Genomic DNA, 47,795 nt, shown 5'->3' with positions numbered 1-47,795 from the left:
GGGGTGGGACGGCGGGCGGACCCGGACTGAGACGATCAGCCCGCCCGCCTGCCGTACCCGCCCGGCGAGGGCTTCGACAGCCTCGCCCCGGTCGGCCGGCTGCGGGCAGGAGACCGCCAGCAGTGCCAGCCGTACCGGATCGAGGTGGCCGTCCCAGGGCCAGGGGTAGGGAGTGGTCATGACTTGGGCAGGGTGCCGACCACGCCGGCCACGAAGTAGTCGATCTTCTCGATGGTGGTGTAGTCGGGCACGGTGCCGGCCGGGATGCGGACCTTGCCCTCCTGGTCGGTGACCGGGCCGGCGAACGGGGAGCTGGTCTTCAGCAGGTCGCGGGCCTTTTCTATGGCGGCCTTGGTCTCCGCGTCGACGAGCGGGCCATACGGGGACTGGACGAACGGGTTCTCGCCGGTGCGGTAGCCGACCCGGAAGTTGTCGTTGTACTTGGAGCCGGTGAAGCCGCCGCCAAGCGCCGTCTTCACGATGTCGGTGTAGAGCGGGCCCCAGTTCCACTGCGAGCCGGTCAGCCAGCCCTTGGGCGCGATCGCGGAGGCGTCGGCGTGGTAGCCGACCGTGAACGCGCCCGCCGCCTCGGTGGCCTTGATCACGGTGGCGGTGCAGTCCTGGTGCTGGGTGATGACGTCGACGCCCTGCTTGAGCAGGTTCGCGGCGGCCTCGGCCTGCTTCGCCGGGTCGCACCAGGACGAGGTGCTGACCGCGAACGTCTGGGCCGCCGGGTTGACCGACTGGGCGCCGAGCTCGAAGGCGTTGATGTTGTCGATGGTCTGGGTGATCGGGAAGGCGTAGACGTAGCCGAGTTTGCCGGACTTGGTGGCCTTGCCGGCGGCGATCCCGGCCAGGTAGACCGGCTCGTACACGGTGCCGAAGAAGGTGCCGGCGTTCTTCGGGACGGCGGTGGTGATCAGGTTGCCCTGCTGGACGACGGCGACGTCGGGGTGCTCGGCGGCGACCTTGAGCGCGGCGTCCAGGTGACCGTACGAGGTGGCGAAGATGATCTTGGCGCCCTTGGCGATCATGGAGTTCATCACCCGGGCGGCGTTGTCGTCCTCCGGCACGTTCTCGGCGGTGATCACCTCCAGGTTCGGGTACGCCTTGGCGACCTCCTGGCTGCCCTGGTAGGCGGCCTGGTTGTAGCCGAAGTCGTCCTTGGGCCCGACGAAGATGAAGCCGACCGCGGTCGAGTCCTTGCCGGGCGACGCGGACGTCGTGCCGGTGGTGGCGGTGCCGGTGGTGTTCGCGGAGCAGGCGATCAGCGGGACGGTGAGCAGGGCGGCCAGAGCGGCGAGTTTTCGCATGGTTGTCTCCTAGGTGAACACGCGGCGCAGTTCCTCGGGCGCGGCACGAAGGGTGCGGCGGCCGAGGATCGCCAGGATCGCGAGGGTGATCAGGAAGGGCAGCGCGTCGAGGGCGAACTGGTTGAGCGAGAGCCCGCGAGCCTGCAGGGCCGGGGCGAGGGCGAGGGCCGCGCCGAACAGGTACGACCCGGCCATCACCCACAGCGGACGCCAGACGGCGAAGATGACCAGGGCGACGGCGATGAAGCCGCGCCCGGCGGTCATGCCCTCGAACCAGGCGTGCGCGTAGGCGGTGGCGAGTTGCGCTCCACCGACCCCGGCCAGCGCGCCGCCCGCCACGACGGCGGCGCCCCGGATGAGGCCGGGCCGGTAGCCGTGCACGTGCAGGACGTCGGCGCGCTCCCCCGCGGTGCGCAGCAGCAGCCCGCCCCGGGTCCCCCGCAGCCACCACCACATCAGCGGCGCCGCGGCGAACGACAGGTAGGTCACCGGGTCGTGGTGGAACAGGACCTCCCCGAGCACCGGCAGGTCGCTGAGGAGCGGCACCGCCACCGGGTCGAATCCCGGCGCCGCCCGGCCGACGTAGGCCGCGCCGAACAGCGAGGTGAGGCCGAGCCCGAGGAACATGACGGTCAGGCCGGTGGCGAACTGGTCGGCCCGCCGCCAGACCACCATCACGGCGTGCACCAGGGCGAGCAGCCCGCCGGCGACCAGCCCGGCGGCCAGCCCGGCCCAGGGGGTTCCGGTCTCGGCGGCCACCGCGTACCCGGCGAGGGCGCCGACCAGCATGGATCCCTCGGTGCCCAGGTTGACCACGCCGGCCCGTTCGGCCAGCGTCTCCCCCAGCGCGGCGAACATGATCGCCGTGCCGCCCCGGACTGCTCCGGTGAGAACGTCCACGACCAGGTCACTCATGACGTGCTCCTCTTGGCGGTCCAGCCGAGTACGGCGAGCAGGATGAGGGCCATCAGCACGTTGACGGTGGCGGCGGGCAGGCCGCTGTCGAGCTGGAGGCTGTCGCCGCCGACGGTGATCGCGGCGAGCATGAACGCCGCCGCCACGGCCGGCAGCGGGTTGTGCCGGGCGAGCCAGGCGGCCAGGAAGGCGATGTAGCCGATGTTGGTGGTCAGTCCCGGCCTGAGCTTGAACTCGATCCCGGCCAGGTGGATCACGCCCGCCAGACCGGCCAGCGCCCCGCCCAGCAGCATGGCCGTCACCAGCAGCCTGGCCACCGGCAGCCCGGCCCGGCGGGCCGCCTCCGGGTTGCCGCCGACGACCGAGAGCCGGAAGCCGAAGGAGGTGTGCCGCAGGGTGAGCCAGACGGCCGCCGCGGCGACCAGGGCCAGGACGATGCCCATGTGCACCGCCGTGCCGCCGACCAGCGGCAGCCGCTGCTCGATGGCGAGCGGCGGGGTGGCCGGCTGGCCGGAGCCGTTGGCGTCCTTCCACGGCTCGTAGATCAGGTAGAGCATCACGTCGAGCGCGACGTAGTTGAGCAGCAGGGTGGTGACCGCCTCGTTGACGCCCACGGTCACCCGCAGCGCGACGGCGAGCCCGGCCCACAGCGCCCCGCCCAGCGCGCCGCCGATCAGCATCAGCGGCAGCGCCGCCGGGCCGGACACGACGAGCCCGACGCCGGCCCCGGCCACCGCGCCGATGATCACCTGGCCCTCGCCGCCGACGTTGGCCAGCCCGGCCCGGGCCGGCAGCACCACCGCCATCGCGGCCAGCACCAGCGGCGCGGCCTTGATCACGATCTGCTCGATGCTCGCCCCGGTGGTCGTCGAGACCACCATGTCGACGAGGGTGGCGATCGGGTCCGCGCCCTTGGTGAGGAGCAGGATGCTGAAGATCGCGATCGCCCCGGCCAGCGCCCCGACCCAGCGGGCGAGCGCCGGGCCGAACCCCGACTTGGGCGCGAGCAGCGGCGAGGCCACCCGGTCCGGCGTGAGCTGCGTGGTCATCGGGCTCCTCCGAGCATCAGGCTGCCGATCTCCTGCCGGTCGGCGCCGCGCGCCGGGACGATCCCGGCCAGGTGGCCGTCGTGCATCACCGCGATCCGGTCGCTGATCGAGATGAGCTCGTCCAGGTCCTCGGAGACGACGAGCACGGCGGCGCCCGCGGCCCGGCGCTCCAGCAGGAGCTCCTGGGTGCGCCGGGTGGTGGCGATGTCCAGGCCGCGGCTCGGATAGGCCGCGACCACCAGCACGCTGTCGCCCCGGCCCAGGGCCCGGGTGAGCATGACGCGCTGCACGTTGCCGCCCGACAGTTCGGCGACCTTGCGGTGCCCGGCGGCCATCTGCAGGCCGACCCGCTCCTCCAGCTCGGTGGTGATCCGGCGCACGTCGGCCCAGTCCACGTTCGCGCGGCGGCGCGGGACCTTGGGCAGGCCGAGCGCCATGTGCTCGACGATGGTCAGGCCGGGCACGACCGCGTCGGCCAGCGGGTCCTCGGGGACGTCGCAGACGCCGCCGGCCAGCGCCTGCCGCGGGCCCGTCACCTCGACCCCGGCCACCGTGACGACCCCGGAGGACGCCGGGCGCAGCCCGCAGGCCACCTCGCACAGCTCCCGCTGCCCGCTCCCGGCCACCCCCGCGACGCCGACGAGCTCGCCGGGCCGCACCTCCAGGGTCACGTCCTTGAGGCGGATCACGCCGCTCTCGCCGTACGCGCTCACGCCGCGCAGGGCCAGCACGGCCGCGGCACCGTCCGGCGGCGCCGGCCGCTCCGACGGCAGGCTCGGTACGGCCCTGCCGACCATCGCCTCCACCAACTCGGCGTCGGTGTAGTTGCCGGGATCGACGCCGCCGAGGATGACCCGGCCGCCGCGCAGCACGGTCACCCGGTCGGCGATCGCGCGCACCTCGTTCAGCTTGTGCGTGACGATCACGACGCCGTAGCCGGTCGCGCGCAGCCGCTCCACCACGGCGAACAGAGCGGTCACCTCCTGCGGCGCCAGGACGCTGGTCGGCTCGTCCAGGATGACGATGCGGGAGCCGGTCATCAGCACCTTGAGGATCTCGGCGCGCTGCCGCTCGCCGATCGACAGGTGCGAGACCCGCGCCTGCGGATCGACGGCCAGCCCGTGCTCGGCCGCCGCGTCGGCGATCATGCGAGCCTTCACGCCGCGTACGGCCAGGGCGATGTTCTCGGTCACGCTCAGGGCCGGGACCAGCCGCAGGTCCTGGAAGACCATGCCGATCCCGAGTGAGCGCGCCTGCGCCGGGGAGCCGACCGTGACCGGCGACCCCTCGACGGAGATGTCGCCCGAGTCCGGGCGGTGCACGCCGTACACGAGTTTGAGCAGGGTGCTCTTGCCCGCGCCGTTCTCGCCGACGAGAGCGTGCACCTCGCCGGGCCGTACGTCGAAGTCGACCGCGTCGTTGGCGAGCACCTCGCCGAACCGGCGGGTCAGGCCACGTACGGCGAGCAGTGGTATGTCAGTCTTTGCCCCGGTTCGCGGGTCGGTCAAAGTCATGGCGCCTGCCTCGGTTGAGGGCCATCTGAGTGATCGCGCGAGCGGCTCGCCGCTCCACGACGTCCATCGACTCCCCCACGTGCCGGCGCATCGCGGTCAGCGCCTCGTCGTGCCGGCCGGCCAGGACCTCCTCGGCGATCTCCAGATGCTGGAGGATCGTGAGGGTGATGCGGTCCTCGGTGAGGAAGTCGTACATGCGCACCGCCCGGATCCGCGCGTTGACCGCGGCCAGGGTGCTCGTGAGCGCCGCGTTCCCCGAAGCGCGGCTCATCGTGACGTGAAAATCCTCGTCCATCAGGACGAACTGCGGATCGGGCTCCGGCTGGTCGTCGCGCAGGGCCCGCCACTGGTCGCGCAACGGCTCCAGGATGGCCGGGTCGTGACCACGCACGTCCGGGTCGAGCGCGCGGCTGATCCCGCGCAGTTCGAGGGTGATCCGCAGTTCGTAGAGATCTCTGAGGTCGGACAGGTCGGGCTGGGCGACGTAGTAGCCGCCGTCCGGCCCGCGTTCCACCAAACCGTCGGCGAGCAGCCGGACGAGCGCCTCCCGCACCGGTGTGCGGGAGACCCCGAGCTCGGCCGCCACCCGCTCCTCGACCAGGCGGGCCCTGATGGCGTAGTCGCCGATCATCAGCCTGCGGCGCAACTCGCCGTAGACCTGGTCCCGCCGCAGCTTGATGGCTGGATCCCGTTCTGTATACAGACCTGTATCCATGCCGAGGACGTTAAAGAGGCGCTATTTCCTGACAAGTCGGCCCTGGTTAATTCGGCGTAGCCAAGCCCTCACGACCCGTCGCCGGGCTGGTTACCCTGTTCTGCTCATACGCGAAGAAGGACCGGCACGGACAGACCGTGCCGGTCCCTCGGTCGCCTCGATGGGGGTACCGACCGAGGTGAGACGCCGTCTACTGGGGGATCGGGATGCCTCCGAGGATGGACCCGGTCACCACGTGCCAGGCGGCGTCGTACACCTCGAAGGTCTGGCGGTCGAAGTAGGACGAGACGCTCGTGTCGATACGGCCGTTGCCGTCGGTGTCGGAGACGCCCGCGTTGACGCCGTTGAGGTAGCCCTGCCGGGAGTAGCGCTCGTACTCGTGCAGCAGCCCCGAGCCGAAGCTGCCCTGACCGGTGAACGAGGACTTCAGCCCCAGGAGCCGCTGGGAGATCCCGGTCACCGACCGCTCGGCGATCCCTCGTCCGTAGCTCCACTTGAGCGTTCTACCGGTGTAGGCGTAGTTGCCGTCCGGGTCAGCGCCCGCCGGGTAGCCGAACATGAACCGCGGTTCATCGACCGGCTGGTTGTAGGTCAGGCCCTGGCCCCCGACCCGGTCGGCCAGTCTGCCGGTGTCGCGCGCGCCGGTGGCGATGCGCTCGGCGCCGTTCCAGACGGCGACGAAGGCGAAGTCACGCTCCCGGCTCCTGTTTTCGGCGAAGGAGGCGTGCGTGAACGCCTGGTATCCGACGAACACCCCGTAGGGCGCCAGCAAGGACGGGTCCGGCGACAGTGCGATCTGGGCGGGGACGAAGACCCAGTTCGAGTGCGCCGCGTTGGCCCCGAACACACAACTACCGGCGGTGGCGACCATGTTGCGGTAGAGCGAGGACACCGAGAAGGCGCTGCACCACCGCGGATTGCCGCCGGCGTCGACGAAGTACGCCTTTCCGTGGCCGAGGGCGAGGCTGACCGACTTGCTGCCCGTGTTCCCGGGGGGTGCGCCCGGCAGGGTGACCGGTTCCACGATGCCGGGCGGGCCGTCCGGGTAGGCGCCGAGGGGGTTGGGCGTGATGGCGACCGTGGCGCCTTCGCCGTAGGGGGTGGCCTCGCGCAGGTGGTATTGGTCGTTGGCGTACCAGTAGGACATGGTCTGCTGGGAGGCCACCTTGCCGAAATGCAGAGTCGTCGCGGTCACGTTTCCGTCCGCCTGAGCGGGCGACGCGGTGAGCGCGGCGGCCAGCAGGCCCGTGGTTAAGCCGGCCGTGATTTTGGTTCTCAAGGATTCCCCCAGAAGCAGGACGACATCGCCGGATTGACGATGCGCATTTGGGGGAGTATCGGCAGTCGCCGTGTGATCATATGTGTGATCCGCAGGGCACATTCAGCACTACGCTGGAAACAACCATTTGAGTGCGGCAAGGCTCTTATCTAGGTATTTGTCCTGGCCTGTCTCGATCCCGTAGGCCATGTCTTCGAGGACGCTGCACCTGGCGTAGAAGATCGCGCGCGCCTCCCCGTCGTCGGTCCCGTAGGCGTTCAGGGCCTCGCGGAGGGCGGCGGGGCCGAGGTCGCGGTAGAGGAGGCCGAAGTCATAGGCGGGGTCGACGATCGCGGCGTCGCTCCAGTCGATGACGCCGGTCACCGTCCACGCGGCGGGGTCGACGAGGACATGTTCGATTCCGAGGTCGTTGTGGGAGAACGCCTGCGCGTACCCGTCAGACGGGGGTGGCGCGCCGAGGAACGCCTCCACGACCGGGCGGTGCGCCGGCGGCATTCGCTCCACCGCGACCGCGTAGGTGTCCGCGGCCTCGCTCAGCCATAACTCCTTCGGCTGGTCGTCGGTGTCCACCAGGCCGGCCACTCGCGCGACCGGAACCCGGTGCAGTGCGGCGAGCAGCTCACCGAGCGCGCCGGCGATGCCGCGGACCGAGCGTCGTTCCGCGGGTGCGTCGATCAGTGGCAGGCCGGGCAGTTTGAAGTAGGCCAGGCAGCCCTGTTCCGCGACGGTGAAAGCCGGTTCGGGGACCGGCAGCGGCGAAATCTCCGCCACGACCGCGAGCAGGCGAGCCTCGCCGGTCACCCGCGCGGCTCGCTCCGCGGGATCGGGCTCCTTGGCGAAGCGCACGATCAACTCACCGTTGACCTCGTAGGCGATGTTGTCCTCGCCCTCGCCGAGCAGCGCCACCGAGTCGATCCGGTAGCCGGGCAGGTGAGCGGAGACGACGTCATGAACACTCCCATACGCCACGGTGTCACTCCTCGGTCAGTACGGCTTCGTCGACGAGAGCGCGCAGGCGGTCGTTGGCCTGTTCGAGGACGGTGACCACGGTCTCGCGCTGGTCCTCGCTCACCTCGCCAATCACCTCTTCGGCGAGTTCCGCCCAGGCACGCTCGATTCCCGGCACCAATCGTTGCCCCGCGTCGGTGACGACGATGCGCACCTGGCGGCGGTCCGAAGCCACCGGTTCCCGGCGGAACCAGCCGCCGGCCTCCAGCCGGGCGAGGCTGCGGGTCGCGGTCGGGGGTTCGATGCCGATGCTCGCCGCGAGTTCGGAGACCGTCATCCCGTCGGGCCGCTGAGCCAGGAGCCACAGCAGCACATCCTGGCCCGGGTGCAGCCCGAGCGCCGCGAGCTTGCGCGCCTTGGCGGCGCGGTAGAGCTTGCTCATCTTGTTCAGCGCCCGGTTGACGCGCATCACCTCGGCGGCTTCCACGCCTCCATCCTATCGGGTATATAGTCGGCTAATAGATAGTCGGCTAACTATTGGAGGAGCGATGGATCTCGGACTCGACGGTCGCGTCGTGCTGGTCACCGGAGCGTCCGGCGCGATCGGCCGCGCCATAGCCGGCGCGTTCGCGTCGGAGGGCGCGCGGGTCGCCGCGGGCTGGCACCAGAACCAGGCCCAGGCCCGTACGGTCGTCGACTCGATCACCGAAGCCGGCGGAAAGGCCGTGGAGGTGCAGATCGATCTGAGCGACCATGAATCAACCCAGGCGGCCCTACGGCAGGTCGAACGCGAGCTCGGTCCCATCGCCGTCCTCGTCGCGAACGCGGTCTCCTGGCCACCGAGAGAGCCGGACACATGGGACATCCTGACCGCCAGCTTCACCGCCAACGCCGCCGGAACGCTCTCGATGATCGATTCCGTCCTGCCCGGAATGCGGAGCGCCGGCTGGGGACGGCTGGTCCTGATCTCATCCGACGTGGTCGACCAGCCGATGCCCGCCGCCATGGCGTACCCCGCCGTCAAGGGCGCGCTGGAGACGGCCGCGAAAGTCCTCGCCGTCCGGGAAGCCCGGCACGGCATCCTCACCAACGTCGTCAGACCGGGCTTCACCCTGACCGACCGCGCGCTGAACACACCCGGATTCGGACAAAGCGCCATCGACGCCGAGTCAGCGCAGACGCCGACGGGCCGCATCTGCACCCCCGAAGACGTCGCGTCCGCGGTCGCCTACCTCGGCTCAGCCGCCAACGGCCACGTCAACGGCGAAATCCTGTCCGTCGCGGGCGGGCGACAGCTCACCCGGTGAACTCGGCCTCTGGCGGGCGACAACTGACCCGATGAGCTCGGCCTCTAGCGATTGACAGCTCACCCGGTGAACTCGGCCTCTGGCGGGCGACAACTGACCCGATGAGCTCGGCCTCTAGCGATTGACAGCTCACCCGATGACCTCAGCGTCTGGCGGGCGGCAGCTCACCCGATGGGCTCGGCCTCTGGCGGGCGGCAGCTGACCCGGTGACCCGGTGACCCCAGCCTCGGGCGGCAGCTGACCCGCCTCTCCCCTGGGACGCGCTCTCGCCCTCATCCGATGCGCGGTCGGAACCTTCTGATGCTGATGCGCGGGATCTGTGGTCAGGCTGCGCCGCGGGCGGCCGGGAGGCGGCGGCGCAGGCTCGGGGTGGCCAGGGCTGGGGGCTGGTATGCCTGGTCGAGGGCGCCGATGTCGGTGCCGGGAGGGACGATCTCGTCGATGCGGTCGAGGATGTCGTCGGTGAGGGTGAGGTCCAGGCCGGTGAGCAGGCTATCGAGGTGGTCCATGGTGCGGACGCCGATCAGTGCGCTGGTGACGCCGGGGTGGGCGATGGTGAAGGCCATCGCGAGGTGGGTCATGGGCAGTCCTGCCTCCGCGGCGAGGGGGACGAGCTTTTCGACCGCGTCGAGGCGGCGCTCGTCGTTGAGATGCTGGAACAGGCCGGCGCGCCGTAGGTCGTTGCCCTGGTTCTTGCGGACGCGGCCCGTGAGCAGTCCCTGGCCGAGGGGACCCCACACCAGGGCGCCCATGCCGAAGCGCTGGATGGTGGGCAGGATCTCGCGTTCGATGCCGCGGTTGAGGATGGAGTAGGCCGGCTGCTCGGTGTGGAATCGCGCCAGGCCCCGCCGTTCGGCGACCCACTGAGCTTCGACGATGTCGGAGGCGGGGGCCTGGGAGGTGCCGATCGCGCGGATCTTGCCGGCGCGGATCAGGTCGGTGAGCGCGGAGAGGGTTTCCTCGATGTCGGTGCGGGGGTCGGGGCGGTGGAGTTGGTAGAGGTCGATGCGGTCGGTCCGCAGGCGGCGCAGTGAGTTCTCCACGGCGGTGACGATCCAGCGCCGTGAGGCGCCCTGGTGGTTGGGGTCCTGCCCGGTCGGGCGGCTGAACTTGGTGGCGAGCACGACGTCGTCGCGGCGCCCTTCCAGGGCCTTGCCGAGGACGTCCTCGGAGTCGCCGTAGGCGTCGGCGGTGTCGAGGAAGTTGATGCCGGCCTCCAGCGCCCTGTGGATGATGCGGGCCGAGTCCTGGGGGGTGTTGCCCATGGCGGTGGCGAACATCAGGGTGCCGAGGGCGTAGGGGCTGACCTGGATGCCGGTCCGGCCGAGGGTGCGGTACTGCATGGAATCTCTCCCTGTGGTGGTCGGCACCGGGTGGATGCCGCTACTCTGCGATAAACGGAAAATCTTTCCGGAACCATCTTTCCCGAACTATACGGAAAGCTTTTCCGGTTACGCAAGCAGGGGGTGATGTGGTGTCTCAGAACAGAACGCCGGCCGGAGTCTCCTCGCCCGGCTCCGCAGAGCCGGGCGGCGGCGAACCGGGCGGCGGCGAACCGGCACGGCGGCGGCGCGCCGACGCGCGACGCAACGTCGACGCTTTGGTCGAGGCCGCCAGAACCGTCTTCGCCACCTCCGGCGTGGACGCGCCGGCGAAGGAGATCACCGACCTGGCCGGCGTAGGGGTCGGCACGCTCTACCGGCATTTCCCGCAGCGCTCTGACCTGGTCAAAGCCGTGGTGGAGAGCGGGATCGACGCCGTCGCCGACGCGGGCCCCGCGCTGAGTGCCGAGCACAAGCCGGCGGAAGCGCTCATCAAGTGGATCCACCGGTTCACCGAACTGCTCGCGACCAAGCGCGGACTCGCCTCAGCACTGCACTCGGGTGATCCGGCGTTCGAGGGGCTGCCCGGCTATTTCCTGGAGCGGCTCGGCCCCGCTCTCGCGGCGATGCTCGACGCTGCGGTGGCCGACGGCGCGGTTCGCGATGACATCAGCGCCGAGGATCTCCTGCACGCCCTCACTCAGCTGTGCCAGCCCGTACCCGGGCGCCCGCCCGGGTACAACCAGCGCATCGTCGCCGTCCTCCTCGACGGCCTGCGCCGCGACGCCACGCAGCGGCCCTCCGCAAGCTGACCTCGCAACGCTCGCGCTTCAGCCAAGCCCGAGCACAGGCACCGGAGATGAGCGCCAGCCCCGGCACGATCCCGCCCAAGAGCGGTGACCGTAACCGGGCGGCAGCAGGATCAGAAGGGCGCCGAACAGGGAGGCGGCCTGGCGACGGGAGGGGGACGGCCTGGCGGCGGGAGCGTCCACCCATCCGGCCTTGCGGCGGGAGGGGGACTCGTCTTTCGGCGGGGTCAGGCCAGCGGTGAGGTCACCGTGAAGGAGGAGTCCGAGGCGAACACCGAAGTGGACTCCCTCAGGTCGAGGCGCATCGCGTAGTTGTAGTGGCGCAGGTAGCGGCCGGGGAGGTTGTAGGACTCGAAGGAGGTCGTGCCGCCGCCCGCGAGGCCGGTCCGGCCGCAGAAGGTGGCGTCGCCCTTGAAGAGCGCGGATCCGTCGTCGCGCTGGAGGGTGAGGGCCATGTTGGAGTGGCGCAGGTAGTAGCCGGGTGTGTTCACCGACTGGAAGGAGTAGCAGCCGGAGTTGGCGAGTCCGGCGGAGACGGTGAAGGTCGCGCTCTGGCGGTCGGCGAGCGGGCTGGTGGCGCTGAGCGGGTCGATGTAGGCCAGGTTGCTCCGGTGGCGCAGGTAGCGGTCAGGGAAGTTGGCCGATCGCAGGGACCGGTTGCCGGTGAGGACGGCCGTGGTGTCGCCGACGTCCTCGCGCAGGACGGTGAAGTGCCTGGCGACGCCGGACAGGCCGGACAGTTCAACGCGTCCGCCGAAGGATGACAGGTTGGTGCTGTCGGCGTAGTAGTACCGGCCGCCGGTGTAGTTGTCGAAGTACAGCCGCCAACGGCCGTCGGGCAGCCGCGTCAAGGCCGGCCCTTCGAGTCCGGAGCCCCAGCCCGCCCAGTTCCCGGTCCCGACGAACTGCCAGGGCCCGGTCAGCGAGATGGCGGTGGCGTGTTCGATGTATTTGCTCGTCTCGTTCTTGAGGAAGTTGTGGTACGTCCCGCCGACTTTGACCACGAAGCTGTCGATGTAGTTGGCCGGGATGCCCAGTGCGACCGGCGCGGTCCAGGTCGACAGCGCGGTGTTGGTGGCGGTGATCCGGTAGGGGCGAAACTGACCCGCCGTACCGGTCGTGGACGCGGAGAAGATTACGTGGACGCTGCCGTCGGAATCCTTGAACCATTCAGGCGCCCAGGTGCTGCCGGTGGCGCCGTTGAGGCCGACGACGACGTTGCGCAGGAACGTCCAGCTGACCGAGTCGGCGCTGCGCGCGAAGCCGATCGTGTTGCCGGTCCAGTTGGTGGTGTAGACGAGGTAGTAGTAGCCGTCGGTGTGCCGGATCACGCTCGGGTCGCGGATCAGGCCTGATGGCGGGGTGTACGCGTTGGCCCGGACCAGGTTGTAGTTGGTGGCGTTGAACGAGTCGTAGACGTACATGTTCGACTCGCTGCTGTTGGTGAACGCGGTCATCAGGTAGTGCGGGACCGGCCCGGCGGCGTGGGCGGCGACGGGGTGGAGGATGCCCGCGACGAACAGCGCGAGGGTGACGGCGAGGACCCTCCCGGCTGCGGTGTTCCGGGGCCGGTGACTCCTGGGATCGCGCATGGGACTGTCCTTGTCCTGGGACTGAGGAGAATGTTTGCGCTAACATTCACCACCACCGAGACGCCGTGGTGATTTGGAGGTTCGGCCGTATTCGTAACGCGAGGCGATACGCCTGTCAATCCCTACGGCCGGACGGCCGGCTCGCGCTGTCCCACGGCCAGACCGCCGACTCGCGCATCACGGCCGGACAGCCAACTCGCCCTGACCCACGGCCGAACGGCCAGCTCGCGCATCACGGCCGAACGGCCGACTCACCCATTCCGACGGCCGGGTCGTGTAACTCCGGGGCCGGGCGGCCGGCTCGTGAACGAGTGGCCGCCTCGGCGGGTGGGTGAGGGTCAGGCTTGGGCGCAGAGGATGGTGATCGTGACCTTGATGTCCCGGTGGCTCTTGTTCTCCGGCAGGACGAATCCGTAGGAGTCGTCCAGCGCGCCGCCCCGGGCGTTCATGGCCTGGCCCCACATGATGTCGTTGGGGTTGATCAGATCGTAGGAGTCGACCCGGTGGCTGCCGCTCACCAGGAACTTCCCGGCCGGGCAGGTGGTCGGGCCGCTGCCGCCGTTCCCCGGCGGGAAGGTGCGGACGTTGGTGATCCGCTCCAGCCCGGTGAGACCGGCGGGACCAGCGGGCCCGGTCTGGCCCTGCGGCCCGGCAGGACCCTTCTCCCCAGCCGGACCCTGAGGCCCGACCGGTCCTCGCTCCCCGGTTGAGCCCTTCTCCCCCGCAGCGCCCTTTTCTCCCGCAGCGCCCTTTTCGCCGGCCGCGCCGGTCTCGCCTCTGGAACCAGCGGGACCGGCCTCGCCGATGGCTCCCTGCGGGCCGACAGGACCGATCGGTCCCGTCTCGTTCCACGTCAGCTCGCGGTGACCCACCGGGCATCGCCCGACCGGGCCGGACGTCGGCCACGGCACCGGCCTGCCCGTCGCCAGCGAGGTCTCACCCGAATCACCCGGAAGGCGCAGCACGCCGTCCGGCCCGACGCAGGCCACGATCTGAAGGTCCCGCGCCTCAGTTACGGCCACCGCCACCCCGGCCCCTCCGGCCAGCAACCCCGCCATGGCCCCAATGGCCAGCCACGTTCCCCGCTCCGCGACGCGCCGCATGGCGTCATCCCCCTTCAGTACGCGTAAATGTCGCGCACACCCTAGGGATTCGGCCTGTCCGAGATCATCCCCCGCACGGGCGGAAACGGGTCATCCTCGCGGCGGACGCGGGGATGGCCGACGAGCGGGTTGGGGCACGGGAGATCAGCGCGCACGGGCGATCAGCGCGCACCGGAGGTTGGGGTGCGGGGCGCTTGACGGGCGCGGGGACGGTCGGCGGACGCGGGAAAGGTGATCGCACGCCGAAGCGGGAGGAGGGTCGTTGACGGACGCGGAGACGGTCGGCGGACGCGGGAAGGGTGATCGCACGCCGAAGGTGATCGTAGGCCGAAGCGGGAGGAGGGTCGTTGACGGACGCGGAGACGGTCGGCGGGCTCAGAGGACGGTTACTGACGCCAGCCTTTGGTGTATTTGCTGCGGTATTTGAGGTCGGGCTCGGTCTCGATGAGGGACAGTGCCTGCTGTGCGATCGTCTCGTCGTCGGTGGCTTTGTGGAGGTTTCGTAGGCCGATGACGATGTCGTACCGGATGAGGGTGCAGTTCTTTTCGGGCTCGGAGTCTTTGAAGCGGGTGGCGAGGGCGGTGACGATGGCTGCTCGCTGTTCGGGGCCGGTGAGGCCGATCTTCCAGAGCGACTGCAGGCAGTGGCGGGCTGTGACGAACCGCTTGTCTCTGGTCACTTCGAGCAGTGTGGGGAGGTCGTTCAGGATCCGTTTCTCCGGATCGCTGGCCGCCAGGTTGCAGAGGATCTGCGAGGCGATCGCCCGGTTGTGGTTGTCCGTGTGGCCGAGGTTGCCGATTACCTCGGCCCAGACGTCGTAGGCCCAGGGAACCGGCTGGGCGGTCGTGCGCATCATCGCGTCGTAGGCGGCGTTCTGGCGGTCGCGTTCCTTTGACCAGAGGTCGCTGAATGCGTCCGGCACCGGGTCACTGGCCACAGGTTCGACTCCAACCTCGATCTGGATGCGTCCGGCCACATCCTAGGACGGTCAGGCCGACCCGGACTTTGTGCCCGCCGCATCCCAGGACGGATTAGATCGAGGCGGGGGGCTCGGACAGGGTGCGCTTGATGGTGCGGCTCAGGTCGTCGGCGAGGATTTCCGGGGTGCCGTTGGCGATGCCGTCCAGGGAGAGGGCGGCGACCACGGCTGGGTCGAGTTTGTTCTCGGGGGCTACGTAGGCGGCCATGTCGGTGTCCATGTAGCCGACGTGGAGGCTTGCGACCTGGATGCCCTTGGGGGCGAGTTCGGTGCGGAGCGCATTGGTCATCGCCCAGGCGGCGGCTTTGCCCGCCGAGTAGGCGCCGTAGTCGGGGACGTGCACCCAGGCGAGCACGGACAGCACGTTGAGGATCGCGCCGCCGCCGTTGCTCTCGATGATCGGGGTGAAGGCGCGTGATACGGCGAGCGGGCCGAAGTAGTGGGATTCCATCTCCAGGCGGATCTGGTCGAACTCGCCGGCCAGCAGGTTCGTGTGGGTGGAGATGCCCGCGTTGTTGATCAGCAGGGTGACGTCGGGCGCGGCCTTGGCCGCTTTCGCCACGGATTCGGGATCGGTGATGTCGAGTTCGAGGGGGATCGCGCCGGGGACCTCGACGGTCTCGGGCCTGCGGGCGGCGGCGTAGACCTTCGCGCCGCGTTCGAGCAACTGGGTGACGAAGTGCCGGCCCAGACCTCGGTTGCCGCCGGTCACGATGGCCACGGAATTCTCGATCTTCATGGTGTTCCTTTCGATTGACCGCCGGACACGAACCTACGGATCGCATCTAGCTTGGAACAACCAAGTTAGCGTCAAACTTGGATTAGGCAAGTGAGGGGGTAGCCTGTGGCCGTGAGAAGCACGACTCGGCGCGCGCTGCGGGACAGCGAATGCTCGATCCAGCGCAGTCTCGAAGTGATCGGGGACCCCTGGACGGTGCTCGTCCTGCGGGAGGCGTTCCTGGGCACAACGCGTTTCGGTGATCTCGTCACCGCCATCGGCATCTCCACCGACCTGCTCACCGACCGCCTGGCCAGACTGGTCGAGGCCGGCGTCATGGAGAAACGCCCCTACTCCGAACCAGGCAAACGCACCCGGTACGGCTACCTCCTCACCCCCACGGGCACCGAACTCCGCGTCGTCCTCGGCGCACTCCAGCAATGGGGCGACACCCACCGCCTCAACGGCGACTCCCCCTCCATGGAACGCCGCAGCCGCACGACCGCCCAGCGCCTCGAAGTGGCCTTCGTCGACGAATCCGGCCAAGCCGTGCCCCTCGACGACGTCGACTTCGTCCCACGAGCAGCGGGATCCTAGGGAGTCCCGCTTGGCCGACGCGGTGCCGACCGCCAATCGAGGACGACCCGAGCGGCGGGATGGTAGGAAGTCCCCCTGCCCAGCGGGCGCCGTGGGGTTCAGCGGCTGGTGCCGAGTAGCGAGGTGTACAGGTCGAGATGGGATTGGGCGGCCGTCTTCCAGCTGTGCCGGAAGGCGAGATCGCGTCCAGCTGCGCGCCGCGACAGGTCCGGGGTCAGAGCGGCTTCCCGGAGGGCCCTGGCGAGTGCGGGGGTGTCGGCGGCGAACAATGCGGCGCCGGTGAAGACTTCGCGGAAGACCGGGAGGTCGCGGGTGACGAGGGGGACTCCGGCGGCCAGGGCCTCCATGGCGGCCAGCCCGAAGCCCTCCTTCGTGGAGGGGAAGGCGAATGCGGCGGCACCGGCGACGAGTCCGGGCAGGTCGTCGTGGGCCACCGGCCCGAGGACCACGGGACTCACGCCGAGTTCGGCCGCTCTGGCTTCCCAGGCCGCTCGGTAGTCGCGGTAGTCGAACAGGGTCTCGCCGCCCGCGATGACCAGCCGATGCTCGGCCGGGTTCAGGAGGGCGTATGCCTCAAGAAGGTCAATCGAGCCCTTTCGCGGCTCGATCCCGCCCACGGTGAGGATGTAGGACCCGAACCGGGCCCGCCAATCCGAACCCGAAGCCGCCGCGAACCGGGCCGCGTCGACGCCGTTCGGGATGACCGTGGCCGTGATCCCCCACCCGTCGGCGAGTTCGCCGGCGACCGCGCCGGAGACGCAGACATGCGCCCATGGCCGCACGATGGCCCGCTCATGGCACGCGGCCAGTTCCGGCGTCGTGAAATGGTCCAGGTGGTGCACCGTCCGGATACAGGGCCCGGCCGCGTTGGCGCTGATGCAGTCCTGCGCGTGGACGACGTCATACGACGCGGGATCGAAGGCGTCACCCAGCAACGTGATCGAGCGCAGCACCCGCACTCCCAGGGATTCACCGTCGACATCCGGGCACGGCACGATCCGGACCCGGACCCGGGGATCCACCGGGCGAAAGAAACCCAGGTCACCGCCCCGGCCGAGAGACCACACGGTAACCTCCGCGCCCAACTCAGCCAGGGCCTCGGCGAGCGCGAGGGTATGCACGACCCCACCACGCGGCTTCGTCGAGTACGTGAGCAGGGCGATCCTCACCGAGAACCACCCCGGCCAAATGACCACAGCTTGGTCAGGTAGCTGAGTGGGACAATCCTCACCCGGAATCACCCCAGCCAACAGTCACAAAACTGAGCAGCGCAATCCTCACGGGAGTGCGGCCCGGTAGCTGGATGGGCGGCGTTCGTCGATGTGTTTCAGTACTCGGCGGGCGCTGGCGATTTCCGCGGCGACGTCCAGTTCGGCGATCGCGAGGCCCGCCTTGGACCATGTTCTGGCGAGGATGTCGCCGCCGGGGCCGACCACCTTGGCCTGGCCGAGGAAGCGCATGCCGCCGAGGGCGCCGGTCTGGTTGGAGGAGGCCAGCACGACCTGGTTCTCGGCGGCGCGGGCGCAGTCGTACAGGTCGAAGAGGCGGGATTGGCGGTCCTGGGCCATTCGGGGGGCGCGGTTGGTGATGCTGGTGGGCCAGGCGGACAGGCAGGCGATGATTTCGGCGCCGTCCAGGGCCAGGCTGCGGGCCGATTCGGGAAAGGTCTTGTCGTAGTCGATCAGCATGCCGACCCGGCCGACGGGGGTGTCGAACGCGTCGAAGCGGTCGCCGGGATCGTAGGCGGCGGCTTCGCCGGCGGGCAGGTGGACTTTGCGGTGGCGGCCGAGGACGCCGTCGCCGGTGACGCAGACGGCGGCGTTGTAGCGGCGGTCGCCGTCGGCTTCGCGGTAGCCGACGCAGACGACCATCTCGGCGGCCAGTTCGGCGACCTGTTTGAGGGCCGGGTCGTCGGGGTCGAGCGCGGGCGGCAGCGCGTCGGGGTCGGGGTGGCGCAGGTCGGCGAGGTAGCCGCCGAGGGCCGCGTCGGGCAGGACGAGCAGCGCGGAACCGGCTTCGCGCGCGTCCGACACCAGTTTGGCGATCCGGAGCAGGTCGAACTCCAGGTCGCGGCCGAAGTGCGCGGAGGCCGCGGCGATCCGTAGCGTTGCCACGGTCAGAATCCTCCCACCGCGGCCGCGTACGTCTCGGGGCGGCGGTCGCGGAGGTGGCCCATGGACCGGCGGGCGGCGGCGAGTGCCGCCTGGACGTCGAGCTCCGCCACGGCCATGCCGCCCGCCACGGGGGTCATCGCGAGGATCTCCCCGCCGGGCCCGACGATCTTCGCCCGGCCGACGAAGCGCAGGTCGCCGAAGGTCCCCGACTGGTTGGCGGACAGCCAGACCACCTGGTTCTCCAGCGCCCGCGCCTGGTCGAACAGGTCGAACCGGTGCGTCCAGCGGTCGTCGGCCAGGTCCGGCGCCGGATTGGTACGGCTGGCCGGCCAAGCCGACACGCACACCACGATCTCGGCCCCGTCCAGCGCCAGCGCCCTGGCCGACTCGGGAAACGCCTTGTCGTAGCAGATCAGCATGCCCAGCCGCCCGACCGGCGTGTCGAAGGCGGCGAACCCGTCCCCGGCCGCGTAGGAGCTGTCCTCACTGAGCGGCTGATGCACCTTCCGATGGTGACCGAGCACCCCGTCCCCGGTCACGCACACGACACTGTTGTAACGAAGCCCGGCCTCCGACTCGCAGTACCCGGCACACACGATCATGTCCCCGGCGAGGCTCCGCAGCCGCCTGATCTCGGGCCCGTCGGCGGCGAGCGCGGGCGGCCCTTCCGCGTCGCCGTCGAGGTTGGCCAGGTAACCGCCGAGACACGCCTCGGGGAGGGCGAGCACCCGCACCCCGTCGGCTCTGGCCCGGCCGGTCAGGTCGGCGATCCGGGCGAAACAGTCCTCCATGTCCCGTCCGAAGGGCGCCGCGACCGCGGCCATCCTGATCACGCCCGGCCCATTCCGGTGACGGGCCCGCTGAGGACCTCGGTGAGTTCGCCGTCCGGCCAGCGCAGCCGTACACCGCGGCCTGAGGTCAGTTCGCCGCATTCCGCGCCGGTCGCGGGACCGGCGGGCAGAGCGGGCGCGTCCGGGGCGTCGGCGGTGATCATGGCGAAGCCGGGGAAGCAGGTCAGCCAGTCGCCCATGGTCGCGGCCGGCGGGCGGGGCAGCCGGGCCATGTCCAGGACGGCCCCGCAGGAGCCGGCCTCGGCGAGCATGCCGAGCGTGCCGGCGATTCCGGCCATGGAGACGTCCTTGGCGGCGGCCGGCCTGGCCGTGCCGACCGCGCCGAGCATGGCGCGGAGTTCGGCGGTGGAGCGGATCGAGGTGGAGTCCCACTGGCGGCCGGTGTAGCCGGGACGCCAGCGACCGCCCAGGTCGGCGGTGAGCCGGAGCCGATGCCCCGGACGGCCACCGCCACCGGGAACCGGATGGGCGGTCCGGCCGAGCGCGGTCACCGAGAGCGCGGCCGGGACGCCGAACTGGGTGTGCCCGCCCAGGATCGGCACGTCGTAGGCGTCGGACGCGCGGCGCAGCCCCGCCAGCACCCGGGCGGCGAACGACGCGTCCCGCGCCCCGAGCGCGTCCAGCAGGCCGACCGGGGTCGCGCCCATCGCGGCCAGGTCGTTGACGTTGACCAGGACGGCGCACCACCCCGCCCAGTCCGGGTCGCGTTCCACCATCGACGGCAGGATCGCGTCGCAGGCCGCGACCAGGTCGCTGCCGGGCACCGGCGCGCCGTCGTCGCCGACGAAGCCGCGCCCGCCGGGGGCGAGCCCGCGCAGCAGCGACCCGAGCGCGGCCTTCCCCTCGGCCGCCGCCGCGACCCGGCCGATCGGCCAGCGCATCAGCACGTGCGGCACGCCCTGGACGTCCACCGGCCGGACCCGCCGCCAGCCGAGCCTGACGAACAGCGACTCGTGCCTGACCTGGACGTCGGCGTCGAACCTGAGCACCCCGGCGTTCTCCGCGTACCCGCAGGCGGCCCGGACCAGCGCGGGCCCGACGCCGGGCGCGCCGCGCTGCCCAGGCGCGACGACCAGCCGCCCGCCACGCCACCACCCGAGGTCAGGCCCGTCACCGGCGGGCCCCAGCCGGACCCCGCCGATCACGGTCCCGGCCGGGTCGCGGGCGACCAGCACCACGGTCCGCGGGTCGTCGTCGTGGAAGTCCAGGTCGCTGTCGCCGAACAGGCCCTGGTCCTCGACGAACACCCGGCGCCGCAGCATCCGGTAGGCGAACACGGTGCCCCGGTCGGCGGCCCGCCCGATCGTGAACGGCCGGGGCAGCCGGGGGCTCCCCGAGCCGAGCAGCGCGGGCACGTCCACCGGCCACGGCTCCGGCTGCCATTCCGCGACCCCGAGCAGGGTGTCGCACACCGACGTCGCCATCACCCTCCCGCCATCGCCAGCGCGCTGCACGCGCCACACGCCGCGCAGCCGGCCTGCTGATCCGCGCCGGTCATCCCGGCGGCCCTGAGCCGGGCCGCCACCCGTTCGGTGACGTCCCTGACGAGTTCCCTGGGCGGCGCGGTGACGCCGTCCCGCCGCGCCAGCGTGCCCGCCATCGGCCGGATCGGCACCACGAACGGGTAGACGCCCCGCTCGATCAGCCGGGCCGCGCCCGCGACCAGCTCGTCGGCGTCCTCACCCAGCCCCACCAGCAGGTACGTGGAGACCCTGTTCCGCCCGAAGACCCGGACGGCCTCGTCCCACGCCGCCTCGTACGCCGCCAGCGGCACCGTCGACTTGCCCGGCATCCACCGCCGCCGGACCTCGTCGTCCAGCGACTCCACGTGGATGCCGATCGCCGTGGCCCCCGCCTCGCGCAACCGGCCGATCCAGGCCAGGTCCTCCGGCGGTTCGCACTGCACCTGGACGGGCAACCCGGGCACGGCCGCCAGCACCGCGCGCACGCTCCGGACGAGCACCCGCGCACCCCGGTCGGGCCCGCCGGTGGTGCCCGTCGTCAGCACCATCTGGCGCACCCCGTCCAGCCGGACCGCCGCCTCGGCGACCTCGGCCAGCTGGGCCGGGGTCTTGGCGGCGACGGTCGCGCCGGAGCGCAGCGACTCCTCGATCGCGCAGAACCGGCAGCGGTCGGCTTCGCCGTACCGGACGCAGGTCTGCACGACGGTGGTGGCGAGCACGTCCGCGCCGTGCAGCTTCGCGATCTTCTCGTACGGCACGCCGTCGGCCGTGACCAGGTCGTAGAAGCGCGGACGCCGGACCGGCCGGATGGCCAGCCCCATGTCCGTGCCGCCCAGGTACAGGCGGCCGTCGCGGACCACGTACGGGCTGTCGGGGTTGAGGGGGATCGCGGCGCTGGCGCCGTCGACCACGAGGTGGCCGTCGTCGCTGGGCCCGGCTCCCCCCGTCCGCCGGACCGGCGCGTCGAGGCGTACGCCGCGGATGGCGACGTCGACCCGGGTTCCCATCCGGTCCATCAGAACATGTACGTCGAGTTGATGATCGCGCCCTTGCGGGCGTAATGGATGAGCGCGTCCTGGACGTCCAGCGGGTGCGTCGGGATCACGCCCTCCATCAGGTCCTCCTCGCGGGCGCCGTGCAGGGACAGGCCGAAGCGGCAGCAGAAGACCTTGCCGCCTTCGGCGATGAACGTCTTCAGCGAGTTGTTGATGTTGTGCTCGCCGGGGAAGGCCGAGTTGCCGGTGGTCGGGAAGCCGCGGGTGGCCAGGCAGTTCAGCGAGCCGGGGCCGTAGAAGTAGATCGCCGACTCGAAGCCCTTCCGGAGGGCGCGGGTGGCCTGGAGGATCGCCACGAAGCTGACCGACGACTCGTGCGCGATGCCGTGCACGAGGGTGAAGTAGGTCTCGCCGTCCTCGGCCTTGTAGTCGGGGAAGACCTTGGTGTCGCCGTACAGGCTGGAGCCTTCGGGCAGGGAGGGGTGCGGGATCTCGGTGAGGCTTGCCTGCTCGAGCTCGGTGAGGTCGGCCATGGGGGTTCTCCTATCCGTAGAGCTTCTCGAATGTGTCGCGGAAGACCAGCCGGGACAGCTCGCCGTCGCCGACGGCGGCGCGGAGCCGGGCGTGCTCCCCGGGGTGGTCGCCCCAGGGCTCGTCGCTGGCGAACAGCAGCCGGTCGTGGCCGAGGCCACGGCGGCCGATCTCCCGGACCAGCCAGCGGGGGGTGAATCCGATGGCCCAGGAGAGGTCGGTGTAGACGCGTTTGCCGGCTTCGATCCAGTCGAAGAACCGGTGCCCGGCGAGTTTGATGTGGCCGCTGGCGCCGCCGCCGAAGTGCACGAGGTGGAGGGCGACCCTGTCGGCGTACCAGTCGACGAGGTGGCCGATCTCGTCGATGTCGGAGGCCGCGCCGGGTGAGGTGTGCACGTGCACGACCAGGTCGTGGCGGCGGGCGGTGGCGAAGATCTGGTCCAGCAGGGGGCGGCAGTCCGCGTCGGTGGCCCGGCCGCCGAGCAGGAAGCTCAGTTTGAGCGCGCGCACGCCCGGTTCGCCGGCCAGGGCGAGTGCGGCCTCGGTGCGGGTCCGGTCGGCGGGGCGGGGGGAGACCCACAGCCCGGCGCGGACGCGGTCGTCGCGGGCGGCGGCTTCCAGGCAGAGTTCGTTGAAGGAGAACGCGATCGCGGGGTCGGGCACGCCGTAGTTGGGGATGACCAGGGCGCGTTCTGTTCCTTCCGCGTCCAGGTCGGCGAGCAGTTCGGTCACGGTGGCGCGGGCGCCGATGTCGGGGTTGACCGGCGGGCCGCCGTAGAAGGGGTAGCTGGGCAGCACTCCGAGGTGCCGGTGCGCGTCGGCGGTCATCACGTCCCCAGCAGTTCGGGGTGGACGAAGTAGGCGGGGACGGCCTTGCTGGGCGGGGCGGCGGAGGCGATGTGCTTGGCCAGGTGCTCGGCGTCGCGGCCGACGCCGACGAAGCGGCCGGAACCCCAGGTGTGCTGCCAGGGCAGGCCCAGGAAGTACAGGCCGGGGCAGCGGGTGACGCCGCGCTCGTGCGCCGGGTAGCCGGTGCCGTCGAAGACGGGGACCCGGATCCAGCCGTAGTCGCGGCGGAAGCCGGTGCACCAGATGATCGCGGCCAGGCCGGTGGCGTCCAGCTCGCCGGGGCCGTCCGGTGGCTCCCATACCGGGACGTACCGCGCCTCTGTGGGGGCGTCGACGCCGTTGAGGGTGATGAAGGTGTCGATCGAGTCCTTGACGCCCTCCGAGACGGCGTCGGCGTGGTCTAGGTTGCGGCCCAGATCGTCGGCGAAGCGCAGCGTCGTGCCGGTGACGCCTACGATGCGGCCGTACAGGCGCATGCCGTCGCGGGCGAAGGCGCGCAGGTCGATGTCGCGCCCGCCGTCCCGCCCGGTCACGTAGTGGTTGGCGCGGGCCCGGACCGCGTCGGGGTCGTCGAACTCGCTGATCGGCCGGTCGTAGTGGCCCATCAGGTCCAGCCAGGCCACCACGTCCCTGCCCCGGTACCTGCGGGCCACCCGGGGCGCGCCGCCGACGGCCAGGTGCACCGGCCGGCCCGCCAGGTGCAGGTCCTCGGCGATCTGACTGCCGGACTGGCCGCTGCCCACCACCAGGACCGGGCCAGGCGGCAGCGCGGCCGGGTTGCGGTACTCGCCCGAGTGCAGGTGCGGCACCGCGATCCGCTCGGCGATCCTCGGCAGGTACGGCGTCTGGTACGGCCCGGTGGCCACCACCACCTGGTCGGCGGTCATCGTGCCCCGGTCGGTGACGATCTCGAACCGCTCCCCCGCGGTCAGCCGCAGCGCGGTGACCCCCTCCAGGACGGGCGGCGCGAACGAGGCCGCGTACCCCTCCAGGTAGTCCACGATCTCCTCGCGGAGCATGAAACCGTCCTGGTCCTCCCCCTGGTACGGGTACCCCGGCAGGCGGCACTGCCAGTTGGGCGTCACCAGGCAGAAGGTGTCCCAGCGCCGGGACCGCCACTCCTCGCCCACCCGGCCGCGTTCCAGCAGCACGTGGCCGACGCCGCGCCGGGTCAGGCAGTGGCTCATCGAGAGTCCCGCCTGCCCGGCGCCGATGATCGCCACCGGGTGGTGCGCGCCGTCCAGATTCATTATTCGAATCCTTCGACGAGCACCTCGCCGGGCTGACCGGCGGCTTTCTCCACTATCTCGGTCAGTTGCTGGGAGGCGGCCGTACAGGCGAATCCGTATTTGGCCGCGACCCGGTCGCTCGCGATTTTCAGCGCGTTTTCGCAGCGGGCCACGAAGTCGGGCACCGGGTAGGATTGACCTGGGGTTAAGTACTCCTCGACCACCAGGGAGGGCGAGTAGCAGCGTTGCAAGGAACCATCCGGCCAACGCACCCGGAAATACATCTCAGGCACTCGCACCTCCACCGAAGAATCGGTCGTGTGCCTAAGATTTCAGAGCGATACGATTACCGAACGGTTTCATCCGGAATAAAACAGGGTTACCGGAATTCAGCCTTGTTTCATTTAACTCTGGGATATCTGGACGTGTGAGCGCCAGCTGTGGCGCGGCTCGAAACCGAGCGCGGCGCGGGCGCGTTCGCTGGTCATCAGCGTCTCGAACTCGCCCAGCTCCTTGGTGATCTCCGCGGTCGGGAAGTTCTCGGCCATGAGCTGCGCCGACGGGGTGATCATCACGGTGTCGGCGGCGGCGATGATGTACGCGCTGGAGCCCGTCACGTCGGCCTCCAGGGAGAGCCGGGCCGACAGCGCGCAGTCCCGCACGTCGATGTAGCTCCACAGGTTGAAGCTGCGCGGCGCCGGGTCCTTCCAGTAGGACGGGAAGCGCTGGTAGTCCTCGGGCTTGATGACGTTGGAGAACCGGAGGCCGACGAACGGGATGCCGCTCCAGGCGGAGATGTGGTCCGCCATGGTCTCGGTGAGCACCTTCGACAGGGAGTAGGTCGTGGTCGGGTACGGATAGTGGTCCTCGTCCAGCGGCGCGTACCGGGGCGGGACCTCGAAGTTCAGGCCGAGGGTGGTCTCGCTGGAGGCGTACACGACCCGGCTCATGCCGAGGGCGGCCGCCGCCAGGAAGACGTTGCCGTTCATGGTGGTGTTGGCGCTGAGGGTGCGGGCGGGCGGCAGCAGCGTCGGCGCCGGGATGTTGGCGATGTGGACCACCGCATCCGCGCCGGTCAGCACGTCGACGGCGTCGCCGTAGTCGGTGAGGTCGGCGCGGGTGTACTGGAAGTCCGCCCGCGACCACTGCGCGGGCAGGGCCGCGGGGTGCGCGGAGACGTCGGTGGCGTTGACGCGGTAGCCGTGCTCCAGCAGCTCGTGAACGGTGGCGACTCCCACGACACCGGCCGCGCCGGTCACACAGATCGTCCGAGGCGATTTCAGTCCTGTCATGTACGTGATCATTCCACTGTGCTGGTCAATGTACCCAATGCCTAGTTTGGGCAAGTGATTGATCATATGGGCGTGGCGTCGGTTTTTGCTGGCAAGGAAGGTGGACGACGAGCACAGAGAAGGGCGGGGAAATGTCCGAAACCCGAGAGCACGGGCCGGTGGCCGACGCAAAGATGATCATCGACAAGGCGGAGGACGCGATCGCGCAGATCGCCATCGCGGCCCGCACGAAGCTGGCGGAAATGGGCGGCGCCAGCGACATCCCGTGGCCCGACCCCGACGACACCTTCTGCAAGGTCGCCCAATGCGACTGCCCCGCCTACACCGCTCCCCCGGCACCCACCCACCCACACGCCCCGAACCCGCCGAGCATCTGCCGCACCCGCATCGACGGCCGCGTCTGCGGCCACCAGTTCACCCGCCACAACGTCTTCTAACGCCACCCGCCGAGGAGGCCCTCTGGGCCCGTCCCCGTTTATGGAAGGACGACTGTGCGCCCGCGCGAACGCTGCGGCTCGGTGCCTTCTTGGAGGTGGTGGGAGCGGGCGGCTTCGGTGAGTGGCAGCCGTGTGCCGATCCGGGAGAGCAGGATGCCGCGGGCCAGGAGGTGGTTGATCGCCGTAGCCGCCTCGGCGAGTTCGGCCGCGGTGGCGTTGCTGATCACGAAGCCGCGGAGGCTGGCGTTGCGGGTGTAGAGCTGTCCGACCGGGAGCACGGGGGTGGCGCCGAGGCCGGCCATGATGATCATCCGGCCGCCGTGGGCGAGCAGGGGGATGGTCTGCTCCAGGTGGTGCCGACCGGCGTTGTCCCAGAACACGTCGACTCCGTCGGGAGCGAGTTCGGCGATCTTCGCGTACACATCCGGGTCGTGTTAGTCGACGACCTCGTCGGCGCCGCGCTGCCGGCACCAGTCGAAGTCGTCCGGGCGTGCGGTCGCGACGACCCGCGCTCCCGCGGCTGCGGCGAGTCGGACGATTGACCGCCAGCGCCCGCGCCTTCACCAGGACCTCCGACGAGCCGGGCTCGGGCACCGGCAACCGGCCGATCCGTATCTCGCCCGCCGGACCCGGCCGCGTGATGTACGCCGCGGTCATGGTCTCCCGGTCGTCCATCAGTCCTCTTCCAGGTCGGCGAGGTACGTGCGCGCCCACGACTGCCTGAGATCCCCCTCCTCGGCGCCGCCGAAGGTGTAGGCCGGAGAAAGGATCGGCAGCGCTCGCTCCACGTGCACCAGAATCGCGCGATTGGCGGGGTAGCCGGGGCCGTTCAGGTCGAGCAGCCATGCGTGCAGCCACTCGTACACGGGATCGCCGGGGTCGCGGAACTCCGCGACGCCCTTGAACCGGTAGCCCCGCCTGCGCAGAAAGTCGATCGAGTTGACCTCGATTCGCGGATCGTGCTGGAGGTTGCCGACCGTGTTCGGGGACGCGATGTCCATGAAGGCGATGTGCCCGTCGTCGTAGACCCGCATCGATCCCTTGGGCGAGAGATTGGGCGAGCCGTCGGAACACACGGTGGCCACGAAGGACAACCGCGCGGTCTCCACGATCCGCCGCATATCGTCGTCGATAGTCTTCAACATCTCTCCTTCAACGAGGCCCCAGCTCCGGCCTCGGGGAGGAGGTTGGGTTCCACGCTTCCCGTGCCTTGATCGCTCGGACTATCAGCGGGATCACGATCACTCTCCGGTTCTCTGCCCAGCTCAGCCCTCAATCAAGCCATGATCGATCCGGGCCGGCTTTCGGTGGGATGTTGAAGTTGATCCGGAACATGTTGTCGGGGTCGTGGCGGGCCTTGAGGGTCCTCAGCCGGTCGTAGTCGGCCGGGGCGTAGGCGACGCTGACGCGGTCTGGGCCGGTGTTCTCGACGCCGGCGAAGTTGAGGTTGGTTCCTCCGGTGCTCCAGGGACGCAGCCGGGCCAGCAGGTCATCGCGCCGCCGGAGGGTTCCGGGCTCCGGGATGGCACCGGTGTAGAGCGAGAAGGTCGCGTCGCGTCCGCCGACGCAGTTGGGGAGCTTCGGCGGGCGGGCGTAGGCGCCGCCGAAATGCCGCAGCTCGGTGATGAACGGCGCCCCCGGTCCGGCCAGCGCGACGATCGCGTCGACGGCGTCGCCGGTCAGCTCGCTCAGCAGCAGGTTGCGGTCGTAGGCGAGGTACGGCACGGCGGTCGGCTCGTGGTGAATCGTGCCGACCTCGGCGTAGGGCATGTCCCGCACGGTGTCCAGGAGGGCTGGGCCGAGGTCGCGCAGCGGCCGCACCAGGCGCTCCCCTTCTGCCGTGGCGCCGCTGTAGGCGAAACGGAGGTGGGTGACGAAGCGCCCGCGTAGCGGCTCAGGTACGCCGGGGAGGTCGGGGTTCTGGGCCAGCAGCACCGAGGAGGACATCTCCTCGGGCGCGTGCCGGCTCCAGTCGGCGTAGGCGTGCAGCACCTCGGCGGTGGCCTCGCCCGGAAAGTAGAGTCCGCTCCCGTACAGCCGAGGGACCGGGAACAGGTCGACTTCCATGCCCACGACCAGGCCGAAGTTGTCTTTGCCGCCGCGTACCGCCCAAATGACCGAGCCACTCGACGCGGACATGTTCGACGCCATGTGCCCGTCCGGCGCGCTGCCCTTCCAGATCGGCGACAAATGGACAGAGATGATCGTCATCTGCCTGGCCGATGGGCCGAGGCGTTTCACCGAGTTGCGGGTTCCGCTTGGGGCGATCACCCCCAAAGTGCTCTCCGCGACCCTGCGCGCCATGCGCCGCGACGGCCTGGTCACCAGGACCGCCTACGACGAGAATCCGCCGCGGGTCGAGTACGAGCTCACCGAGCTCGGCCGCAGCATGCTCCTCCTCATCGACGCGGTACGCGCCTGGAGCTCCCAGTATTTGCCGGCGATTCTTGCGGCCCGGCAGGCCAGCGAGCGGCTCGACGCTTAACCGGCTGACCGCTGGCAGAAAGCCCGCTGAAACCCTGGATCGTCACCCTCCGCGACAGGCCGGACGCAACCGTGCAGAGGCCGGATGCGAAGCTTGTTCTATGGGAAACGTGCTGGTGACGGGGGCGACTGGCTACGTGGGTGGCCGGTTGGTGCCTGAATTGCTCGCCGCGGGACATGAGGTCACGTGTGTCGTCCGGCGGCCGGAACGTTTGCGTGATGTCCCGTGGGCCGGGAGGGTTTGCATAGCGGCCGGGGATGTGGCGGACGGCGAGGCGATGAGCTGGGCTCTGGACGGCGTCGAAGTCGCCTACTACCTGGTTCATTCCATGGCGGGTGGACCGGCTTTCGCGGAGCGGGACCGGCAAGCCGCCATGACCTTCGCCGAGGCGGCGGCCGGGGCCGGGGTCAGGAGAATCGTCTACCTGGGCGGGCTGACGCACGCGCACGGCCGGCTCTCGCCGCACATGGGGTCCAGGACCGAGGTCGGGGAGATCTTCCTGGGCGCCCGCACTCCGGCCGTGGTCCTGCGGGCGGCGATGATCATCGGGTCGGGGTCCGCGTCGTTCGAGATGCTGCGGCACCTGACCGAGCGGCTGCCGGTGATGACCACACCGCGCTGGGTGAACAGCCCGACCCAGCCGATCGCGATCCGCGACGCACTGCGCTACCTCGTCGGCTGCGCGTCGGTCCCCGGCGAGGTGAACCGCGCCTTCGACATCGGCGGCCCCGACGTCCTGACTTACGGCGACATGATGCGGCGGTACGCCGCGGTCGCGGGACTGCCACCTCGGCTGATCATCCCGGTGCCGGCGCTCTCGCCGGGATTGTCCAGCCACTGGGTCGGGCTCGTCACCCCCGTCCCGTCCCGCCTCGCCCGGCCCTTGGTGGAGTCACTACGCCACGAGGCCGTCTGCGCCGAACACGACATATCCTCCTTCGTCCCCGACCCGCCGGACGGCCTGATCGACTTCGACGAGTCGGTACGCCTGGCGCTGCGCCGCATCAAGGAAGCCGACGTCGCCACCCGCTGGTCCTCGGCCTCCACCCCCGGCGCCCCGAGCGACCCCCTCCCGACCGACCCCGACTGGGCCGGCGGCAGCCTGTACGCCGACGAACGCACCCGCGAGACGACCGCCTCACCGGCAGCCGTCTGGCGAGTGATCGAAGGAATCGGCGGCGCGAACGGCTGGTACTCCCTCCCGGTCGCCTGGCGCCTGCGCGGCATGATCGACCGCCTGATGGGCGGCGTCGGATTGCGCCGGGGCCGCCGCGACCCAAACCGCCTGCGGGCGGGCGACGCGGTGGACTTCTGGCGCGTAGAAGAAGTCGAACCAGGCCACTTGCTCCGCCTCCGCGCCGAAATGCTCCTCCCCGGCCTCGCCTGGCTCGAACTCTCCACCGAACCGGGCCCCGAACCAGGCCAGACGCTCTACCGGCAACGCGCCCTGTTCCACCCACGCGGGCTGCTCGGACATCTCTACTGGCGAGGAATCTCACCATTCCATCGCCTGATCTTCGGCCGAATGCCCCGCAACATCACCCGCGCCGCGGAACGCCTGCCCGGCGGGAAGCGGCCAGAACTACATCGGGTGCCACCGGGCCGCGTAGGTCCCTGACCCCAGCCCGCTGACAGCGCACCGCGCCCGTCACCTGGTTGGTGACGGGCGCGGAACGCTGCGAACTAGGTGATGCGGCCGATGAAGGTGGATACCGCTTCGACGATGTCGGAGATGGTTTCTACCGCGTTCGCGGGGCCGCGGCTCTGGGCGTTGAAGCCGACGATCTTCTCTGGGACCTTGACGATGACGAAAGCGCGGATCTTGGCGGGGATGGATTTGCGGGCCGCGAGGAGAGCGGCGGTGGGGGCCGCTTCGGCCGGGATCTGGATGACGATCTTCGGCGCGACGCGCATGGGGGGGCCGCCGGCGATGGGGCGTTGGCCGGCCTTGTTGGTGGTGTAGTCCTGTTTGTTTTGGGTGGCGTTGGCCTTGTGATTGCTGCCGCCGCCGCAGCGGCTCTTGCCCTTGCCGGAGTTGTGGACCAGGACGTCGGCTTGGCCGGAGGCGACGTAGTAGGTGTGGGTGTCGGCGATGGTGAGGTTGTGGACGGTCGCGGGTTGTTCGTGGATGGTGAGCGCGGTCACCCGTACCGGGCGGCCGTGGGAGTCCTGGAGTTGGTCGCCGGGTTCCAGGTCGGCCGCGTCGACCCAGGCGGAGTCAGCATGGGCGGAACCGGCACGGGCGGTGTCTGCACGGGCGGTGTCTGCACGGGCGGTGTCTGCACGGGCGGTGTCTGCACGGGCGGTGTCTGCACGGGCAGGGTCGGTCCAGAATGGGTGGCCGTCGGTGGCGGTGATCTTGGTGCCGTTGGTGAGGGTGATGTTGACCAGGGTCTTTGTGCCGGTGCCCTCGATTGTGGCGGTTACGGGTTTGGCCTGGGTGGTGGTGGTTTGGGGGTCGGTGGCGAGGACCTGGTCGCCGGGGGCGATGTCCTCGATGGGGCGGCGGGTGCCGTCGGCCATCAGGATCAGGGTGCCGGGGACGAAGCTGTTGGAGATGGCGCAGGAGCCGCCTAGGTCGTCGGCGCTCTCCGCTGCGGCGTCGACGGCGTCGTCGGCCTGTTTGGCCGCGGCCTCCGCCGTGTCGTCGGCGGCTTTGGCCGTGGTCTCGGCGACCGCTTCGGCTGCTTCGTCGGCTTTGCGGGCGGCTCGGGCCAGGACGCCGCGGGCGGCGGCTAGTTTGCGGTCGAAGGCCCGGTATGCCTCGTAGGCCCGATGCAGCGCCTTGGCGATCTTCGGAGCTTTGAGGAGTTTCCCCATGGGGAGCATGCCGGCCACCATCGAAACGCAGGCGACGACGTCGCCCTTGGTGAAGCAGTTGCGGATGTCGTTGACGCCCAGGACTTCGAGCAGGATGTCGCGGCCGACTTCGAGCGCGACGTCCAGTTTGTCCTTGCGCTGGATCTCCTCGGCCTCCTTGATTTCGTCGTCGGTCGGTCCGGGGTCCTTCGAGGGGGATCCACCGCCACCACCGCCGCCGTCTTCGGCCATCAGCATCAGGCCGTCAGGGTCGGTGAAGGTCACGGGACTGCTGTTGGCGTAGGCGTAGCCGTGCATCTGCTGGGGGTCGGCTACGTCGATGAGGGGGTCTACCGATAAGAATCGGCCGGTGAGAGGGTCGTATTCGCGGGCGCCCAGGTGGGTCAGGCCGGTTGGGTCCTGGACGCCGTCTACGAAGCCGGCCGAACCTGGCCACGCCGTACCCGCTCCGCGTGCTTCGCCGAACGGGGTGAACCTGCGGCGATTGACGGCGAGGTCGGTGGCGGAGAAGGCCAGTTGGGCGGTGCCGAAGCGGTCGGCGGACAGCCAGGACAGTTTGCCGTCGTCGGTGCGGACGGCGATGGCGGTGCCTCCATGGCTGTAGTAGCGGGTACCGGTCTTGGCGGAACCCTTGGCGCGCAATTCCTGGCCGGGCAAGTAGAGGGTGGCCGAGCCGCCGGCGTCGCGGCGGATGAGCCGGTTGCCGTCCGCGTCGTACAGGAACTCGGTCTTCGCGGAGCCTTCCTCGATCTTGCTCAGCCGGCCCTCGGCGTCCCAGGTCAGCGACTGGGGTGTGCCCGAAGCGGATGGGCGGGTGGTGGTGTTGCCCGTTTTGTCGTAGTCGTAGGCGAGGGTTCGGGTGCCGGCCGAGTCGGTGACGGAGAGCCCGCGCAGGGTGTGCGGCTGCGGCTGGCCGTCGGCGGGGTAGGTGAAGTCCTTGCTGGTCTGCGGTCCGCCGGCGACGGCGTGCCGGACTTCGGAGGTGCGGTTACCGGTCTTGTCGTAGCCGTAGCTCGTCCAGTACGGCGCGGGCCCGCCCACGTTGACGCCGGTGGGTGCGGCGGTGCAGCTGCCGCCACCGGGCGTCCAGGCTTCGGTCAGCCGACGCAGGTGGTCGTAGTCGAAACACTGGGTGTCGGCGGGCACCCCGGCGGCTGCGGGCGTGTCGGCGACCTTGATGACGTTTCCGGCGGGGTCGTAAGTGTAGGCAACGTCACCCTGGACCGCCCCGGCGGCCTCCCGTTTGGTGTGGATCCCGCTGAGCCGCCGCGACCCGACCTCGTAGTTGTAGGTGACCCAGAGCCGCTTGCCACCCGCGCCGAGGGTCAGCTGCCCGAGTTCGGACATGTCGCTGTACGCCGTCCCCGACACGTACGCCGACTGCCCCGACAGCGTCAGCGGGTTGCCGAACGTGTCATACCCGTGGGTGAGCGTCTCCGCCGCGAGGGACCCGACGCCGGGAACGCTGGAGGTGGCGGGGGTGCCGTCGGGGTTGAACGTGGAACCGTAGGTGTACGTCCCCGCCAGTCCCCCTTCGGTGGAGGGGATCTCCACGCTGGTCCCGGTGGGCCGGTAGCCGACGTCGTACCCGGTCACCGAGGTGCGGTATTCGGCCTGGCCGGAGAAGCGGCTGGCCGAGGTGGGCAACCCGGCCGCGAGCGTGTCGTACACCCACTGCGACCGTTTCGGCCCGCTCAGCGTGCCCTCGTGGACGGCGGTGCGCCGCCCGAGCCGGTCGTAGGCGTAGGCCAGGATCTGCCCCCGGGAGTCCTTGGTGGCGACCACGCGATTGGCGTCGTCGTAGGTGTACTCGGTCACCCCCCGATCGGGGTCGTCCGTGCTGATCTCCCGCCCGCGCAGGTCGTAGGCGTGCCGCCAGGTGTTCCCGGCCGGGTCGGTGACGGTCTCCAGGCGTCCGGCGTCGTTGAAGACGTACGCGGTGACGTCGTGGGCACCCGTCGGGGTGGCGCCGTGGTACTGCCACAGCTCGGTGGTCCGCCCTTCGGCGTCCATGATCGCCGAGGTGGCGGTGCCGCCGGCCGGCGGGGTCACGTCGAAGCGGTCGGCGCCGGGGTACGCGGTGGTGCTGCGCCAGCGTTCGACCTCGAAGGCCAGGTGCGCCTCGGCGGTCACCCGTCCCGCGCCGTCGAAGGTGGACCGGTTCTGCCCGGGGACGTCCTTGTCCTTGACGCCGAACAGCTCCGCGACGGGGGCCGCCGCGTTCCAGTACGCGCCGTTCTGCTTGTGCGACTGGCCGAGGGAGTTGTAGAGGCTGTCGGCGATGATGCGACCGCCGTTGGGGCCGGGGATCTGGGTCTGCCGGGTGCGCAGCAGGCCGTCGTACAGCTCGATCATGACGGTGTAGCCGCCGTCGGCGCGCAGGGATCGGGTGGTGACGGCGGGTGGCCCGGTCCTGCCCCTGATGTCGTAGCTGTAGCGGACGTTGGGCGGCTGGTCGCTGCTGCGGCCGGGTTCCCAGCCGCTGATGAGGCGGCCGAGGCCGTCGTAGGCGAGTTCGGTGGTGCGCCCGTTGGCGTCGACGGTCTTGGTCGGCAGCCCCCAGGCGGGGTTGAGCTCGGTGCGGGTGGCGTGCTCAAGCGGGTTGGTGGTGACGTAGGCGCGCAGCGGGCCGCCGGTGGCGGGCTCGTAGGCGGTGGTCGAGTGTTCCCCGGCGGCGTCCCAGGTGTCGGTGACACGGCCGTAGGCGTCGAAGGCCGACCTGGAGGTGGTGACGTAGGTGGCGGGCCAGGTCTTGAGTTCCTCGACCAGGGTGACGTCGCCCTTGGTCGCGGGGGTGTTCCAGGCGGTGGCGGCGTCGTGCCGCATCCGCACGTCGGAGATCAGCTGCCCGGAGCCGGGGGTATGGCCGCAGGGCAGCGCGTACTTCTGCACCCGGCTGGTGGCCGACAGCAGCCACAGCGCCTCGTTGCGGGCGTAGGTGAAGGTGGTGCACTCCTCGTCGCCGGGGACGGCAGTGTCGCCGTGGTCGTGCACCTGCGTGGGCAGGCCCTGTGCGTCGTAGCTCTTGTCGATCCTGGTGGTGCGCTTGCCGCCCGCGGCTTTGGGGGTGCGGACGCGGGTGGAGGCGACGTCGGCCAGTGAGGCGGTCACCGTCCCCCACGGGTGGACCGCCGTGGCGGTCTCCCGCAGCCACGGGTCGGAGATCGTCGCCGACACCTCGGGCCCGTCGACGCCGTTGTAGCTGATGTGCTCGCGGACCATCCCGGCGAAGCGTTCGTGGTCGGGCACCTCGACGCCCTCGGAGTCGCGGATCTTCACGGTTTTGGGCACGCCGGACGCGGTGCGGTCGCCGTCCATGCCGCGGAAGAACCGGCTCTGCTCGTAAGTCCGCACGTCGGGGGCGACGCCGCGGGTGGTCTGGACGACCTCGTAGCCGCGCCACTGCGCCCAGGTCTTGTCCTCCTCGGCGACCAGGCCGTCGGCGTCGTCGAAGTGCCAGGCCGGGGCGCCGGGATAGGTGTAGAAGGTGCGGGCCTGGGCGCCGCCGCCGACGTAGTCGTTCTCGGCGACCTCGGTCACCACGTACTTGTGGAACCACTCCAGCCGGTCGGGCTGGCCGGGGTAGGCGCCCTTGACGGGGTGGCAGCGGAGCGTGTTGGCGTCGGCGGCGGCCGGCATCCGGCTGCCGGACACGCAGTCCTTGGCCGAGTAGGTGACGCGCAGGTCGCCGCCGGTCTCGTTCTCGATCGCGCCGATCCGCAGCCAGCGCATCGGCGGGCGTCCGTCGGGGCCGACCACGCGGTTGTCGAGCTGCTGCGGGGTGAACTTGATCTCCGGCATGGCGGCGTCGCCGGTGCCGGTGTGGGTCAGTCCGGCCAGCCACAGCCCGGCCCGGGTGCCGTCGCCGGGGTCCGGGTAGGTGTGCCGGAGCGTCCAGGTGTCGACGGGGGCGAAGGCGGCGCCGGTCCAGATCTGGGTGGTGACGGCGGCCAGGCGTTTCTGCGTCCAGAAGGTCGGGGTGAGCACGTCGGTGCAGGGCGCGGCGGCGCAGCGCTGGTCGAGCGGGGTGTCCGACCACTGCTCCGGTTTGGTGAGGTCGCAGGTCGTGCCGGGCAGGCAGCGGTCGGCGGCGGTGAAGACGACCTGGGCGGCGGGGGTTCCGGCGTACTCCTGGCCGGTGCGCAGGCCGTAGTCGATGCGGGTGAGGGTGCCGCCGCGGACGTACTCGGTGGCCTGGTTGGGGTCGGCGTCGCGGCCGTAGCGGTTCTTCTCCTGGCCGTACCAGTAGGTCATGACGTTGCCGTGGGTGTCGACGACGTAGTCGAGGTTCCACCGCCAGGCCTGCTGGCAGTGTGCGGCGGCGAAGGTGGCGGCGTGGCAGGGTTCGCCGTTCTCGTTGCCGTACACCGGGAGGGTCCAGGCGGAGCCGGTCTCCGGTTTGCCGGAGGTCCAGCCGGGCAGGCGGTTGCGGCCGAAGTAGTACTGGGTGCCGTCGGTGGTGGTGACCCGCCAGTATTCGCCGTCGTTGTCGCCGTTGACCAGGCTGGGGTCGGTGAGGCGTTCGATCCGGGAGCCGTCGTCCTGGCGGGGCCGCCAGACGCCGGTGGCGTCGTCCTTGACCAGTTCGCTGCCGCCGCCGTTGAGCGACAGGGTCGCGTTGTCGGTCTCCCAGCACTGGTCGCCGACGCCCTCGTGGCCGTCCTCGGCGCACGGCTTGTAGCGGCGTTCGATGAAGCCCGGCCACCATTCGAAGCCTTCGCCGACCCAGGAGGGCTGGTTGTTGGTGGCCACCGTCCGGCCGTCGACGCTGCCGGAGGAGTAGGACAGCGCGATCGACGGGCTCGGCCCGCCGGAGCCTGGCGGCACCCGGAGCGGGTAGTTCCAGGTGAAGTCGCCGGTCGAGCCGCCGCCGCCCCAGGTCGAGGACGGGGAGAGCCCGGTCGCGGCGAACGTGCCGGCGCTGCCCGAGGGCGCGGCGGCCAGCGTGAACAGCCCGCCGCCCGCCGCCTCGGCGCTGATCTTCCCGGCCGCGACGTCGTTCTTCGCCGGTACGGCCACGCCGCGGCAGCCGGGCAGGCCCGGCGTGGTCAGCGCGCACTCGGGCACGGCGCGTAACTCCAGCCGGGACGCCCAGTCCCCGCCGAACGCGCCGCGGAAGCCCGAATAGTCGACCTGAAGGGCCAGCGCCGACTTGGCGGCGTCGGCCCTGGCCGCGCGGAACACCAGCCCGTCCCGGGTCTTGGGCAGCACCTCCACCTTGACCTGAGCCGACGCGTCCCTGGCCGCCGCCGAGATCGGCAACGTGCTGGTCACGCCCGGTTTGGGCCAGCTGACCTGGCGGGCCCCGGACAGTTCCGGCACCTTCGGCAGCGGCGACGGGATCGCGGGCAGGATCTTCGCGCCCGGCACGGACTTCTCCCGCTGGACCGTGGGCGCGGTCAGGTCCTCGGGCACGGGCAGGGCCCCGGCGGCCCGCGCGGGCACCAGAGTCACGACGAGTAGGCAGGCGATCACGGGCGCGAGCCAGCGCTTCATGGGATCTTCTCCTGGAGGTCGGGGGCTCGCGTCAGGATCGGCGCAGGTAGAACTCTTGGCTGGCGGTGTTCAGGCAGGTCCACTGGTGGATCAGCGCGTTGTTGAGCAGGCTCGGGCCCTCGACGTCCAGGCAGTTGCCCGAGTGCATCGGGCGGACCCGGACCAGGGTGTCGTCACCGGAACCGGCCACGTAGTCGAGCCGGTAGGCCTGATCGCCGTACGGCGGGCCGCACACGTACTGGAAGGCCTTCGTCCCCGCGGCCGTGGCCGAACCGGCCGACACGCACTTGCCGGTGACGTGGGCCGGTTGCAGCATGAACTGGGCGGCTCCGGTGGCGACCACCCGGAAACGCTGGCTGCCGCAGTCGTACTGGATCATCGGCGCGTTGTCGGCCGTGCTCGCGCCGGACACGGCCAGGCACCGGCCCGAGTGGGAGGCCATCAGCTGGTAGGTCGCGGCCGGGTCGATCTGGACGCCGGCCCTGCCGGCGGTGCTGAGCGAGCCCCGCCAGTACGGCTGGGGCGCGGCCACCGTGCCGCCGCCGGCGGTGAACCGCCAGAGCGCGTGCTGGCCGGGGCCGCAGCAGCCGTAGGCGGCCACCAGGTCCTCGTCGCCGTCGCCGTCCAGGTCGCCGGCCGACGGGTCGACCAGATTCCAGTCCCAGGCGTGGTCGCCGGACTGCCAGAGCGGCTGCAGCGGCGGGTTGGTGAACCCGCCGCCGTGGTTGGCGAACAGGTAGACGGCGGTGTGGGCGAGTTCGCCGTACCGGTAGAAGGCCGCGAGTTCGGGGCGGCCGTCGCCGGACACGTCGGCGGCGACGAACTTGCTGCCGGTCCAGCTCCAGCCCCGGCTGGGGTCGTCGTACCAGGTGGCGGGGGCGGCGAACGAGGTCCGGGTGGAGGGCAGGAGGTAGACGCCGATCCGGGAGCCCAGGTCCCTGACCTCGGCGAGGTCGTGGTCGCCGTCCGCGTCGAAGTCGGCCGCGACGAGTTTGATCTTGGTGGCGTCCCTGGCGGCGCTCGCCCAGGTCGCGGGCGCGGCGAAACCGGCGGCGGTGCCGAGGAAGACCCGCAGGTCCATGGTCGCGCCGCCCAGGTCGTACAGGACCGCCAGGTCGTCGCGGCGCGCGGCGTCGCCGTCGAAGTTTCCGGCCACGACCTGCGTCTTGGCCCAGTTCCAGGTGGCCGACTCCCACACCTGTGTCCCGGCCAGCGCGTTGCCGTCCGAGCGGAGCAGGTGCAGGGTGGTGCGGCCGTTGCCCTCGTCGCGGAACATCGCCAGGTCGGTACGGCCGTCCCCGTCGAAGTCCCCGGCCGCGCTCTTCACCTTGGCCAGCGGGAACGCGCCCGCGTCGAACACGTTGACCGGGCTCGCCCCGGCCACGTTCCACACCTGGGCCCGGCCGCCGCCGTCGGTCAGCACGGTGACGTCGGCGCGGCCGTCGCCGTTGAGGTCGCCGCGCAGGTGCGGGGTCTGGCCGCTGCCGGTGGCCGCCTGGAAGGGGTAGCGGGCGATGCCGGTGGCGGCGTCGCCGTCCGGGCCGACGCTCTTGTTCCCGGCCCGGTCCACGGCCTGGACCCACAGTTCCGCGGGGTTGTCGTGGGTCATCGTGATCGGCGCCTCGGCGGTGCCGTCGGGGCGGGCCTGGACCGTCATGGCCAGGGCGTCCTGGCGGAAGCCGTACCGGAAGGCGACCACGTCCTGGCCGGCGAAGGTGACCGTGCCGGGGACGCCGGCGGGGGTGGGGCCGAAGTCGTCCCTGACGAAGTCGGCGGAGGTGACGGTCGGCAGCGGCGGGCTGTTGGCCGGGCCGGGGGTCTCGATCGTGAACTCGCAGGAGCGGGACCAGGGGCCGTAGTCGGTGCCGTACGAGCCGAGCAGGTCGTAGCCGCGGACCCGCCACGAATACGTGCCGCCCTCCTGGAGCTGGCCGGCCGGGATGACGGCGGAGATGTTCGCGCCGTCGGCGACCAGGCCGGTCTGCAGGCCGCCGACCCGGGCGGCCCCGACCTGGGACCACTCGAACTCGGCGTGGGTGGATCCGTCGCCGTCCTTCATCTGGGCGCTCAGCGTCGGCGTCAGCGAGGTGACCGCGGGACGGGCGGGGCCGGTCACGCAGAGGGTGTCGTCGGTGGCGTCGCCGGGCGCCGAGTCGTCCTCGGTGACCAGGGCGGCGGGCGCGCCGGGGATGGTGTTGTAGCCGATGTCCAGGCTGGGGTTCTTCGCGTTGGCCGTGGCGAACATCAGGTAGCGCTTCCAGCTCCACTCGTCGCTCTCGTTCTCGGCCCTGAGCCCGAGCGAGATCGACGTGCCGCCGGCCGCCGCGACGCCGCGGACCGCGCCGGTGACGTCGAAGGCGACGTAGTCGGCCGGGCAGCGGCCCTGGTAGCCGCCGCCGGTGCGGCGGACGGCGCGGCTGTTGCCGCCCAGGTTGCTGCCCCACGCGGTGGAGTTCCAGGCCGCGTTCCAGGTGGTGCCCGAGCCGAAGGCGGGCACCTGGTAGACGTCCACCGCGCCGCCGGACTCGTTGCCGTTGCCGCAGTCCTTGGACGACCACGCCTGCCACAGCCGCAGCGTGGCCCAGAGGATGTGGGTCCTGGCCACCCGCGAGGTGTCCAGCTGCAGCAGGGTCCTGGCCGTGCTGCCGCCGTCGTCCGAGGCGTATCCGGCGCGCAGCACGCCCCTGGTGGCGTCGTCGCTGTTGATCGTCGGCCGGTCGTAGTAGCTGGTGCCGCCGCTCTGCTTGCGCAGCACGTTCCAGTGCTGGCGGACGCCGGTGAACTTGCGTGTCTCGTCCGCCAGCACGTTCGTGCCGGCCCCCGTTCGCGCCGCCGCGGCGACTGGCGGTGCGCCGATCGCGAGCAGCAGCAGCCCCAGCGCGCTCGCGCACGCCGCCGTCGCCAACCTCATTGGTGCTCCCCGTAGTCGTTTCGTGACTGCGGGGTTCAGTGTCGGCGGGGCGGCGTGGAGCGGGCGTATATGGCCCGTATATCGGGCCTTGTCCGGCGTACATCGAGTCGATAACGTGCGGCGACGCCTTCCGCCCCCGCTCTCGACGACAGGGAAAACACTGTGGAGTTCCGCGTGCTCGGCCCGCTCGGCGTGGAGATCGACGGAGCCGCGCTCCCGCTCCGGTCGGCCAAGCAACGGATCGTGCTGGGGGTGCTGCTGAGCCAGGCCAACACCCCCGTTCCGCCCCGGCAGCTGGCCGAGGCGCTGTGGGAGCGGCCCCCCGCCTCGGCCGCGGAGAACCTGCGGCTGTACGTCTACCAGCTGCGCCGCGCCCTCGCCGACGGCGAGCGCATCACCCGCGACACCTACGGCTACTCGCTCAACGTCGGCCCGGGCGAGCTGGACGCGGACCGGTTCGACCGGGACGTGACCGCCGCAGGGGCGCTCATCGACGATCCGGCCGCCGCCCGCGCCCTGCTGGACCGGGCGCTGGCACTGTGGCGCGGTCCCGCGTACGGCGACCTCGCCGAGACGCCCGTGATCAGGCAGGCGGCGCTCAAACTGGAGGAGTCCCGGCTGCGCGCCACCGAGGAACGCGTGCTGGCCGACCTGAAGCTGGGCCGCCACGCCGAGGTCGTCGCCGAATTGAACGCGCTGTCGGACACCTACCCCTACCGGGAGTCGGTGCGCGGGCACCTGATGGTCGCCCTCTACCGTTCCGGCCGCCAGGCCGAGGCGCTGGACGTCTTCCGGCGGACCCGGGCGCTCCTGGCCGACCAGCTGGGCGTCGAACCCGGCCCGGAGTTGCAGCGGCTGCACGAGGCGGTGCTGCGCGGCGACCGCCGCCTGTCCTTACCCGAGCGCGGCCAGCCAGCTCCCCCGCCGGACGTGGCCCAGCCGCCGTTCCAGGGCCTGCGCGCCTTCAGCCCGGAACAGGAGGGCTGGTTCTTCGGCCGCGCCCTGCTGGTCGGGCGGCTGCTGGACCGGATCGACCGGCTGCCGCTGGTGAGCGTGCTCGGCGCCTCGGGCAGCGGCAAGTCCTCGCTGCTGCGGGCCGGGCTGCTCGGCCAGGCCGGCCGGGACCCGCGCTGGCAGACCATGCTGCTGACGCCCGGCGAACACCCGCTGGAGGCGCTGGCCGGCCAGGTCGCCAAACTGGCCGACCTGGACGCCGCCCGGCTCCGCGAGGACCTCGCCCAGAACCCGGCCCAGCTGGACGTGTCCGTCAGGAACGCGCTGGCCGGGGGCCCGCCCGAGACGCGGGCGCTGCTGGTGGTGGACCAGTTCGAGGAGGTCTTCACCCTCTGCGCCTCCCCGGGGGAACGCGACCTGTTCATCCGGGCCCTGCTCGACGCGGCCCTCGGCGAGGAGCGGCGGACCACGGTCGTGCTGGGCGTGCGGGCCGACTTCCTGGCCCACCTCTCCCAGTACGGCCCCCTGCTGCACGCCCTGGAGGACGAGGCCACCCTGCTCGTCGGCCCGCCCGCCCTCCCCGACCTGCGCGACATGATCGTCCGCCCCGCCGCCAGGGCCGGGCTGACCGTCGACGCCGACCTGCTGGCCACCCTGCTCACCGACACCGGCTCGGAACCCGGCTCGCTGCCGCTGCTGTCGCACGCGCTGCTGGAGACCTGGCGCAACCGCACCGGGGCCACCCTCACCCTGGCCGCCTACCAGGCCGGCGGCGGCGTCCGCGGCGCCATCGCGCAGACCGCGGAACGCGAGTACGACCGCCTCGACCAGACCGGCCGCCGCGTCGCCCGCCGGATCTTCGTCCGCCTCACCGCGCTCGGCGAGGGCACCGAGGACACCCGCAGGCCGGTGAACCGGGCCGAACTCGACGGCCTCGCCGGGCCGGAGACCGTGGACCGCGTGCTGGACGCCCTGACGGCCGCCCGCCTGATCGTGCGGGACGACGGCCGCGTCGAAGTGGCCCACGAGGCGCTGATCCGGGCCTGGCCCCGGCTGCACCGCTGGCTCACCGACCACCGCGCCGACCTGCTGACGCACCGGCGGCTCACCGACGACGCCCACGCCTGGGAGGAGCTCGGCCGCGACCCCGGCGCGCTCCACCGGGGGCTGCGGCTGCTCACCGCGGCGAGCTGGGCCGAGGAGAACCCGCAGGAGCTGAACGAGCGCGAGACCGCCTTCCTGGCGGCGGGCCTGGCGCTGGCCGACACCGAGCACCGCACCGCGCGGCGCCGCGCCCGCCAGCTCAAACGCCTGGCCGCCGGGCTGACCGTCATGCTGGTGCTGGCGGTGGCGGGCGGCGTCGCCGCCGTACGGCAGGGCGCGGAGGCCCGGCGGCAGCGGCTGATCGAGAGCTCCCACCAGCTCGCCCTCACCGCCAGGCAGCTGCTGGCCAGCGACCCCGACCGGGCCGGGCTGCTGGCGATCGAGGCACGCCGCCTCAACCCCGACGCGCAGACCCTGGGCGCGCTGCTGAGCGCCGCCGCCGCGGCCCGCCGCCGGATCGACCTGAACGTCGGCGGCACGCCGGTCTTCGGCATCGCGCTGAGCCCCGACGGGACGATGGCCGCCACGGCCGGCCGGGACGGCGCCATCGGCCTGTGGGATCCCGCCCGGCGGACCAAGCTGGCCGCGCTGACCGGCCACGCCGACGACGTTGACCACTACGCCAGGGCGGTCGCCTTCAGCGCCGACTCCACCCTGCTGGCCTCGATCGCCAGCGGGCCCGCGGTCGGGGCCAGCCCGGGATCGCTGATCGTCTGGGACGTGCGGACCAAGCGGGCGCTGTTCAAGCAGCCCTACGCCCTGCTGTCTGGCGCGATGGCGTTCAGCGCGGACGGGACCACGGTGGCGGTCGGCACCGGCGACGGCATCGAACTCCGCGCCGTCGCCGGCGGCGGCACGCTGGCCATCCCGGCCGGGAAGCGGGTCATCTCGCTGGCGTTCAGCCCGGACCGGAAGCTGCTGGCCTCCGCCGACGGCGAGGGCGGCACCCTGTGGGACGCCGCCACCGGCAAGCGCGTCGCCACCATCCCGGTGCCGCACACGCACACCGTAGCCTTCGACGCGGAAACCGGCCATCTCGCCACCAGCACCAACGCGGGCGGCGTCGACTTCTGGGACGTGACCGGGAAGAAGATCGCGCCGCTCGGCGACATCCCGCCGCAGGAAGCGCTCGCCTGGGTGGTCTCGCAGCCGGTTAACGGCCGGATCGCCATCGCCAACGAGTACGGAAATATCACGATCTGGGATGTGGCCCGGCGGCAGCCGCTCGCCACCTACCACGATCGTGGCCGCGCCGAGGCGCGCGCGGTGGCGCTGGGCCGGGACGGCAACATGCTCGCCTCCGCCGGTCTTGGCCGCACCATCGTGATCCGCGAACACGCGGTGCCGCCCTTCATCGGCCACAGCGGAGCCGTCAACGACGTCGAGATCAGCCGCGACGGGAAATATGTCGCCACCGCAGGATCCGACGAAACCGTCCGGCTGTGGGATCCGGCCGGACAGCAGCTGGCCGTGTTCGGCGGCCACTCCGACCACGTGGAGGCCGTCGCCTTCAGCCCGGACGGGCAGCGGTTGCTGGCCCTCACCCGCGACCACACCATCGCCGTCTGGGACCTGGCCGGCCGCGAGCGGATCACCACCGTGCCGTACGCGGGACTGGCCGCCTCCACCGACATCGCCCACCACCCCGGCGGCGGAGCCGTCGTCACCGCCTCCCAGGGACGGTTCCGCTGGGACACCCCCGCCATGAAGGAAAGGCAGATCCCCGGGCTGCCCTACATCGCCACCACGCTCGAATACAGCGCGGACGGGAAGCTGCTGGTGTCCGGCAGCCCCGCCGGCAGCGTCCTGGTCTGGGACACCGTCACCGACACCCGCCGCGCCGACTGGACCACCGGCCAGGGCGAGGTCCGCGACGTCGCGCTCAACCCGGCGGGCACGCTGCTGGCGACCGCGGGGGCCGACCGCACGGTGAAGATCTGGGACGTCAGGTCGGGCGCGGCGGTGGCCACCCTGACCGGGCACACCGCGGCCGTCCAGGTGGTGGCCTTCAGCCGGGACGGGCTGACCCTCGCCGCGGCGGGCGAGGACCACACGATCAGCACCTGGGAAACCGTCACCTGGACTCGGAGCGCCGTGCTGACCGGGCATGACGCGCCCGTACGCGGGCTGGCCTTCACGCCGGACGGTGAGCTGGTCTCCGGCGGGGAGGACGGGAAGGTCGTCCGCTGGTCCCTGTCGGCAGTGGAGGCCAGGGCGCGGATCTGCCGGGAGGTCGGTCACGACCTCCCGGCCGCCGAGTGGCGGGCTTATCTCCCCGCGGAGCCGTACCAGGCCAGTTGCGCCTGACCCGGCTCCGCGGGGGCCTCGCGGTCAGGGGCAGCCGAGTGCCCGGTACTCCCAGCCGGCCGCGCGCCACTCCTCCGCGTCGAGAGCGTGCCGGCCGTCCACGATGCGGGTGTGCTTGACCACCTGGGCCAGCGCCGACGGCTGGATCTCGCGGAACTCGGCCCACTCGGTGAGCAGGACGACCACGTCGGCGTCCTGGGCCACGTCCATCGCGCTGGTGCCGTACCGGAGTTCGGGGTAGGCGCGGCGGGCGTTGTCCAGGGCGGCCGGGTCGTACACGCGGACGTTGGCGCCCAGGCCGTGCATGGTGCGGGCCACGTCCAGGGCGGGGGCGTCGCGGATGTCGTCGGAGTTGGGCTTGAAGGCGGCGCCCAGGCAGGCGACCCGCTTGCCGTCCAACTGGCCGCCGAGCAGTTCCCTGACCAGGTCGATGGTCCGGGAACGGCGGCGGCGGTTGATCGCGTCGACCTCGCGGAGGAAGGAGACGGCCTGGCCGACGCCGATCTCCTCGGCCCGGTGGGCGAAGGCGCGGATGTCCTTGGGCAGGCAGCCGCCGCCGAAGCCGAGGCCGGGCTGGAGGAACCGGCCGCCGATCCGGTCGTCGTAGGCGAGGGCCTTGGCCAGGTCGCGTACGTCGGCTCCGGTGGCCTCGCAGATCTCCGCCATCGCGTTGATGTAGGAGATCTTGGTGGCCAGGAACGAGTTGGCGGCCACCTTGACCAGCTCGGCGGTGGGCAGGTCGGTGACCACCGTCGGCGTGCCCAGCTCCAGGATCGGCTGGAACGCCGCCGCCAGCTGCTCGCGGGCCCACTCGGAGGCGACGCCGAAGACCAGCCGGTCCGGGCGCAGGGTGTCGTCGACGGCGAAGCCCTCGCGCAGGAACTCGGGGTTCCAGGCCAGCTCCACCTCGTCCCCGGCGGGGGACAGCTCGCGCAGCAGCTCAGCCAGCCGGGCGGCGGTGCCGACCGGGACGGTCGACTTGCCGACCACCAGACAGCGCCGGGTCAGGTGCGGAGCCAGGCCGCGGATGGTGGCGTCGACGTAGCTCAGGTCGCAGGCGTCCGAGCCGGGCTGCTGCGGGGTGCCGACGCAGACGAAGTGAATGTCGCCGTGGGCGGCGGCCTCCTCGACGGAGGTGGTGAACCGGAGCCGTCCCGACTCCATCGTCTTGGCCAGCAGCTCGGGCAGGCCCGGCTCGAAGAAGGGCACCTCGCCGGACTGCAACTTCTTGATCTTGCGTTCGTCCACGTCGAGGCCGACGACGTCGTAACCCAGCGATGCCATGCAGACCGCGTGCGTCGCCCCGAGGTAACCCGTTCCGATCACGGTCAGCCGGGGGAGTACGGCTTCGCCCATGTTCAAAATCCTTCCCTTCAAAAAATGTCGATGAGCACCGGGCTCAGGAACAGCCACCCTTTTTGGTGAGCGAGCCGCCGGTGACCTTGTTGTCGCATTCGATCTTGTTATCGCCGACCGTGTCGTTGATGCCGACACCGCCGGAGTTGCCGAGGTCGATGATGTTGGCCCGGAACGTGTTGCCGACGCCCCAGCCATCCACGATCTTGTGTGTCTGGAAGCCGTCCCCGTTGGTGTTGCTCCCGGTGTTGCCCTCGATCAGGTAGCCGTTGCCCTTCACGTCCACCCACGAGTCGTTGTGCTTGGAACCGCCGAGGACGGAGCCGTCGAAGATGTTGCCGATGACGCGGCCGTCGGAGGTGCCCTCCTTGATGTCGATCGCCTCCGCGGTGCCGCGCAGGACGTTCCCGCGCACCACGTTGCGGTCGCTGCGGTCCATCTGCCCGCCGGAGAAGGTCGCCCAGTTGCTCTGGGCGGTGCCGAGGTAGACACCCTCGCCGAACTTCTCCCGGCGCAGGCCGGTCGCGTAGACCATGCAGTACTGCACGATGTTGTCGCTGCTGAAGTTGCGCAGGTGGATCCCTTCGTCCCCGATGTGGTGGACGGTCAGGCCCTGGATGACCGAGTGGTTGGTCTTGTCGGCCATCACGCCCTTCTGGCTGTTGCGCACGGTGAAGCCGATCAGCCGCCAGTGGCTGACCTCGTTGAGGTGCAGGGCGTAGCCCTTCTTGACCCCGCCGCCGTCGATGATCGCCTCGGGCGGGCCGCAGAGGAAGATCGGGTCGCTCTCGGTCCCGGGGATCGTGGCCACGAACTTCCCGGGGTAGACGCCCGGCTCCATCTTGATCACCGCGCCCGGCTCGGCCGCCTCCAGCGCCTCGGTGAGCCCGGCCGCGTCGGTCACGGTCACCGTGGGCGACGGGCATTCGATCAGCCCCTCGCCGGTCGGGACGGGGATGGCCGGCGGCTGCTGCAGGGGGGTGAACTCGACCACGTCATCGTCCCTTTCTTCCACTTGTTCTGGTTCGTCCTCTTCGTCCTGTAGTAGCTGAGACGTGCCGGACTGGTCGCCGGGTTCCGTTGTTCCGGCTTGCGGCCGAATGTCCTCCACCCGCATGGCCGGGTCGCCGCCGCCGCCGAACAGGCCGCGCACCACAACCACGACCAGCACGGTGAGGACCGCTCCGGCCAGCATTCCGACCAGCGTCTTCCGGTCGATTTCCAGGCGCATCGTGTCAGCTCCTCCCGGCCGGGGCGCGGCCTGCGGCGGTCTTCAGAACCGTCGCCGGACGCTCCTCCAGCACTGTCTGCCTCTCGTAGGGATTGACGAACCGGCGGCCGACCCGGGGGCCGTCGCTGCGCAGCGCCCGGAGCGCGGAGATCACGATCAGGGCGAGCACGGCGAACCAGATCAGGTTCATCGGCTTGGCGATGCGCTTGACCATGGTCATGAGCCCGGCGGTGTTCTGCCAGCCGTCCATGTTGTTGCCCGTGACGGTGGTCGGGCCGGTCGCGCGGCCGGTGTCGATCGCGCTGCGGCCCGCGCCGCCCAGGGTATTACCCGTGATCTTCGTGCCGTCTGCCGCCCCCAGCAGGGAGATCGCGTGCAGCGACGCGGACTGGACCGTGTTGCCGGAGATGGTGGCCTCGGCGTCCCGGAGGTAGATCGCGGTCTGCGTGCCGCTCACGATGTTGCCGCTGATCCGGGCCGCCTTGACCCCGTCCCGCAGCGCGATCCCCTGACTGTGCTGGTCGGTGAGGCGGTTGCCCGAGACCTGTACCCCGGTGGCGTCCTGACTCACCACGATGCCCATCTCGCCGCCGATGACCTCGCTGGTCTGCACGGCCAGCTTGACGCCGCCCTGGATCTCCACGCCGTACCGGCCGTTGTCCCGGGCGGTGCTGCTGATCACCGAGCTGCCGCCGAAGCTGCGCAGCGACTCCCCCGACGCCGACGGGCCCCGGGCCAGCGGCAGGCCGCTGATGGTGAAGCCGTTGCCGCCGTTGCCCGCCGCCTCGGAGCCGGTGATCGTGACGTTCTGGGTGCCGCGCGACAGGACGAACCCGTCGCCCCTGCTGCCCCGCACGGTCGTGTTCTCGATCGTGGCGTTGCGGGCGAACCGGTGCAGCAGCACGCCGTGCACCAGGCTCCCGGAGACCCGCACGTTGGTGAGCCTGGTCTCGTTGGAGGCGGTGATGAAGATGCCGTACGCGTTGCCGGTGATCGTGGTGTCGGTGATCGACCCGGTCACCAGGTTGGCCTCCGGCAGCCGGTAGGCGACCTTCTGGGCGCCCCTGCCGTTGGTGATCTCGATCGAGTCGTCGCCGCCGCCGGCCGGCACCAGGGTGCCGTTCGGCATGAGCAGCATCCGCTGGCCCGCGGTGGGGGTGGGGGTGGGCGAGGGGACGGTGGGTGTGGCGGGGGAAACCGGGGCGCCGA

At 71.0% G+C, this 47,795-nt stretch carries 39 protein-coding genes; 7 read left to right on the top strand and 32 right to left on the bottom strand.

Features of this window, described 5'->3' with window-relative positions; all coding sequences use genetic code 11:
• The 9 genes from Acor_RS41940 to Acor_RS00760 form a co-directional block, all read right to left on the bottom strand.
• Positions 1–180 (bottom strand): hypothetical protein (locus Acor_RS41940; protein ID WP_170316742.1); only part of this gene is annotated, 180 nt, incomplete at its 3' end.
• Positions 177–1,313 carry a BMP family ABC transporter substrate-binding protein gene (locus tag Acor_RS00795; protein WP_155334526.1) on the bottom strand — a complete coding sequence of 379 codons (1,137 nt, stop codon included), beginning with the start codon at positions 1,311–1,313 and terminating at the stop codon, positions 177–179. The genes Acor_RS41940 and Acor_RS00795, both read right to left, overlap by 4 nt.
• Positions 1,314–1,322: 9 nt before the next feature.
• On the bottom strand, positions 1,323–2,228 hold the full coding sequence (locus tag Acor_RS00790; RefSeq protein ID WP_155334525.1) for an ABC transporter permease: 906 nt from the start codon (positions 2,226–2,228) through the stop codon (positions 1,323–1,325).
• Positions 2,225–3,277: an ABC transporter permease gene (locus tag Acor_RS00785; RefSeq protein ID WP_155334524.1), complete on the bottom strand. Its 1,053-nt coding sequence runs from the start codon at positions 3,275–3,277 to the stop codon at positions 2,225–2,227. The genes Acor_RS00790 and Acor_RS00785 overlap by 4 nt, the downstream gene beginning before the upstream one ends.
• Entirely contained in the window at positions 3,274–4,791 is a 1,518-nt protein-coding gene (locus Acor_RS00780; RefSeq protein WP_155334523.1) for an ABC transporter ATP-binding protein, read from the bottom strand. Before Acor_RS00780 ends, Acor_RS00785 begins: the two co-directional genes overlap by 4 nt.
• On the bottom strand, positions 4,754–5,506 hold the full coding sequence (locus Acor_RS00775; protein ID WP_155334522.1) for a GntR family transcriptional regulator: 753 nt from the start codon (positions 5,504–5,506) through the stop codon (positions 4,754–4,756). Before Acor_RS00775 ends, Acor_RS00780 begins: the two co-directional genes overlap by 38 nt.
• A gap of 190 nt (positions 5,507–5,696) precedes the next feature.
• Positions 5,697–6,785, bottom strand: coding sequence for a trypsin-like serine peptidase (locus Acor_RS00770; protein ID WP_155334521.1), 1,089 nt, complete (start codon positions 6,783–6,785; stop codon positions 5,697–5,699).
• A 108-nt stretch (positions 6,786–6,893) separates the two neighbouring features.
• Entirely contained in the window at positions 6,894–7,754 is an 861-nt protein-coding gene (locus tag Acor_RS00765) for a phosphotransferase family protein (protein WP_155334520.1), read from the bottom strand.
• A 4-nt stretch (positions 7,755–7,758) separates the two neighbouring features.
• A complete protein-coding gene (locus tag Acor_RS00760) occupies positions 7,759–8,220 on the bottom strand; it encodes a MarR family winged helix-turn-helix transcriptional regulator (protein ID WP_155334519.1) in 462 nt (153 codons plus the stop codon).
• Positions 8,221–8,281: 61 nt separating this feature from the next.
• Between Acor_RS00760 and Acor_RS00755 the strand changes: the two genes are divergently transcribed.
• Entirely contained in the window at positions 8,282–9,040 is a 759-nt protein-coding gene (locus Acor_RS00755) for an SDR family NAD(P)-dependent oxidoreductase (protein ID WP_155334518.1), read from the top strand.
• Between the two features lie 323 nt (positions 9,041–9,363).
• Here the strand turns inward: Acor_RS00755 and Acor_RS00750 are convergent, their stop codons facing one another.
• The gene (locus Acor_RS00750) at positions 9,364–10,383 is read right to left on the bottom strand and encodes an aldo/keto reductase (RefSeq protein ID WP_155334517.1); all 1,020 of its coding nucleotides are present in this window, start codon (positions 10,381–10,383) and stop codon (positions 9,364–9,366) included.
• A gap of 131 nt (positions 10,384–10,514) precedes the next feature.
• Here Acor_RS00750 and Acor_RS00745 point away from each other — a divergent pair, with 131 nt between their 5' ends.
• Positions 10,515–11,174 (top strand): TetR/AcrR family transcriptional regulator, encoded by a 660-nt coding sequence (locus Acor_RS00745; RefSeq protein ID WP_155334516.1) that lies wholly within the window; start codon positions 10,515–10,517, stop codon positions 11,172–11,174.
• 224 nt (positions 11,175–11,398) lie between these two features.
• On the opposite strand, the gene Acor_RS00740 is transcribed toward Acor_RS00745, so the two are convergent.
• The 4 genes from Acor_RS00740 to Acor_RS00725 all read right to left on the bottom strand — a co-directional run bounded on the left by Acor_RS00740 (position 11,399) and on the right by Acor_RS00725 (position 15,585).
• Positions 11,399–12,763: a glycoside hydrolase family 43 protein gene (locus tag Acor_RS00740; protein WP_155334515.1), complete on the bottom strand. Its 1,365-nt coding sequence runs from the start codon at positions 12,761–12,763 to the stop codon at positions 11,399–11,401.
• Positions 12,764–13,101: 338 nt separating this feature from the next.
• A complete protein-coding gene (locus Acor_RS43940; protein WP_155334514.1) occupies positions 13,102–13,866 on the bottom strand; it encodes a collagen-like protein in 765 nt (254 codons plus the stop codon).
• A 386-nt stretch (positions 13,867–14,252) separates the two neighbouring features.
• Positions 14,253–14,843, bottom strand: coding sequence for a hypothetical protein (locus Acor_RS00730; RefSeq protein ID WP_218034054.1), 591 nt, complete (start codon positions 14,841–14,843; stop codon positions 14,253–14,255).
• A 55-nt stretch (positions 14,844–14,898) separates the two neighbouring features.
• Entirely contained in the window at positions 14,899–15,585 is a 687-nt protein-coding gene (locus Acor_RS00725; protein WP_155334513.1) for an SDR family oxidoreductase, read from the bottom strand.
• Positions 15,586–15,696: 111 nt separating this feature from the next.
• Between Acor_RS00725 and Acor_RS00720 the strand changes: the two genes are divergently transcribed.
• The gene (locus tag Acor_RS00720) at positions 15,697–16,161 is read left to right on the top strand and encodes a winged helix-turn-helix transcriptional regulator (protein WP_218034053.1); all 465 of its coding nucleotides are present in this window, start codon (positions 15,697–15,699) and stop codon (positions 16,159–16,161) included.
• 98 nt (positions 16,162–16,259) lie between these two features.
• Here Acor_RS00720 and Acor_RS00715 read toward each other — a convergent pair whose 3' ends face one another.
• The 10 genes from Acor_RS00715 to Acor_RS00670 form a co-directional block, all read right to left on the bottom strand.
• Entirely contained in the window at positions 16,260–17,330 is a 1,071-nt protein-coding gene (locus Acor_RS00715) for an MSMEG_0565 family glycosyltransferase (RefSeq protein WP_155334512.1), read from the bottom strand.
• 108 nt (positions 17,331–17,438) lie between these two features.
• Complete coding sequence (locus tag Acor_RS00710; protein ID WP_155334511.1) at positions 17,439–18,275, bottom strand: carbon-nitrogen hydrolase family protein; 837 nt, start codon at positions 18,273–18,275, stop codon at positions 17,439–17,441.
• Positions 18,276–18,277: 2 nt separating this feature from the next.
• Positions 18,278–19,099, bottom strand: coding sequence for a carbon-nitrogen hydrolase family protein (locus tag Acor_RS00705; RefSeq protein ID WP_155334702.1), 822 nt, complete (start codon positions 19,097–19,099; stop codon positions 18,278–18,280).
• Between the two features lie 5 nt (positions 19,100–19,104).
• Positions 19,105–20,550 (bottom strand): MSMEG_0567/sll0787 family protein, encoded by a 1,446-nt coding sequence (locus tag Acor_RS00700; RefSeq protein WP_155334510.1) that lies wholly within the window; start codon positions 20,548–20,550, stop codon positions 19,105–19,107.
• A complete protein-coding gene (locus tag Acor_RS00695; RefSeq protein WP_218034051.1) occupies positions 20,550–21,596 on the bottom strand; it encodes an MSMEG_0568 family radical SAM protein in 1,047 nt (348 codons plus the stop codon). The genes Acor_RS00700 and Acor_RS00695 overlap by 1 nt, the downstream gene beginning before the upstream one ends.
• 8 nt (positions 21,597–21,604) lie before the next feature.
• Positions 21,605–22,117 (bottom strand): MSMEG_0572/Sll0783 family nitrogen starvation response protein, encoded by a 513-nt coding sequence (locus Acor_RS00690; RefSeq protein WP_155334508.1) that lies wholly within the window; start codon positions 22,115–22,117, stop codon positions 21,605–21,607.
• A 10-nt stretch (positions 22,118–22,127) separates the two neighbouring features.
• A complete protein-coding gene (locus Acor_RS00685) occupies positions 22,128–22,943 on the bottom strand; it encodes an amidohydrolase family protein (RefSeq protein ID WP_174876089.1) in 816 nt (271 codons plus the stop codon).
• Complete coding sequence (locus Acor_RS00680; RefSeq protein ID WP_155334506.1) at positions 22,943–24,214, bottom strand: MSMEG_0569 family flavin-dependent oxidoreductase; 1,272 nt, start codon at positions 24,212–24,214, stop codon at positions 22,943–22,945. The genes Acor_RS00685 and Acor_RS00680 overlap by 1 nt, the downstream gene beginning before the upstream one ends.
• On the bottom strand, positions 24,214–24,477 hold the full coding sequence (locus tag Acor_RS00675) for an MSMEG_0570 family nitrogen starvation response protein (RefSeq protein ID WP_246238345.1): 264 nt from the start codon (positions 24,475–24,477) through the stop codon (positions 24,214–24,216). The genes Acor_RS00680 and Acor_RS00675 overlap by 1 nt, the downstream gene beginning before the upstream one ends.
• 120 nt (positions 24,478–24,597) lie before the next feature.
• Positions 24,598–25,485, bottom strand: a complete 888-nt coding sequence (locus Acor_RS00670) for an NAD-dependent epimerase/dehydratase family protein (RefSeq protein ID WP_155334504.1) — start codon at positions 25,483–25,485, stop codon at positions 24,598–24,600.
• Between the two features lie 131 nt (positions 25,486–25,616).
• On the opposite strand from Acor_RS00670, the gene Acor_RS00665 reads away from it, so the two are divergent.
• Complete coding sequence (locus tag Acor_RS00665) at positions 25,617–25,922, top strand: hypothetical protein (protein ID WP_155334503.1); 306 nt, start codon at positions 25,617–25,619, stop codon at positions 25,920–25,922.
• A 38-nt stretch (positions 25,923–25,960) separates the two neighbouring features.
• On the opposite strand, the gene Acor_RS00660 is transcribed toward Acor_RS00665, so the two are convergent.
• The 3 genes from Acor_RS00660 to Acor_RS00650 form a co-directional block, all read right to left on the bottom strand.
• Positions 25,961–26,344, bottom strand: a complete 384-nt coding sequence (locus tag Acor_RS00660; RefSeq protein ID WP_155334502.1) for a zinc-binding dehydrogenase — start codon at positions 26,342–26,344, stop codon at positions 25,961–25,963.
• A gap of 252 nt (positions 26,345–26,596) precedes the next feature.
• The gene (locus Acor_RS00655) at positions 26,597–27,067 is read right to left on the bottom strand and encodes a pyridoxamine 5'-phosphate oxidase family protein (protein WP_218034050.1); all 471 of its coding nucleotides are present in this window, start codon (positions 27,065–27,067) and stop codon (positions 26,597–26,599) included.
• A gap of 127 nt (positions 27,068–27,194) precedes the next feature.
• On the bottom strand, positions 27,195–28,061 hold the full coding sequence (locus Acor_RS00650; protein ID WP_155334501.1) for a BBE domain-containing protein: 867 nt from the start codon (positions 28,059–28,061) through the stop codon (positions 27,195–27,197).
• Here Acor_RS00650 and Acor_RS00645 point away from each other — a divergent pair.
• A complete protein-coding gene (locus Acor_RS00645) occupies positions 28,036–28,407 on the top strand; it encodes a winged helix-turn-helix transcriptional regulator (protein ID WP_155334500.1) in 372 nt (123 codons plus the stop codon). The two genes, Acor_RS00650 and Acor_RS00645, sit on opposite strands and share 26 nt — an antisense overlap.
• A 100-nt stretch (positions 28,408–28,507) precedes the next feature.
• The gene (locus Acor_RS00640; RefSeq protein WP_155334499.1) at positions 28,508–30,025 is read left to right on the top strand and encodes an SDR family oxidoreductase; all 1,518 of its coding nucleotides are present in this window, start codon (positions 28,508–28,510) and stop codon (positions 30,023–30,025) included.
• Positions 30,026–30,090: 65 nt separating this feature from the next.
• Here the strand turns inward: Acor_RS00640 and Acor_RS00635 are convergent, their stop codons facing one another.
• Complete coding sequence (locus tag Acor_RS00635) at positions 30,091–36,723, bottom strand: polymorphic toxin-type HINT domain-containing protein (protein ID WP_155334498.1); 6,633 nt, start codon at positions 36,721–36,723, stop codon at positions 30,091–30,093.
• Positions 36,724–36,754: 31 nt separating this feature from the next.
• The gene (locus Acor_RS45300) at positions 36,755–39,634 is read right to left on the bottom strand and encodes an FG-GAP-like repeat-containing protein (RefSeq protein ID WP_155334497.1); all 2,880 of its coding nucleotides are present in this window, start codon (positions 39,632–39,634) and stop codon (positions 36,755–36,757) included.
• A 162-nt stretch (positions 39,635–39,796) separates the two neighbouring features.
• On the opposite strand from Acor_RS45300, the gene Acor_RS00625 reads away from it, so the two are divergent.
• Positions 39,797–43,999, top strand: coding sequence for an nSTAND1 domain-containing NTPase (locus Acor_RS00625; RefSeq protein WP_155334496.1), 4,203 nt, complete (start codon positions 39,797–39,799; stop codon positions 43,997–43,999).
• Positions 44,000–44,023: 24 nt separating this feature from the next.
• On the opposite strand, the gene Acor_RS00620 is transcribed toward Acor_RS00625, so the two are convergent.
• From Acor_RS00620 to Acor_RS00610, 3 genes are all read right to left on the bottom strand, one after another.
• Complete coding sequence (locus Acor_RS00620) at positions 44,024–45,355, bottom strand: UDP-glucose dehydrogenase family protein (RefSeq protein WP_155334495.1); 1,332 nt, start codon at positions 45,353–45,355, stop codon at positions 44,024–44,026.
• 43 nt (positions 45,356–45,398) lie between these two features.
• Entirely contained in the window at positions 45,399–46,586 is a 1,188-nt protein-coding gene (locus tag Acor_RS00615) for a right-handed parallel beta-helix repeat-containing protein (protein WP_155334494.1), read from the bottom strand.
• Between the two features lie 4 nt (positions 46,587–46,590).
• A partial coding sequence (locus tag Acor_RS00610) for a right-handed parallel beta-helix repeat-containing protein (protein ID WP_218034049.1) occupies positions 46,591–47,795 on the bottom strand: 1,205 nt, incomplete at its 5' end.

The organism is Acrocarpospora corrugata, from assembly GCF_009687845.1.
GTDB classification, from domain to species: Bacteria; Actinomycetota; Actinomycetes; order Streptosporangiales; family Streptosporangiaceae; genus Acrocarpospora; species Acrocarpospora corrugata.
This window is presented reverse-complemented; position numbering and strand designations above follow the sequence as displayed.

Excerpts from the sequence above, each read along its gene's own strand:
- Acor_RS00795 (WP_155334526.1), bottom strand. The coding sequence starts at position 1,313 with ATGCGAAAACTCGCCGCTCTGGCCGCCCTGCTCACCGTCCCGCTGATC.
- Acor_RS00790 (WP_155334525.1), bottom strand. The coding sequence starts at position 2,228 with ATGAGTGACCTGGTCGTGGACGTTCTCACCGGAGCAGTCCGGGGCGGC.
- Acor_RS00785 (WP_155334524.1), bottom strand. The coding sequence starts at position 3,277 with ATGACCACGCAGCTCACGCCGGACCGGGTGGCCTCGCCGCTGCTCGCG.
- Acor_RS00780 (WP_155334523.1), bottom strand. The coding sequence starts at position 4,791 with ATGACTTTGACCGACCCGCGAACCGGGGCAAAGACTGACATACCACTG.
- Acor_RS00775 (WP_155334522.1), bottom strand. The coding sequence starts at position 5,506 with ATGGATACAGGTCTGTATACAGAACGGGATCCAGCCATCAAGCTGCGG.
- Acor_RS00755 (WP_155334518.1), top strand. The coding sequence starts at position 8,282 with ATGGATCTCGGACTCGACGGTCGCGTCGTGCTGGTCACCGGAGCGTCC.
- Acor_RS00750 (WP_155334517.1), bottom strand. The coding sequence starts at position 10,383 with ATGCAGTACCGCACCCTCGGCCGGACCGGCATCCAGGTCAGCCCCTAC.
- Acor_RS00740 (WP_155334515.1), bottom strand. The coding sequence starts at position 12,763 with ATGCGCGATCCCAGGAGTCACCGGCCCCGGAACACCGCAGCCGGGAGG.
- Acor_RS43940 (WP_155334514.1), bottom strand. The coding sequence starts at position 13,866 with ATGCGGCGCGTCGCGGAGCGGGGAACGTGGCTGGCCATTGGGGCCATG.
- Acor_RS00725 (WP_155334513.1), bottom strand. The coding sequence starts at position 15,585 with ATGAAGATCGAGAATTCCGTGGCCATCGTGACCGGCGGCAACCGAGGT.
- Acor_RS00705 (WP_155334702.1), bottom strand. The coding sequence starts at position 19,099 with ATGGCCGCGGTCGCGGCGCCCTTCGGACGGGACATGGAGGACTGTTTC.
- Acor_RS00700 (WP_155334510.1), bottom strand. The coding sequence starts at position 20,550 with ATGGCGACGTCGGTGTGCGACACCCTGCTCGGGGTCGCGGAATGGCAG.
- Acor_RS00695 (WP_218034051.1), bottom strand. The coding sequence starts at position 21,596 with ATGGGAACCCGGGTCGACGTCGCCATCCGCGGCGTACGCCTCGACGCG.
- Acor_RS00690 (WP_155334508.1), bottom strand. The coding sequence starts at position 22,117 with ATGGCCGACCTCACCGAGCTCGAGCAGGCAAGCCTCACCGAGATCCCG.
- Acor_RS00685 (WP_174876089.1), bottom strand. The coding sequence starts at position 22,943 with ATGACCGCCGACGCGCACCGGCACCTCGGAGTGCTGCCCAGCTACCCC.
- Acor_RS00680 (WP_155334506.1), bottom strand. The coding sequence starts at position 24,214 with ATGAATCTGGACGGCGCGCACCACCCGGTGGCGATCATCGGCGCCGGG.
- Acor_RS00675 (WP_246238345.1), bottom strand. The coding sequence starts at position 24,477 with ATGTATTTCCGGGTGCGTTGGCCGGATGGTTCCTTGCAACGCTGCTAC.
- Acor_RS00670 (WP_155334504.1), bottom strand. The coding sequence starts at position 25,485 with ATGACAGGACTGAAATCGCCTCGGACGATCTGTGTGACCGGCGCGGCC.
- Acor_RS00665 (WP_155334503.1), top strand. The coding sequence starts at position 25,617 with ATGTCCGAAACCCGAGAGCACGGGCCGGTGGCCGACGCAAAGATGATC.
- Acor_RS00655 (WP_218034050.1), bottom strand. The coding sequence starts at position 27,067 with ATGTTGAAGACTATCGACGACGATATGCGGCGGATCGTGGAGACCGCG.
- Acor_RS00645 (WP_155334500.1), top strand. The coding sequence starts at position 28,036 with ATGACCGAGCCACTCGACGCGGACATGTTCGACGCCATGTGCCCGTCC.
- Acor_RS00650 (WP_155334501.1), bottom strand. The coding sequence starts at position 28,061 with ATGTCCGCGTCGAGTGGCTCGGTCATTTGGGCGGTACGCGGCGGCAAA.
- Acor_RS00640 (WP_155334499.1), top strand. The coding sequence starts at position 28,508 with ATGGGAAACGTGCTGGTGACGGGGGCGACTGGCTACGTGGGTGGCCGG.
- Acor_RS00635 (WP_155334498.1), bottom strand. The coding sequence starts at position 36,723 with ATGAAGCGCTGGCTCGCGCCCGTGATCGCCTGCCTACTCGTCGTGACT.
- Acor_RS45300 (WP_155334497.1), bottom strand. The coding sequence starts at position 39,634 with ATGAGGTTGGCGACGGCGGCGTGCGCGAGCGCGCTGGGGCTGCTGCTG.
- Acor_RS00620 (WP_155334495.1), bottom strand. The coding sequence starts at position 45,355 with ATGGGCGAAGCCGTACTCCCCCGGCTGACCGTGATCGGAACGGGTTAC.
- Acor_RS00615 (WP_155334494.1), bottom strand. The coding sequence starts at position 46,586 with ATGCGCCTGGAAATCGACCGGAAGACGCTGGTCGGAATGCTGGCCGGA.